This is a genomic window from Halalkaliarchaeum sp. AArc-GB, assembly GCF_031432225.1.
Lineage (GTDB): Archaea > Halobacteriota > Halobacteria > Halobacteriales > Haloferacaceae > Halalkaliarchaeum.
In genome coordinates this window covers 1-46,544 of the sequence record NZ_JAVKGM010000021.1, presented here as the reverse complement: position 1 = coordinate 46,544, position 46,544 = coordinate 1, and the positions used below count along the sequence as shown (strand labels likewise).

The window sequence follows — 46,544 nt, the reverse complement described above, 5'->3', positions numbered from 1 at the left end:
TATTCACAGTCGGAGAGTGGCAACGCTCGCAGTATCGGCCAGCACCGACCGTTTCTCCTGCCGATAGCTTCTCCTACCGATATACTTATACTAGCACGGAACTCGCTTGTATATAACTTGAAATGATCTCCGACCGGCCTGTCGTCCCCGCCCCGGGAACGATGACCCTCGTTTGCGACAGCCCCGGGGGAGCCGTCCCGCCGACAGCGGCGGTGGAGGACCGCGCGCTCGCGGTGCTGTTCGACCACGACGCGGAAGGCTGGCGGCGCCGTTGGCGGCGGGAGTCCAGCTGGGTGCCGGAGCGGGAGGCGTACGTCGACGTCCACGACATCGCGAGAGGGGGCGCCGGTGGGGTAGTCGAGGGGGGATCGGACGGGTCGGCAGCCACGCCCGGGGGGCTCCAGTCGGAGCCGCAGCCGGGGACGCCGTCGATCCCGGGCACGCGGATCTCTTCGGACGGAAACGTCGCGTTGACCGCGCTGTCTCGACCCGTCAGCGCAGCCGGCGTACTGGGGGCCGCACGGAGCTACGTCGATCGGTGGGGGGCTGCGGGGTACGCCCCGATCGTGTACGTCGATTCGCTGTCGGGTCTACTCGTCGACGACGACGTAGACGGTGTGGCTGACGCGCTCGAAGCGCTTTCGGCGTCAATTTCCGCGACCGAAGCGACGCTGTACGCGTATTGTGACTTCGAAGCGGTCGAGACCGCGTCGTTCGAGCGACTTCGCGCACCGTTCGATTCGGTGGTTGAGGGGCCCAAAGCACACCTCGCCGACGACCTGTCGACGACCATCGAGCGGTTCCGACGCGAGGAGCCGACGAAGTACGGCTACCTCCGGCAGCACTGGCGGGAGGCCAAACGCGGGATCGAGGCGTGCGGGCGGAACTACCCACAGGCCAGACAGATCCACGCGTCGCTGGAGGAGCCGACGACGACGCCCCGGACGCTCGGTGCCGCGCTGGGTGCGCTCGTCGAGTTCGACGTCATCGGACGGTGGGGCGAAACCGTAAGCGCCACGCGGTACGACCTCACCACTTACGACGCCGAACGGCTGGAGGCGATCGGCCGACTCCTCGAGGAGTGAACCGTCCCTTTTCAGGGTTCCGTCCCGTCGGGGGCCGGCGTCGACTCGATCGTCTCCGCCAGCAACGACAGGGCGCCGCGGGCGCTCGCGTCCTTGATCTCCGCCCGGTCGCCGTCGAAGACGTCCCGTTTCACCCGGGCGAACGACTCCCCGGTTCCCCACGGGGCGGCGTACGCGACCCCGAGATACACGAGTCCGACGGGCTTGTCCTCGGTGCCGCCCGACGGGCCCGCGATCCCTGTGGCGGCGACGCCCCAGGTCACGTCGGCGACGTCCCGGACGCCGCGGGCCATCGCGCGGGCGACGGGTTCGCTGACCGCCCCGTGTTCGTCGAGTGCTTCCCGCGGTACGGCGAGTTCCCCCCGTTTGGCGTCGTAGGCGTACGTGACGATCCCCCGGTCGAAGTAGTCGCTCGCGCCGGGAACGTCCGTGAGCAGATCCGAGACGTGGCCGCCGGTGAGGGATTCGGCGACGGCGACGGTCTCCCCGCGCTCGCGCAACAGGGTTCCGACACGGCGTTCGATTCGGTCCATACGTCCACTGGTGGAGCCCCGTCAAAAGAAGCCTCGGGGACGTGACCGCCGACTACAAGAACGTGACCGCCGACTACAAGAACGTGACCGCTGACTACAAGAGGGTTGCCCCCTCACAGCGCGTGTGAACGTGGACTGCCATCCCGACGGAACGACCGTCCACATCCTGCTTTACGACGGGTTCGACGAACTGGACGGGATCGGCCCCTACGAGGTGTTCGACTACGCCCGGGAGTTCGGCGCCGGGATCGACCCCAGCTACCGGACGCTCGAGCCTACAGAGCAGGTCACAGCCAGCCACGGGACGCGGATCGTCCCGGACGGGACGCTTCCCGAACCGGACGATCCCGACGCACCCGACCTGCTCGTGGTTCCCGGCGGCGGCTGGAACGCGCGCGACGAGGAGGCCTCGGCGTGGGTGCAGGCCCAGCGTGGCGACCTCCCGCGCGCGCTCTCGGCTCACCACCGGGCCGGCGCGCGCGTGGCTGGGGTGTGTACCGGCGGGATGCTGCTCGCGACCGCCGGGCTGACGGACGATCGACCCGCGGTGACACACAAAAGCGCTCTGACGGAACTCCGGAGGACCGGTGCGGACGTGCGGGAGGCCCGGGTCGTCGACGACGGCGATCTGCTCACTGCCGGGGGGGTCACCTCCGGACTCGATCTCGCCCTCCACCTGGTCGAACGGATCGCCGGTCGCGACGTCGCCGATCGGATCGCGACGGTGATCGAGTACGACCGCCGGTTCGACGTCGTCCGAACCGACCGGGCCGACGCCGCAGACGGTCGTGACGGGGCCGAAAGCGGGCGTGACGACGCCGAGTTTGACTGATCGCTGATGTAATCGACTGCAGTGATCTTTCCTGTTGGGGGAACCGTAACCCGTTGCGTCAAGGGCCGGATCGATGCAACCGGGATCGGTTACCTGACACTGTAGTGTGGTAACATTCCTATCCTCAATATTTAACAGGATTCCGTCCTAGTACACATTCGGTGAGATAGTATGACAGACTACGAACTCGATCCGTTGCCGTACGACTACGACGCCCTCGAACCGCACATCTCCGAGCAGGTGCTGGAGTGGCACCACGACACCCACCATCAAAGCTACGTGAACGGCTGGAACAGTGCCGAAGAGGAACTCGAGGCGAACCGCGAGGCGGGCGACTTCTCGTCGTCTGCAGGTGCGATCCGATCGGTCACGCACAACTCGTCGGGGCACATCCTCCACGACCTGTTCTGGCAGAACATGAGCCCCGACGGCGGCGACGAGCCGACCGGCGCGCTCCGCGAGCGAATCGAGGAGGACTTCGGCTCCTACGAGGCGTGGCGCGGCGAGTTCGAGGCGGCCGCGAAGGGTGCCTCCGGCTGGGCGCTTTTGGTGTACGACACGTTCTCGAACCAGCTTCGAAACGTCGTCGTCGACAAACACGACCAGGGCGCGATCTGGGGCGGTCACCCGATCCTGGCGCTGGACGTCTGGGAACACTCCTACTACCACGACTACGGACCGGCCCGCGGGGAGTTCATCGAGAACTTCTTCGAAGTCGTCGACTGGGAGGAGCCGTCCCGGCGCTGTGAAGAGGCCGTCGAGCTGTTCGAGTGAGTCGATAGTCGGCCGTCGATCGTCGGCGATCGACTCCGATCGTCGACACACTGCTGACACAGCGACCTCGCATTTTTATCGGTCCCGGGCCCATAGCCGGTCGCATGCCGAAGCCGAAGTCCGAAGCCGGTCGTCTGTATCCCTGCGATTTCTACACACCAGACGAGCTTTTCGACCCCGACGAACTGTACACTGTACCGGAGATCGCCAGGCTGCTGCAGGAACTGGAGCCCGACGCGGAGCTCGACGACGCCACCGAGGGGGTGTTGCTCGACTGGGCGATCCCGTGGGTGATGGTCCACGCCGACGACCTTGTGGTCGCCGAACCCGGCGACGAGGGGGAGCCGGGCTACTACGGGCTCAAGACCGACGCCGACCGCGAGCGGTTCGCCGAACGATCCGGGGACGACGACTGAACGGTCGACGCCCCGCAGATGTCTCCAATGAATTCACAGCCGACAGTGCTGGTCGTGGGCGACGCGAGAGTCGACGCCGGCAAGACGACGTTTTCGGTCGGGCTGCTCGACCGACTCGGGAAGGCGACGGCCAGGGGGGAACCGTCGCCGGTCGGATTCAAACCCCGAGCGGGCAACGACTACTGGTTCGACCACGACGACGTTCGCGCCGCAATCGAGGAGGGTCAACTCTACGGCAAGGACGCGCGACGGCTGGCGGAGACGTCCGGTGGATTCGATTCGTCGGGCGTCCCCTCGGCGATCGAACGCATCAACCCGGTCCACCGTCTCTGGCGTCCGACGCCCGGCCGGACCGGAATGTTGGGCGAGGCGGACCGCACGGCGCTCGTCGATCGCGTGACGCTGGGCGGGGAGACGACGTATCTCGTCAACGGAGCCGCCGAGGTCGAGGGGCTGATTCCGGCACCGATCTCCGAGCGGTTGTCCCTCGCGGACGCCCGACGGGTGGGATCGGTCGCCGAGTTCAACGAGGCCATGCGGGAACTGCATCTCCCGGCGTTCGATCGGCTGGCCGACCGGATCGCAACGGTAGACGGAACGCGGCCGGTCGTCATCGAGTCGTACGGTGACATCGCCGTCCCCCTCCAGAACATGCGGGAGGTCATCGAACTGGACGTCGTCGCGGCGGTGGCGCCCTCGCGGCTGCGGGTGTACCGTGGCGATCGGTGGCTTCGAGCCCGATCGGTCGCCAGCGGGAGTCCCCGGGAGGGACGCCTCGAGGAGCGCACCGCGCGCGTCGCGGAGATGGTAGAGCCGGTCGCGACGCGAGAACTCCCCGCGCTTCCGTCCCGCGTCCGCGCGGATGCGGGCGGGATCGCCGAGGCGTACGCCGACGCCTACGAGGCGGTTCTCGAACAGGTTAAACCCGACCGGGGATAAGAGACTGATATGACGATTCTTTCCTTCGACGAGGACGGCGTCGACGTCGTGTACGAGGGAACGGAGTTCAGGCTCGACAAGGAGATGATACAGGAGGCGACCGGGAAGAGCTGGCCCGACGTCACCGACCACGAGGTCATCAAGCTTGTCGAACCCGAGCCGGAACTGTCCGGGGAGCCCCGGCGTGTGCAGGACATCATCCGATGATTACGGTCGCACTCGCGGGCAAGCCCAACGCCGGCAAGTCCACGTTCTTTACGGCGGCGACGATGGCCGACGTCGACGTCGGAAACTACCCGTTTACGACGATCGACGCCAATCGCGGGATCGCACACGTCCGGACGGAGTGTCCGTGTCTCGATCTCGGGGACAGATGTGGCAACGAGCGGTGTCGGGACGGCAAGCGATACGTTCCGATCGAACTCGTCGACGTCGCCGGCCTCGTCCCCGGCGCCCACGAAGGGAGAGGGCTGGGCAACCAGTTCCTCGATCAGTTGACGAACGCCGACGTTATTCTCAACGTCGTCGACGCCTCCGGGGGAACCAACGCCGAGGGGGAGCCCGTCGACGTCGGAACGTACGATCCGATGGAGGAGGTCGACTTCATCGAAGAGGAAATGGACCGGTGGCTGGTCGGGATCGTCGACCGCAACTGGGAGTCGATCGAGCGGAAATCCAGGTCGCCGAACTTCGACATCGACGAGGCGCTCTCGGAGATGCTCACCGGCTTCGGCGCGACCGAAGCCGACGTCGGGGCCGTCCTCCGGGAGTTCGAGTATCCACCTGATCCCAAAAACTGGACGGACGAACACCGGGAGACGCTCGCGCGGGCGGTCCGCCGGCAGACGAAACCGCTGGTGCTGGTCGCGAACAAGGCCGACGTCGCACCCGAGGAGAACCTCCAGCGGTTGCTGGAGGCGGACCGACCGGTGGTGCCGGCGTCTGCGGAGGGGGAGCTCGCGTTGCGTCGGGCCTCGCAGGCGGGTGCCGTCGAGTACGATCCGGGCGATGAGGCGTTCGAAATCGTCGGCGACCTCACCGACGCCCAGCGCGGCGGCCTCGAGACAGTCCGGGAACTCGTCCAGCGGCAGGGTGGAACGGGAGTCCAGGAGTCGCTGAACGCGGCCGTCTACGACCTGCTCGACGTCGTCACTGTCTACCCCGTTCAGGATGCCGGGAAGTGGACCGACGGCCAGGGGAACGTGCTTCCCGACGCACACCTGTTGCCCCGCGGATCGACGCCCAGGGATCTCGCCTTCGAGATCCATTCCGACATCGGCGAGGGCTACCTCCACGCGGTCGACGCCAAATCCGAGCGACGTATCTCCGACGAGTACGAACTCTCTGAAGGCGACGTCGTCAAGATCGTCTCGACGGCGAACTGATCGGGTCGACGAACTGATCGGATCGGCGAAGTATTCGGGTTCGGGATCACTCACTGCCCACCGGTGAGGGCCGTACGGCCTCCAGCGCCGCCCGGAAGTGATCCGCGGAAAGCAACAGTTCTTCGGCGTGGTCGTTCGCCTCGGTGCCCTCGTAGCTGTCGGCGATCTCCTGGATCGCGAGCAGCGCCGCCTCCCGGCAGACGGCGGTGAGATCCGCCCCGGAGTATCCCTCGGTTTCGTCGGCGATCTCCTCCAGGTCGACCTCCTCGGCGAGCGGTTTCCCGCGGGTGTGCACCTCGAGGATCGCGAGCCTGGCGTCGCGGTCTGGGATCGGCACCTCGACGTGGGTTTCCAGCCGTCCCGGGCGGAGCAGCGCGTCGTCGAGCGCGTCCCGCCGGTTCGTCGCCGCGAGGACGACGAGGTTGGGGTTGTCGGCCGTACGGTCGAGTTCGGTGAGCAACTGCGAGACGACCCGCTCGCCGACGCCGGAGTCTGCGCCGAGCGCGTCCCGGTCGCCGGCGACGGCGTCGATCTCGTCGAAAAAGAGGATGCTCGGTGCGGCCTGTCTGGCCCGTTCGAACACCTCGCGGACGGCCTTCTCGGACTCTCCGACGTACCGATCGAGTAGTTCGGGGCCGTCGACGCGGATGAAGTTCACCTGGCTTTCGCCCGCGATCGCCCGCGCCAGCAAGGTCTTGCCGGTGCCGGGTGGGCCGTACAGCAGGATCCCGGTCGGGGGTGTGGTGTTGGCCGCCTCGAAAAGCGGCGCGTACGTCAGCGGCCAGGTGACCGCGCGTTCGAGCTTCCGTTTGGCGCCCTCGAGCCCGCCGACGTCGTCGAACACCGTCGAGGGGGTCTCGGCGACGTGTTCCCGCATCGCGCTGGGTTCGACGGCCGCCATCGCGGCTTCGAAGTCCCGTTTTCTCACCTCTACCCCGCTTAGCGATTCGCCCGCGTCTCTGGCCCGGCGCAGCGCCGTCATCGCCGCCTCCTTCACCAGGCTCTCGAGGTCGGCGCCGACGAACCCGTGGGTCCGGGCGGCGAGTTTGTCGACGTCGACGTCATCGGCAAGCGGCATCCGCCGGGTGTGAACCTCGAGGATCTCCCGGCGGCCCGCCTCCCCGGGGACGCCGATCTGGATCTCCCTGTCGAACCGTCCGCCGCGCCGGAGGGCGGTATCCAGCGTGTCCACTCGGTTGGTCGCGCCGATGACGATCACGTCGCCCCTGGCGTCGAGCCCGTCCATGAGCGAGAGGAGCTGACCGACCACCCGGTTCTCGACGTCGCCGCCGTTGTCGCGCTTTCCGGCGATCGAGTCGAGTTCGTCGAAGAAGACGATCGCGGGCGCCTCCTCCTCGGCTTCGCGGAACACCTCCCGGAGCCGCTCTTCGCTTTCCCCCTTGTACTTCGACATGATCTCCGGTCCGTCGATGGTGATGAACGTGGCGTCGACCTCGTTTGCGACCGCGCGGGCGATCAGCGTCTTTCCGGTCCCGGGCGGGCCGTACAAGAGAACGCCCTTCGGCGGTTCGACGCCGAGCCTGGCGAACACCTCCGGCTCCGACAGCGGGAGTTCGATCATCTCTCGAACAAGCTCCAGCTCCTCGTCGAGACCGCCGATGTCCTCGTAGGTCACTCCCGTCGTCGGCGCCGGCGTGGGCGTCACCTGGCCTTCGGTGTCGCCGTCGCTGCCACCCCGGTCGGCGACGGCACCGTCGGCGCTGCCGCCGGTCTGTGTCGACCTATCCGCGCCGGGCCGACCGTATTCGAGTCCGACGTCGGTGGCGTCGACGACGCGGACAGTTCCCGACGGATCCGTCTCGCTGACGAGAAACCGGATCCCGCCGAGCCGTTCGACGTGGACCTGTTCGCCGGTCCGGAGCGGTCGGTCGCGAAGCTCCCTGGCGAGTGCGCGCTCGACTGCCTCCCGGCTCACGTCGATCGAAGCCAGTTCTGCCGGTGCGTCGAGGACGACCCGGTTCGCGTTCGTCACCGACACGGTCGAGAGGCGAACCGTCTCCCCGATCTTCGCGCCTGCGTTCGCGCGGGTGTCGGCGTCGATCCGGACCTCGCCGTCGGAGACGTTCGCCCCGCCGGGCCATACCTTCGCGACCGCGGTTCGCTCCCCCTCGACGACCACCGTGTCACCGCTCAGCACGCCCAGCGTTCGGCGTGCCGACTCCGGAAGTCGGGCGATCCCCCGTCCGGCGTCGCGCTTCTGTGCGCCCCGAACGGTGAGTTCCAGGAACTCCTCGCTCATGGCGTTCGGTTGGTTCTCTCCCGGCTAAACGCTTGTCGTCGCGCTTTTGCTCGGCCAATCTCTCCGACTCACTCCGGCGGTCCCGATCCCTCCCGCGGGGCCGCACCGTCGACCAGCCGCGTGAACCGGTCGACCAGCCGCTCTGCGACGCTCGGATCGAGCGTCGACAGCAACGTTCGGGTCGCTTCGGGCTTGACGGCGACAACCGTGACTCGCCCCTTCGAGTCGTACCGTTTCTCGAGAACGCGATCTTCGGTTAGCCGATCGAGGTGCCACTCGACGGTGCTTCTGGCGACGTCCAACTCCACTGTAATCGCGTCCGGGGCGATCGCGCCCGACTCGAGGACGAGCGCGACGATCGCCCGATCGGTCTCCCTGCGAAGCAGCGTGATCGCGGCCCGCTCCCACTCGTCGAACCCGTCCTCGAAGTAGTGGGTCTTCCCGTGGCGCTCCTCGGCGGTGACCTCTCCCCGGCGCAGGAGCTTCCGGAGGTGGTACTGCGTCTGTCCGGTTGCGAGATCCAGCTCTCGGACGATGGCACTGAAATGGACGCCGGGATTCGACCGCACGTACTCGGCGATCCGTCGCCTCACCTGGCTCATTCGCGTTACACCCAGTCAGGGCTGCGCATATTTATGGCCACGGGTCGCCGATCCCCGAACGTGGGTCCCGGAAGGTGGGTCCAGGTGGACCGCTCCGTCGCTCCCAAAGACAACCGTTAAAAGCAGCGCGCGGGTTTACACCTGTATGAGCCAGAGTCAGCAACGGGAAGCGCGACACTGCGTTTCCTGTGGCATCCGCGTGTCCGGCAAGAACGCCGCCACGTTCGACTGTCCGGTCTGTGGAACCGAAGTTAGCCGTTGTGCGAAATGTCGAAAACAGAGCAACCTCTATGAGTGTCCCGACTGCGGCTTCAGGGGGCCCTGAACATGGGAAAGGTCGCAGCCAAACTCAAGGTGATGCCGCAGAGCCCGGAGATCGACCTCGACGCGCTCCAGGAGCGGCTCGAGGCCGCGCTGCCGGAGGGCGCGAAGATCCAGGGGTTCGAGCGCGACGACGTCGCGTTCGGCCTGGTCGCGCTTTTGCCGACGGTGATCGTCCCCGACGACGCGGGCGGCACCGAGGCCGTCGAGGAGGCGTTTTCGGGCGTCGACGACGTCGAATCCGTCTCCGTCGAGAACGTCGGGCGCATCTGAACCGGCCGTTCGGCGACAGCCCGTCGTCCGACCGACGGCCGTCCGGAGGCGTCGACGAAACTCCCTTTATGTAGCCCTCCCTATCACAGGAAGATACCGTGGACACTGCCGACGTAGTCGGAGCGGCAAGACTTCCGGGCGAGCGCGCGAGGCTTGCAATCGTCGTGTGGGGCGTGTTGGTTTCCCAGGTGCTCCTTTATCCGGGCGTCGAGGACGTCATCGCGGCGCTGGGCGGACCACCGGGGATCCGTGCCGGGATGTGGTTCCTCGTCGCGGAGTTCGCCGCGTTCGTCGCGTTCGCGACGGTGTGGGGCGCCGCCAGCGACGCGCTCGGGCGACGTGTTCCTCTCGTCGTCGCCGGCGCCTTGGGGGGTGCGACTGCGTACCTGTTGTTGGCGACGCTTCCGTCTCTCGGCGTTGGATTCGGTGGCGTCCTGTTTGTCCGCGTGCTCGGGGGCGCACTCACGATCGGCGCTTTTTCGCTTTCGATCACGATGCTGATGGACCTCTCGGGGGGACACGGTCGGAACATGGGCGCCGCCGGGATTGCCATCGGGGCGGGGGCGGGCCTGGGCGCCGTCGTCGGTGGGCGGCTCGCGACGATCGATCCCCTCGCGCCCGTGTACGGCGGTGCGGTCGCCCTGGGTGCCGTGGCGGTGCTTGCAGCGACCGTCCCGGACCGCGCCTCGGGCGGCGCGCTCCCCGTCGCCGAGGTGCTTTCGGGGCTGTCCAGCCGGCCGCAGCTTTCGGTCCCGTACGCCTTCGGCTTCGTCGACCGGCTCACCGCCGGCTTCTTCTCCCTCGTCGGGGTGTACTACTTCCGGGACGTCTTCGAACTCGACGCGTTCGGTGCCGGGCTCACGCTGGCGCTGTTTTTCGTCCCGTTCGCGCTGTTGCAGTACCCGTTCGGCGTTCTCTCCGACCGGATCGGCCGGTTCCTTCCGGTGGTGGTCGGGTCGATCGGCTACGGCGTCGCGATCGCGTTCGTCGGGCTGTCGCCGACCTACACGGTTGCGGCGCTGGGTATGGTCTTCGTCGGGATCTGTGGTGGCCTCGTTTCCCCGGCGACGCTCGCGCTCGTCACGGACGTCGCAGCCGTCGACGAGCGTGGGGCCGCAATGGGCGGGTTTAACGTGTTCGGATCGCTGGGGTTCCTCGCGGGCTTTCTCGTCGGTGGGATCACCGCCGACGTGATCGGCTATATCGAGGCGTTCCTACTCGTCGGCGGGCTCGAGGTGGCGATCGCACTGGTCGCCGCGCGGGCGGTCCGGCGGATCGCCCCGGAGTCCGAGGTGGGCGTCCCGACGGCCGGCGGATGACCGACGCGAGCCTCACGCCGCCGCGATGTCGACCGTCGTTTCCCCGTCGACGACGAGGTTGTACGCGCCTTCGTCGTCGTTCCACAACAGTAGGGTGTTTTGAAACTCGAGCACCGACCCGTACGGCGCCTCCCGGAGCGCCCGATTGAGTCCGGACTCGCGAGTGAGCACCGCATAGTGATCGAGCGTCTGGCTCCCGTCGCCGATCCTGAACAGCGGGTTCGCGTCCCCGTCGGCGAGGTTCTCGCTCAGTTTCACCGCGAGCAGATCGATTCGCCGGGTCACGTGTCGGTCGCTTTCGGCCATCCGGGCGTGTCGGTTCGGGTTCGCACGGATCGGGAACCGCCGCCGACCGTCCCGGCGGAGAACCGAGTACGAGTACTGCACGTCGACGTTTACGTATCGCCCCGGCTCGTCCTCGGGGCCGCGCGGAGCAGCCTCGTCGAGCAGTCGCTGGAACGACGGCACCGCGAGGTCGGATCCGACTGCAAACGACCACCCGCGATCGGACGGCTCCGCCCCGGGCCACAGCCGCAACTCCGGAGCGAAGACAGTGACGTCGTTCCTCTGACTCGCGACAGCACGTTCGACGTCTCTGAGGCCCGTCGAGGTTTCCAGGTCGGCCGGTGCGAGCGCCACGAGCGACCCGGAGTTCGCCAGGGCGTCGAGGCCCCGTTCGAGTTCCCGGCGTGGCGCTTCGAGTTCCGAGAGGACGTTGCCGAAGACGACGAGGTCCCATCCTCCAGAGTCGACTTCGGGGGCGAGCGCCGCCGGATCGACCTGTTCGATCCGCTCGCGGTGGATCTCGGTTCTGAAGTTGCGATCGGTCTCCTCCAGGAGGGCTTCGAGGATCTCGGCGTTGGCGCTCGGCTCGACGGCGTGATAATCGACGATCGGGCCCGTGGCGTCCGGACTGTCTGTCGTTTCCGCTTCCGAGTCGTCGTCCGGACGGCCGAACAGGTAGTCACAGAGTCCCAGCGCCGGGCCGCCGGTGCCCGCGCCGACGTCGAGCACCCGCAGGCTCCGGGGGAGCTGTCCGGGCTCTGCGAGCTCCTCCAGTACGTACCCCATCACCGCGTAGTAGTCCGGGAGGTGGTATATCGCGTAGCCGAACGCGGCGTCCTCGTCGTAGGTGACGTCGTTACCGTGGAAGTAGTCGGCTTTCAGGCGGTCGATGGTCGTCCGGAGGCGATCGCCGGATTCTCCGGTGTGCCAGTTCGGGCCGTACTGGTCGACGAGCAACTCCTCGAGGGCGAACGCGTACGGCTCCGGGAACGACTCGGGATGCCACCCTGCGGGCCGGACTGTCCCGCCGTCGACGGGAACGAACGTGCCGTCCGCGCGCTCGAACAGCCCCAGGTCGAACGCCTCCTCGCGGAGGATTCGCCTGACTACGCCTGGATGAGCGTTCCCCTCGAGGTAATCGACCAGCTCGTCCGGATCGATCGGACGGACGTGCCGGAGATACTTCGCGTTGTCCAAAACGGCGTCTCTGTCGATCATCACTCGTGTCTGTCTCTCCGGCGGTCGGTTCCAGCCTCGCGATACAGCTTCCGGAACGCCTCCCGATCTCCCCTCGCGTCGGCGATCCGTCGGGCGGCCTCGGCGACCGATTCGGCCCCGTCGAACGAACGCTGGATGTCGGCGTACACGTCCGGCGATCCCTCGGTGACCGTCTCTACGAGCCCCTCGAGCCGGCGGGACACCGGGGTGTGAAACTCCTCTCGGACGTCGGTATCGGCGGCGACGAGCCCGTACGCGAGGATGGCCGCGTGGGCGCTCGCCTGCACGGTCTCCATCGCTGCGTCGTGTTCGGCTGCGGTCGTCTCGAACACCTCGTTTCCGCCCGCACGGATCGCTTTGCGAACGGCCGAAAGCAACGGTCCGTCTTCGCCGGGGGCGAACGCGACGCTACCGGGAGTCCGAGGCGGTGCAAAAAGCGGATGAAAGCTGCCGTACTCGCGGACGGACTTTTCGGGGTCGGCCGCCGCCGACCGCATCGCGGCAAGCGGCTGTTCCATCGTTCCGGCGACGTCGAACAGGGCGCCGTCGACAGCCGGTGCCCACTCGACGATCGCCGGTTCGACAGCCGGGATCGGCACGGCGAGACAGACTGCGTCGAACTGTTCCTTCGACCCCGGTTCGGCGTCCGTCGAATACACCGCTGCCTCGCGGCTGGCGGCGGCGTCTTCGGCCACGTCCCGGTCGGCGTCCGCGAAAGTCACCGAAACGTCTCCGTCGAAGACGTCCGGGGACGCCGCGACAGCGTCGGCGATCCACCGACCCATCTCTCCCGCACCGACCACGAGCAGGCGCATCAGTTCACCCATGAGGCGGGGTTCGGTTAAGCGGTTCGGATACGCGTCTGCCCGACACCTGGACGGTGCCCCAGTAGCTCGGTTCGACGTGGCGAACCGCTCCGGAAAGTATTTGCATCGGCTCTCGGGAAATAAGGCCAATGAAACCCGAGCGGACAGAGCGGATGACCGAGTGGGAGACACGACCGTTCGAGGGCGGCTACGACGGCCTGCGCTCGCTCGTCGATCGCGGCTTTTCCGGTGCGGTTACCGACGGTTCGGCGTGGGCGATTCTCGTCAACGGACGGATCGTGGGCGTCCACGGTGGCGACCTCTCTACGTTCGAGGAGGCCGACGGAACCGCCTACGAGGCGCCGGACCCATCACTCGCGCTGCTTTTCGCGATGCAGGAGAGCAGCGGAGAGTCCAGGGCACAGTATTACACCGAGGAGACGCCGATATCCACCGTCGACGAGACGCTCTCGGAGGGGGGATTCACCGGGTACGTCGAACTCTCCGAGAACGTGCTCTCGGGGGATTACTACGTCGTCTACTCCGGTGGAAAGTCGACCGGAGTCGCCTTCGTCGGAAACAACGAAACCCTTTACACCGGCGAGGAGGCGTTCGAACGCGCCGACGACGAGGTGGGGATCTACGAGGTGTACGACGTCGATCTCGACATCGTCGAACTTCCGGAGCCGGCGGAGCAGGACGCGCCGACGGACGACGCGCCGCCGGGAGATTCTCGGACGGACGACGCGTCGGCGACCAGGGACGTAGCAACGGAAGGCGACCCGTCCGCCGGTGGAGACGAGCCGTCGGCCGGTACGGCGACCGACACGGAGCCGGTCGGTCGGGACGCAGATCCGGCGGTCGAACCCGACAAAACGGAATCCAGTGGAACCCAATCGGTCGAACAGACCGGCCCCGATCCGGAATCCACCCCAGCCGAGCGCGAAGAGGACGGCGAACAGGAGAGGGATGCAAACGGCGCCTCCGACGCCGGTTCCGACGAGTCGGTGGTTGATTCTTCCAACTCCGAATCGGGTGCGGCGAGAGCGGACGATGCCGATAGCGTCTTTTCGGAGGAAGCTGCCTGGCGTCAGGCACAGACGATTCCGGCGCTAGATCCCGAGGAAACCGCCCGGCTGCGGGATGAAACGAAGCCCGAACGGACCCCGACCAACCGTTCGAGTCGTCGCAACGCGATCGAACGCCGTTCGGGGCGCGACTCGTCCGAACGGGAGGCGGTCGAACCGTCCCGTGACACGGCGGGTCGGAGATCCGGCGGGGCTGCCGAGCCGGCGTCCAACACCACCGACGCCCCGGGAACCGACGACTCCACGGACGCACTAGCGAGCCGGATCGAGGAGCTCGAGGCCGCACTCCAGGAGGAACGAAACAGGAAAGAAGCGCTCGAACAGCGGCGCGAAGAGCTCGCGGGCGAACGAGACCGCTTCCGAGAGCGGGCCTCAAAACTCGAGAGCCGGGTCGAGGAGCTGGAAAGCGAGATCGAACGACTCCGTGAAGAGCTGTCGGCGACGCCCGGGAAGGTCCCCGAGGTCGACAGGACGATGCTGCCCGATGAGGCGATCTCCGGAACCAACCTGTTCGTCCGGTACGAGTCGAAGGGCAAGCCGACCCTCGATGCGGTCCACGCCGGGGAAGCGACCCGGGAGGAACTGTCCGGGAACCTCAAGCTGGAGCATCACACCACCTTCGAGGACGACGGGCTCGTCGTCGAGGGGACCCCCTACCGCGAGTTCCTCCGGGACACCGTCGAGTACACGTTCTGTCGATGGGTCGTCGAACAGCTTCCGTTCGAGATCCGCGAGACGGCTAACGTCGACCGGCTCCGCGACCTGTACGACGCGATCCCCGAGATCGATCGCGTGGAGTTCGACGGCACGGTTGCCGTCTCGAGCACCGACGCGGACGGACAGCGGGAAAACGAGGCGTTCGAGTTCGACGTCGTGTTCCGGGACCGAATGGGCGATCCGCTGTTCGTCGCGAACCTGAACGACTCCCGGGAGCCGACGACCCAGTCGATGGTCGACACGCTGGTGTCGGATGCCGTTACCGTCGCGGGAAAACACGACGGGCTCGCGTCTGCGCTGTCGGTTACTGCGAGTTTCTTCGAACCGGGGGCGCTCGACGCCGTGGCGGACGCGACCGGCGGCGGGCTGCTCAGTCGAAGCAAGCGGGCGAGTTTCGTGAAGCTCTCCCGGAAAAACGGCTTCCACCTCTGTCTGGTCGAAACCCGCGAGGGGGGGTTCCACCTCAACGTGCCGGAGCTTTGAACCGGGCCGGAAGACTCGAATCGGGCCGGAAGACTCCCCCGGACCGGTCTCAGTATCCGCGGGTGATGAGGTAGTCTGCCAGCTCCTCGAGGAGCCGGCGCGCGTCGTTGTCCGGAAGTACCGAGAGGTGATCTTTGCTCCGCTCGGTGAGATCCCGGGCCTTCTCTCGCGCCCAGTCGATGCTTCCAGCCCCCTCGAGAGCCTGGACGGCCTCGTCGATCTCCGATTCCGTCACCGCGTCCACGTCGTTCGTCTCGATCAGATCGTCGACGTCGATTCCCTGTTGGCGGGCGTGGAGCGTAATGAGTGTCTCCTTGTTCTCGACGAGGTCGGACCCCCGCTGTTTGCCGAGCTTCTCGCTGGGAACGGTGAGATCCAGGACGTCATCCTGGATCTGGAAGGCGCGCCCCGAGTCGATTCCGTACCGGTACAGCGCCTCGGAGACATCCGAGTCCGCGCCGAAAAGCACCGCCGGCGCCGACGCGGCGGCCCCGTACAGCACCGCCGTCTTGAGCTCCACCATCTCGAGATACTCGTCGGGAAGGATGTCGGTTCTCGTCTCGAAGGCGACGTCCAGCGCCTGCCCCTCACAGATTTTCGTGCAGGTGGTCGCGAGCAGGCGCATCGTCTCCAGCCCGTTGTTCGGCGTCGCCCCGGTGTCGGTCATCAGCTCGAACGCCTTCGAGTAGAGAGTATCGCCCGCGAGGATCGCCGTCGAGGTGTCGTACTGCTTGTGTACCGCCGGAACGCCCCGCCTGAGATCGTCGTCGTCCATGATGTCGTCGTGGATCAGCGTGAACGACTGGATGATCTCGATCGCGACGGCCGCACGGAGGACGTCGACCCGGTCGGCACCGTCCGCAGCCACTCCCTGGATTGCGCTCGGACCCGCACGGTCGGAACTGGGGACCGGGAACGACCGGTATTCCCGTGAGAACGGCTCCACGTCGGACAGTGACTCCGCTGCAAGCAGCGTCACTGTCGGACGGAGGCGTTTTCCTCCCGCCTCGAGGATGTATCGGGACGCCTCGTAGAGCCGTTCGGGCTTTCCGATCGGCAGCTCCTCGTCGATCGACCCGTTCACTAGCTCGCGTCGCTTTCGGATCGCTTCCAGAACGCGTTCCTCGGCGGTCTGTGTCATTCCACCAGTGTGATCATGTTCCCGTTTCTGGTCACGTGCAGGTCACGACCGACCGCGTACCCCTGTGACTCCGCCAGGTCCACGTAGGGTGCAAAACCCTGGAGGTCCTGGTGAGCGGGGATGACCTGCTGGGGCTGCAGGGCGTCGAGCATCTGGTAGTGGCCCTCCTCTCGAAGGTGCCCGGAGACGTGGATGTCGTCGTAGATCCGGGCGCCCTGCATCTTCAGCAGGCGTTCGGCCTGGTACCGCTGCCCTTCGTTCGTCGGTTCCGGGATCACCCGAGCCGAGAAGATGACCTTGTCGCCGTCGTCCAGTTCGTAGGGCGTCTCGCCCCGGGCCATCCGGGTGAGCATCGCACGCGGTTCGCCCTGGTGGCCGGTTACGACGGGCAGGAAGTCCTCCTTGCCCTCCTTCATGATCCGCTTGAACGTCCGGTCGACGCTCTTGCGGTGGCCGTACATCCCGAGGTCGCCCGGGAATTCGACGAAGTCGAGCCGTTCTGCGGTCCCGGAGTACTTTTCCATCGACCGACCGAGCAGAACCGGCTTGCGACCGATCTCCTCGGCGAACTCCACGAGCGACTTCACCCGGGCAATGTGGCTCGAGAACGTCGTCGCCACGATGCCGCCGTCGTAGTCCTTGATGGACTGGAGCGTGTCACGCAGGTGGGTCCGGGCGACCGACTCGCTCGCAGTCCGCCCCTTCTGTCCGGCGTTCGTGCAGTCTTCGATGTAGCAGAGCACGCCGTTGTCCTCCCGGCCGATCTCGCGGAACCGCTCCATGTCGATCGGGTCGCCGATCACTGGCGAATGGTCGATACGCTTGTCGAGCCCGTAGACGATCGAGCCCTCCGGCGTGTGGAGCACCGGGTTGATCGCGTCGATAACCGAGTGGGTGACGTTGACGAACTCGAGTTCGCACTCCGAGCCGATCGACATCGTCCCGCCGGCGTCCATCTTCACCAGGTCGTTGTCGACGCTGAACTTGCTTTCCCCTTTGACCTGTTGTTTCACCAGTTCGATCGTGAACGGGGTCGCGACCACCGGCGCGTTGTACCGGTGGGCCAGCTTCGAGATAGCGCCGATGTGATCGAGGTGGCCGTGCGTGGGAACGATCGCCTTCACGTCCCCCTCGAGATCGGACATCACCCGGTCGTCCGGGATTGCGCCCATGTCGATCAGATCGAGGCTGTGCATCTGCTCTGTCTCCACGTTGTCGTGGATCAGAACCTGCGAGAGGTTCAGGCCCATGTCGAAGACGACGACGTCCTCGCCTGCACGGACCGCCGTCATCTGGCGCCCGACCTCTTCGTATCCGCCGATTGTTGCGATTTCGATTTCCATAGTTTCCTCCAATGTCGTACCCGCTGTGGGGGCAACGGCCCCGGCGCGTTCCAACACGTCGGTCGCTGGTCCCCGCTCTGGTCCGACGACGTCGTCGACCTCGCCGGCCAGTGTCCCGCGGGAGTCGGTATGGGAACCATAACTCGCAGGTGATAAAAAGGCGTGGATTCGTGTTTCCGTCGACAGGTAGGTGAACACCTGTGGTATTCGCGGACTGGAGAGTTCGATCGGTGACTACTCCAACAGCGACGTTCCAGTCATCGCCGCAGGCCGGTCAAGGCCGGCAAGTTCGAGAATCGTCGGCGCCACGTCACACAGTGAGCCGCCCTCCCGGACGCGTCTGCCGCCTGCCCGATCTACAGAGAGCGAGCCGTTCCCCGTTGCGGTCGGCGACAGATACACGAACGGTACGGGATTGCTGGTGTGTGCGGTGTGGGGATCGGCCGGCGTTCCCATGTCGTCTGCGTTCCCGTGGTCGGCGGTGACGATCGCGTGCCCGCCCGCCGCGTCGATCGCCGGAAGGAGGCGTCCCAACCCGTCGTCGACGGCTTCGACGGCCCGGACGGCCGCCTCGAAGTCACCAGTGTGGCCGACCATGTCGGGATTCGCGTAGTTGAGCACAACCAGGTCCGGATCGTCCGTCTCGATCACCTCGATCGCCTCGTCGGTCACTTCGGCGGCCGACATCTCCGGCTGCGAGTCGTAGGTGGGGACGTCTGGGCTTTCAATTATCCGGCGGATCTCGCCGTCGAACTCGACCTCCCGCCCGCCGTTGAGAAAGTACGTCACGTGGGCGTACTTCTCGGACTCGGCGATCCGTAACTGGGTGCGGCCCGCGTTCGCGAACACCTCCCCGAGGGTCTCTGTCGGCTCCTCGGGCGGGAACGCCACCGGGAACTCGAAGGTGCGATCGTACTCCGTCATCGTCACGACCGTCGTCTCCGGCGGTTCCGTCTCGAATGGCCAGTCCGGTCGCGTGTCCGAGAGCATCCGGACGAGTTGTCGAGCCCTGTCTCCCCGGAAGTTGACGAAGACGACCGCGTCGCCGTCCGCGAGCTGCCAGTCTCCCGTTCGGTGATCCGGAGCCCCGGGACGGACGAGGGTCGGCTCGACGAACTCGTCTGTGTCTCCCCGGTCGTAGGAGGCCTCCACCGCCTCGACCGCCGAAGCTGCCTCGTGATCTGCTGTTCGGTTGACAATCGCGTCGTAGGCACGTTTCGTTCGGTCCCAGTTCTCGTCGCGGTCCATCGCGTAGTAGCGCCCCGAGACTGTGGCGACGTGGCCGGTCTCGGCGTCCTCGATCGTCGATTCGAGTTTCGACAGGTACTGTGCACCCCCCTTGGGGTCGGTGTCGCGTCCGTCGGTAAACGCGTGGGTGACGGCGGGAACGTCAGCGTCTGCACAGAGGTCGACGAGCGCTTCGAAGTGCCGGAGATCCGAGTGGACGCCGCCGTCCGAAACGAGCCCCATCAGGTGGACCGACCCGTCATTCTCGTCGGCTGCCGAGAGGGCAGCCCGGATCGCCTCGTTCTCGCGGAAGCTTCCGTCGTCGATCGCGTCGTTGATCCGGGTGTACGCCTGTTTCACCACCCGTCCGGCGCCGATGTTGAGGTGTCCCACCTCGCTGTTTCCCATCTGTCCGTCGGGGAGGCCGACCCGACGTCCCGACACCTCCAGTGTGCCGTACGCCCCGGTGTCGGCGCAGGCGTCGAAGGTCGGCGTGTCGGCCGCCTTCACGGCGTCGAGCCGGTCGTGATCGCCCAGCCCCCAGCCGTCGAGAATCACGAGCGCAACGTCCATGTCTCCCCCGTAGGGGGGATATTTTAAGTAGCGTTCGCTCTCGGCTGTGGTTCAGCCCCGGTGTGGCCGCCGGTCGCAACCCGTATCCCGCTCGGCCCCATACGGCCGCCGATGACCGACGGAGGCGACCCGGCCGCCGAAGGGAACGCCCCCGACAGCGACGCTGACGGGAACGCCCCCGACAGCGACGCCGACGGGAACGCCCCCGACAGCGACGCCGACGGGAACATCTCCGACAGCGACGCCGACGGGAACGCCCCCGACAGCGACGCCGACGGGAACATCTCCGACAGCGACGCCGACGGGAACGCCCCCGACACCGATACCGAGGCTGAGGACACACCACTCCAGCTCTCTCGGTTCCTCGACGTCGTCGAGCGCGAAGAGCGTCCCGTAGTGACCGCCCAGCGGGCCGCCCGCCGACTGGACTGCACCCAGGCACAGGCCCGGGACGCGCTGGACGACCTTGCAACGCGGGGAGAGATCGAACGGGTCGACGTCGAGACCGATCCGGTGGTTTACTACCCCACGGAGTGGCGCAAGCTGGCGCGCCGGGAGCGGGTTGTCGTCTTTCCGACACGGAGGGAGATCGTCGTCGATCAGCCCACCCAGTACACCCGGGCGCAACTGTCGCAGTTCGCCCATCTCGTGGACACGACCGGAACCGAGCCTGGAACCCGCGGCTATCTGTACCGCGTTCGACCCGAGGACGTCTGGGTCGCGCCGTTCGAGGAGTTCGAACAACTGCTGTCGACGGTCCGATCCGTGCTCCCGCGGCGCTATTCTCACCTCGAAGCGTGGATGAACGACCAGTGGCAACGGGCCCACCAGTTCCGGCTGTACACCCACGAGGACGGGTACGTCGTGCTCGAGGCCGCCTCCGAGAGTCTGATGGGCAACGTCGCCACGGAGAAACTCGACGAGGATACGATCCGGGCGCCGATTTCCGACACAGAAGCGTGGGTCAACGCCGACCGGATCGCCGGAATCAAGCGGACGCTGTACGACGCCGGCTACCCGGTGGTCGACGACCGCGAACTGGAGACCGGCGACGGGCTGGACGTCGAACTCACCACTGACCTGCGCGAGTACCAGCACTCGTGGGTCGAGTCGTTCCTCGAAAAACGGGCAGGGGTGTTCGTCGGCCCGCCCGGCAGCGGGAAAACCGTCGCCGCGATCGCGACGATCACGGCAGTCGAGGGGGAGACGTTAATCCTGGTCCCCTCCCGCGAACTCGCCGAACAGTGGCGGGAGGAGCTACTGGCACACACGGATCTCTCGCGCGAACAGATCGGCGCGTACCACGGCGGCGAAAAGCGGATCCGACCGATCACGATCGCGACCTACCAGACCGCCGGAATGGACAGACATCGCCAACTGTTCGACTCCCGCAAGTGGGGATTGATCGTCTACGACGAAGTGCACCACGTCCCCAGCGACGTCTACCGCCGCAGCGCGGACCTCCAGGCGGTCCACCGGCTCGGGCTCTCGGCGACCCCGGTCCGGGAGGACGATAGCGAGGCGGAGATTTTCACGCTGATCGGGCCGCCGATCGGCACCGACTGGGACGCGCTGTTCGAGGCAGGGTTCGTCCAGGAGCCCGAACTCGAGATCCGGTACGTCCCGTGGCGCGAGGACACCGCGCGAAACGAGTACACGAGCGCTGACGGCCGGGAGCGGTACCGGCTCGCCGCGCAAAACCCTGCCAAACTGGCCGAAGTCGAGTACTTGCTCGCCAGACACGACGACCGGAAGGCGCTCGTGTTCGTCGACTACCTCGAGCAGGGCGAGCGGATCGCCGAAGCGCTGTCGGTGCCGTTCGTCAGCGGCGACACGCCGCATTACCGGCGCGAGCAACTGTTCTCGCAGTTCCGCGAAGGGGAGCGACGGACGCTCGTCGTCTCCCGGATCGCCGACGAGGGGATCGACCTGCCGGACGCCGAGGTGGCGATCGTGGCGTCGGGGCTGGGCGGGTCCCGCAGACAGGGGGCCCAGCGGGCGGGCCGGACGATGCGCCCGGCCGGCTCGGCGCTCGTGTTCGTCCTCGCCACCCGGGGGACCCGCGAGGAGGAGTTCGCCAGGCGGCAGCTCCGCCACCTGGCGGGCAAGGGGATCCGCGTGCGAGAGACGAACGTGAGCGGCTGAGTACCACCTGTGCGGCTGAGCAACGTGACCCGACGGGCACGCGACGGGACAACCGATCTTATAAGGGGAAACCGCTCCTCGCCCCGGACATGCAACTGGAAGCCTACTGGGGCGTCGGGCCGAAGACGCGCGAGCGGCTCGAAGCGGAGCTGGGTGCCGAACGGGCCATCGAGGCGATCGAGTCGGCGGACATCGGTGCCCTCGTCGACGCGGGGCTCCCCCGGGGGCGCGTGGTGCGGATCCTGCGGCGCGCGAACGCCGACGGCGACGTCGATCGGTTCGGCACCTCCGACGCCCGGGACGTCTACGACGACCTGCTGTCGCTTGCAGCGTCGTACGCCCTGACCGAACGGGCGGGCGACCGGATCCGCGTAATGACGCCACTTGCGAGCGCCGACGCCCGGCGCGACCGACTCGAGACCGTCGCGGCGGCGCGTGACGCCTGGGTCGGGCTGGACGGGACGGCCCGCAACCGGGTCGAGGAGGCCTTTTCCGCCTACGACGACGCCGGCGCCACCGACCGGGCGGCCGTCCGTGCGGCGCTTTCGCTTCGGCACGCCGGCTTCCAGGGGCGGACGTTCGAGGCGCTCGCCGAACTCGACGAAGGAAAACTCGGCGACGCCGCCGACGCGCTCGGGGCCGTCAGGCTGTCCGACTCTGTCCCGTCAGGGACGTCGATCGCCGACGCCGATCCCGAATCGCTCGAGGTGCAGTCGGGAACCGACGACCGCCTCGATCGGCTGCGGGAGGAATTGGATGCGGTCGAGGAGCTGGAGAACGCCGCGTTCGACGTGATTGAGACAGTGCGCGAGCGAGGAGCGCGCGATCTGGAAGCGTTTCAAAGCGGGGTAGTCGAATACGTCGCCAGCGAAACGGGCCTTTCAACAGGAGAAATCAGGTCCGCCGCACCCGATGACGCTGTCGACGCCTCCGATTACGTGAGCCGGACGCTCCGGGAACTGGTCGATCACCAGCGCGAACGCGTCACGGAACGGGAACGCGAAATCGCCGCAACGCTGCAGGATGACGTAGCCGCGGCGGGTGAGGACGTCGACGCCGCGATCGCGGCGGTCGATGACATCGCCTTCGCGCTCTCGCTGGGGCGGTTCGCGGCCGCACACGACCTCCGAGAGCCGACGCTGGTCGACGAGGCGGTCCTTGCGGTCTCGAACGCACGGAACCTTTTTCTCTCGGGTGAGGTCCAACCCGTCACGTACGCAATCGGGACGCACGACCTCGGGGAGTCCGGGGGAACTGGCGCGGAGGCCCCGCCGTCCGGGGATCGGGTCGCCGTCCTCACCGGTGCCAACTCCGGCGGGAAGACGACGCTTCTGGAGACGCTGTGTCAGGTGACGCTGCTTGCCGACATGGGGCTCCCGGTACCGGCCGAGCAGGCGACGGTCGGGCGCTTCGACACCGTCGTCTTCCATCGCCGGCATGCATCCTTCAACGCGGGCGTGCTGGAGTCGACACTCAAAAGCATCGTCCCACCGCTGTCGGACAACGATCGCACGCTGATGCTCGTCGACGAGTTCGAGGCGATCACCGAACCCGGACGGGCCGCGGACCTTTTGAACGGCCTGGTCGAGCTCACTGTGTCCCGTGACGCGCTCGGAGTGTACGTTACTCACCTCGCAGACGACCTCAGCCCACTTCCCGAGGCCGCACGCGTCGACGGAATCTTCGCCCGGGGACTGACGCCGGACCTCGAACTCGAGGTGGACTACCAGCCCCAGTTCGGAACGATCGGCAAGTCGACCCCGGAGTTCATCGTCTCGCGGCTGGTTGCGAACGCCCGTGATCGGGCCGCACGACAGGGATTCGAGAAACTCGCCGAAGCCGTCGGCGAGGAGGCAGTCCAGCGCACGCTGTCGGATGCGCGGTGGGAGGGATAAAATCGACGTCGAAACCGGAGTCGACCGCGCTATTCGTCGCCGGTTGCGCCGTCGAGCACGATCGTCACCGTCTCGTCTTCGTCCTCTTCGAGGGTGACGGTTTCCTCGACAGGTTCGAACTCGTCTTCGAGGCTCTCAACTGTGATCCTGTACTCGCCTTCGTAGATGAGGCTCGCCCCGGAGAGTTCGCCGCCCTGAATGTCGTGCTGGAAGGTGGCGCTGAAGTTTTCCTCGAGGCTTTCGATCGTGACGACCACGCCCGTCGAGACCGGTTCCCCGTCCTCGTTTTCGAGCTGGACGGTGAGGTCGCCGGGATCATCGAGATCGAACTCGTCGTCCCCGGCGCCATCACCGTTTTCGTCGCCTGTACAGCCGGCGAGACCGGCAACACTGAGGGCAGCGATGCTTGCACCGAAGCGTCGGCGGGACACTGATTGGAGGTTCACGTCCGGAGCAAATCGGTCGTCACTGATGAACGTTCAGATCTGTCGGCTCATCGTTCGATGGTAACTGAACCCAACCGTTGCCTGTGACCGAGTGACACGATAGGCCGATGGTGGCGCCATCCGCTCCTCGAAGTGACTGGTTCCGGATCGATACGGAAGCACACCTCTTTATAGGATTACCTGCCGAGAACCCGGATATGGAGTGGAGCCGCGAGTGGCTGTCGGTGCGTGCGGCAGTACTGCTCACGTTCCTCGTGGGGGTGCTGTCGATCGTCGTTGGGCTCGTTCACATCGCTACCGGCGGCGTCGATGGGCCCCTCGTGGAGTACGTGCCCCCGATCGTCCGCCAGACGGTCGGCTTTACCGGCACCATTACCGGCTTCGTGATGCTGCTGGGAGCGTTTGCCCTCGCCCGCGGCTACCGGCTCGGCTGGTACGCGACGATCGTGTTGCTCCCGGTGACGGCCGCCCAGGGACTGTTACAGACGTCGCCGTTCGCCTATCCACTTGTTGTACTGTCAGCGCTTGCTGTCCCTGCACTCGTGTACAACCGCCGTCGGTTCAGACGGCCGTTTACTCCCTCGCCAACCCAGCTTGCGGCGGCGACGGCGCTCGTGACGGCGCTTCTGTACGGCACACTGGGCTCGTATGCGTTGCGCGACGAGTTCGAGGGAATCGTCACTATCACCGACGCGTTCTACTACACGGTCGTCACCGCGAGCACCGTCGGCTATGGCGACGTCCACGCGACGACGGAAATCAGCCGGCTGTTCAGCCTCTCTGTGTTGATCTTGAACGTTTCGGCGTTTGCAGTCGCCCTCGGTGTCCTGCTTACGCCCGCCATCGAAGCGCAACTCTCGAAAGCACTTGGAAGAATGACAGAAACACAGTTCGAACTCCTGGAAGATCACGTCCTCGTGCTCGGATACGGGGAACTGACGGAACCGATACTCGAAGAACTCGCCGACGCGGACGACATCGAGTTCGTCGTCGTTACGCCCGAAGAGAACCGCACCCGGCAACTCTCCGCACGGGATATCTCGGTGTTGACCGCGGATCCGAGCGACGAGGAGCCGCTACAGCAGGTACGGATCGGGACCGCCAGGGCTGTGTTGGTGGCGACGAACAACGACGCCGAGGACGCGCTCGCGATCCTCACCGCCCGGCAGCTCAACCCAGAGGTGCGGATCGTCGCTGCGGCGACACAGCGGGAGAACGTCGACAAACTCCGCCGGGCCGGCGCGGACGAGGTGTTGAGCCCCGCCGCAATCGGCGGTCATCTCCTCGTGGAGTCGGCGCTCGGCACCGACGACACGGAACGACTGGTCGCCGATATTCTCGGTGACTCTGTCGAACCGGACAGTTCTGAATAGTCACAACTCGGTCGCGGCCTCGAGCGTGAGCCGGATCGCACGTTCGACGTTGTCCTTGGCCTTTTCGGGGAGCTCCTCGCCGTCAGTCGCTCCCTTTTGAGTCCCCTCGACGAGGTTGCCGTCGACGGTGCAGATCGCGCCCGCAGCGAGTCCCTTCCTGCGGGCGAGAGAGAACACTGCCGCCGCTTCCATCTCGATCGCGAGCAGGCCGGCGTTCTCCCAATCGTCGACGAAGTCGTCGGACTCGTTGTAGAAGGCGTCGTCGGAGACGATCGGCCCGACGTGGACGTCTTCGTCGTTCGCCTCCGCCGCGTCGACCAGCGCCGTGAGCGCGTCGTAATCGGGTACTGCCGGATACACCGCCGACTCGTAGCGCTTGCTGGTGCCCTCCTCCTTGGCGGCGCCGGTGGCGACCACCATGTCGCCGATTTCGATGCCCTCCTGGAGGGCGCCCGTGGTGCCACACCGAAGGAACGTCTCGACGCCGACCCTGGAGAGTTCCTCGAGGGCGATGGCGGCGGAGGGACAGCCGATCCCGGTCGAACAGATCGTCACCGGACGGCCCTCGTAGGTGGCGTTGACGACCTTGTACTCCCGATTCTGTGAGATCTCTTCGACGTTTTCACACTGTCTTGCGATCCGATCGACGCGCCCCGGATCGCCGGGAATGATGGCGAGGTCGGTTACGTCGCCCTCCTCGACGAGCAGGTGCGGCTGTTTGGCCATACGTGGGACTCGCCCGTGTCGACCAAAAACCTGTGCGATACGCAGTCACCGTCCGGAGCGAACCGAGGCGGTTCACACGAGCACGCGCTCGAGATCGACGACTGTTCCCTGCTCCGCGTCGGGGTCGCCGACAGGACGGCCGAGACACACTGCGGTCCCTTCCGGCGTGAAACACGCCACGAGAGGTGCGTCGTCGGGACCGGCGTCCAGGGCCGCGTATATCTCCTCGTCCGCGGAGATCACCCCCGGTGCGTACACCGGTGCGCCGTTGGCGACCTCCCTGGCGGCGGATTCGGCGATCGTCACGGTCGGGAGATGCGAGATCGCTCGTTCGGCCGGCTGAACGACGGTTCGGAGCTGTTCTGTGTGACCCTCTTTTGCCCACTCCAGTGCGTCCACGAGGTCGTGGAGGGTGATCAGTGAGGCGTCGTCGAACGGGGTGGTTGCGGTCCGGCGGAGGTCGCCCATGTGCGCGCCGGTGCCCAGCGCGAGCCCGAGGTCGTGACACAGCTTCCGAATGTACGTCCCCGACTCACACCGGATCCGGAGGAGGGCACGGCGTTCTCGAGTTTCGAGTACTTCCAGTTCGTACACTTCTCGAACACGCAGGCGGCGGGCGACGGCGCTTTTCCGCGGGGGTTTCTGGTACAGCGGCGCCTCGAAGGAGGCGACGATTCCTTCGAGGTCCGCCGGCGCCGGCCGGTGGAGTTCCAGCACGGCGACGTACTCTTTTCCTCCCTCGAGGAACGCCTGCGCGAGGCGGGTTGCCTCGCCGGTCAACACCGGGAGACAGCCGGTCACTTTCGGATCGAGAGTGCCGGCGTGTGCGGCCTCCGAGATCCTGCCTGCTCTTCCGTCGCCGACATCGTCGGCAGCCGTCGTCAGGTCGCCGACCGCGTCGTCGGCGAGATCCCGAACCCAGGCGGCGACCTGGTGGGCCGACGGCCCGGGTGGTTTATCCAGGTTGACGACGCCGAACCGGAGCAGCTCCGGAAGGCTCCGTTGTTCCGGTGGCGACCGGAGGATCCCGTCTCCGGCTCTCGTTTCGTCGGCGGTGGCGTCCTCGTCGTGCATTGTTCTTCCCTCAAAAGTCGTAGACGACGTTCTCGACCGGGGCCTTCCCCTCGTCGCTGTCTGGATCGTACGAGTCGATGGCCGTCGTCAACATGCCCAGAACCCCCTCCGGGCTCCACCGCGCGGTGTTGTACGCGATGTCGTAGATGGTGAGGTCGTGGATGTCGATGTTGTAATACTCTGCGTAGCGTTTCGCCTCGCTTTTTTCCCTGCGGGCGGTCTCCTGCCGGGCGAGATCGACGGCTTTCTCCTCGCGGTCGGCGATCCGCTCGGCCCGAACCGACAGGGGTGCATCGAGCCACACCTTCAGGTCGGCGTGTTCGCCGGCGAGCCAGCCGGCGAGCCGCGACTCCAGCAGGACGTCGTCTCGTTCGATCGCGATCGATCTGAGTCGGCGGTCCAGCTCCCTGTCGATCGTATCGTCGTCCTCGGCGTGTTCGTTGAACTCCACGGGAGTCATCCCCCGTTCGGCGGCCATCTCCCGGAAGATGTCCCCTCCGGAGACGTGTTCGAGGTCGAACGCGTCCGCCAGGGCGGCGGCGGTCGTGCTCTTGCCGCTGCCCGGCGGACCGGAGACGGTCAGTAACATATCGGTCGTGCGCCCCTCGCGGTAAAAGGCGTTGTCGTTCGTCGGTGCCAGGGGTAGGTCGTTCGTCGGTGCCAGAGGAACGTCGTTCGTCCCTCCTGGCGACAGTGGGGGTAACTTCTTGGCGCCGTCGACAGACGCTAACGCATGGTCGAATTTCGTCGCGTTCCGGAAGCGCGGGCACGCGAGTACGAGGCGATCCTCAGCCACGCCTTCGAAATCGAATCCGGGCCCGCCAGTGGCGACGACGTCGAACGTTCCGACGGCACCTCCGATTCCGAGGACTGGCCACCCGACCTGTACGAGCCCTGGGGGTTGTTCGACGGCGACACGCTCGTCAGCGTCTGTAAACTGTACTACCTGGACGCCTACCTCCACGACGGGTTCGGGACGATCGGCGGGTTGGGCGGCGTCGCCACCCCTCCAGAACACCGCCGGCAAGGGTACGTGCGCCAGTTGTTGCGATCGGTGCTGCGGGAGTACCGCGAGGCGGACGTCGACGCCGTGACGCTGTGGCCCTTTTCAGTCCCGTTCTATCGGAACCACGGCTGGGGGATCGCGAACAAATACACGACTTACGAGCTACCGCCCGAACAGCTCGCGTTCGAAAGCGGGAGGGAGGGAACTGTCCGCCGGCTCGGCGCCGACGACTGGACGCGGCTCCGATCGGTCGAGGTCGCGTTCGGCACCGGCACCGCCCTGTCGCTGCGCCGGTCTGAGCGCTGGTGGCGCGACCGAACGCTGTCGGCCTGGAGCGGCCGCGGGGAGCCATACGTGTACGGATACGAACGGAACGGCGAGCTCCGGGGGTACGTGCTGTACACCGTCGAAAGAAACGACGAAGGTGACCGAACCCTCCGGGTGACCGACCTCGCGCACGCCGACGACGACGCCTATCGAGGACTGCTCGGATTCCTTGCGGATCACGACTCGCAAGTGACGACCGTACAGCTTCCACGCGCCGAGGAGACCGAACTGCTCGACCGCGTTAGGCAGCCGAGCGAGGTCGACTGCACCGTGTCGGTGGGGCCGATGATCAGACTCGCGGACGTCCAGTCTGCGCTGCGGGACTACCCCTGGCCGGCCGGACTCGACGTTCAGTTCACGCTCGGTATCTCGGATCCGCTCGTGGAGCGAAACGACGGGGCCTTCGCGATCGATCTTGCCGAGGACACTGCGTCCGTCCGCGCCATTGACGCCATCGACGACGGCCACGCCGACCCCTCTGCTGTGGCCGGACCGGCGGACGTCGAGATGGACGTTTCCACGCTGTCGCGGCTGTACGTCGGAAGCGTCTCCCTCGGGGATGCAGAGCGGTTCGGCAGCTGTGTGATCCATCGGTCCGAGGTCGAAGATCCGTTGGGGATCGCGTTCCCACCGAGATCCGTGTGTCTCCGCGAGTTCTTCTGAACTCGACGTCGCCCGCACGGTTGTTGCGATCTCTCGTCTGTACACTGTCGAACGACGAAACGTTCAAGAGCAGTCGTTCGATTTACTCGATAGTGATCGATCGACGTCTTCCAGGGGGAGTACCCGTGCTGTCGGAACGGCCGTGGAACGAGTACGTCTGGCTCGTCATCGGGACGCTGATAATCACGGTCGGCGCCGGAACGGCAGGGATCTTCGCGTTCGAGGGGCGGGTGGCGCTCGTCGCGTTCGGGTTCGCCCTGTTTTTCGTCGGCTACCGCGCGTCCCAGTTCGGCGTGTACCGCTGGCCAGAGCGGACGGTTGGCGATGCCGTCCAAGCTACGGTTGCCGGATTCGCGACCGCGAAGGGGGCCGTGCAGTTCGTCGCACTTCTTTTCGGCGCGGTCGGGATCGCCTACGGGGTGACGCTGTTTTCCCAGACGATCATCGAACCGGCGGTTCGAAGCGCGGTGATCGCCGGCCTTACGAGCATCGGCGGATACATGTGTGCACACTTCGGCATGAACGGGAGGCTGTTGTGATGTCGAACGGAAGCGTCGGGACGACGTGTCGGGGGGTATCGAGATGACACAGCAGTCCCAGCGGATCTCGACGGGGGCGGCGGATCCGTTCGTCCTCCCGGAACTGTCCGACCGGCAGTGGATCGGGTTTTTCGCGGGCCTCGCGGCGACCTCCATTGCGCTCTCGTCGGGGTTCATCTGGGCGTACCAGGGGCTTACCGGCAGAGTGTTCCTTGCCGCCTTCGTCGCCTGGGTGGGCTACCTGTGTGCCCACCGGGCGTCGACGGGCCGGTTCGTGGACCCGGCGACGTCCGACGGTACGCTTCCGGACGGCGGCGACGGTGACGGCGGCGACGGTGACGGCGACACCGAGATCAGGGACGCGAGCGAAAACGTCATTCCCGAAACGAGGTGGCGACAGATCGGCGTCGTCCTCGGCGTGGCGACCCTCGTTGCGGGAATGGTCGTCGGCGTCTTTTATATTCGTGCCGAGAACCACCTGTTGACGAACGTCGGCGGGATCCTGTTTCTGGGCGGCTACGTCATCGCCCACTACGCGGAGACGAACGCATTGCTGTGAATCGGAGGTCGGCCTCACAACCGAGACAGCACGGGCGTCGTATTCGGCGCCATACTTTTGAGGGCACGGTGTCTCGGCTCTCACGATGACGGCTCCGGGGGGAGATGGAACAGACAGTTCGGGGGACCGCGCGGACGATGAAGCGGGGGACGCCGCCGACGCCGACGCTGACCCCGACGGCTGGGGGCCGACACGCGCGTGGACCCGACCGGGAACGACCCACGTTCCCGGCGACGACGACGGGGAACTACCGTTCGACGACCTCCACTTTCATCGCTACTGTGCCCTCTACCCGTTCACTCCCGAGGACGACGTCAGGGTGTCCGACGATTCTGAGTCGGAACACGACCCCGAGATTCGGTATCTCTCCGGCGTCGCGAGAACGGGACTCCGACACACCCCGATGATCGTTCTCGCGGTGACGGTGCTTTTTTTCACCAGCGCGGAACTGACCGACGGCGTCCAGGGAGTGAGCGCGTTCCTGCCGACGCTCTCGACTGCAGAACTGCTGATCGCAGCCGCGGCAATCGGCCTCTGGGGTGTGTTGATCGGGTTGCTCGTCCGGGTCGAGCTTCTGACCGTCCGAGAACTGTACAAGGCCGGTGTCGTGTACGGAACGCTCGCGTTCCTCGCGGTTGGCACCGCGGTATCGATCTGGCTCGTACTCTTCGACCACGATGGGACCTACTCGAGGAACATCGTCTTCACCTCCGGGTATCTCCTGTTGCTTCTGCTCGGTGGGCTCCTCGTTTACGACGGTCTCCGTCGGACCGAACACCTGTTCGACCGGCTCGGAAACACGATGGTCGTCGGAAACAAGACAGCGTACGAAGAGCGAAAACACGAACTGGCAGATCGTCTCTCACATGCGGTTTCGATCCCGGGAACGAACCTTCAGATTCCCTCTGCGTACCTGTTTTCGGTGGTGTTCGTCTCCCAGATCGCGGTGCTGTGGTGGCTCGGTCTCGGGCCACAGAACCTCGATTACCCGGTCACGCTGGTCGGAAACGTTCTGTTGAACCTCTTTCTCGTGGCCGTGTTCTTCCAGTTCCTGGTACTCATCGGCTGGTTTTACGAACTCGTGAACGACGACCGGGACGGCGACCGGGAACCGGCGTTGACGTATCTCCCGTATCATCCGGATGGACACGGTGGCTACCGCGATCTCGGCAAGTTCGCCACGCGCGTGAACCTCCTTTTGATCCTGGCCGGCTTCTACCTCGTCTACCGGCTGTACGTCCAGGGATCCCGCGTGTCGGGGGCGGAGATGGCGCCTGGCTTCGATCCGGCGTTCGGGTCGTTTCTCTGGTTCAGCAGCTTCGTGTTGCCGGTGATCCTGTACGCGATCGCCGCCGGCGCGTGGCTGTACTACTCGTTCTGGCAGCTGCACCTCCGGATGGCCCGCGAGCGGGAGCGATACTACGCCGAACAGACGGGGGGATCCTTCGGGGGAGACCCTTCCGGCTGGCGGGTTCGTTCGCAAGCGCCGGTGTGGCCCATCGACAACGGACAGCTGTTCAGTCTGGTGTCGGGGACGTTCTTCCCGCTGGTGTTGTGGCTGTTCGACGTCTTCTTTTGAACCGTTTCGTCGGTGCAACCCGTCAGTGAAGCGTCCCCTCCCGGACCTCCGCGTCGTACGCGAACAGGGCGTAGCCGACGTCTGCTGCACTGTAGCCGGTTTCCGCTGCAATCTCCCTGATCGGTCCGATCATTTCGACGTAGTCGGCGGCGTCGAACGACTCCTTCCTGCCGTCGAGATACCCCAGCCGGTCGAGCGACGCCCACACCCTGGTGTCGACAACCGCGTGGCGGTCGGGAGAAAGAGCCGCGAGGACACACGAGGCCGTCGGCGCCTTGAAGCCGTGAAGGCCAGTCAGCAGCTGGATCGTCGAGAAGTCGCCCTCGACCCGCCGGACGTTTTCGGTCACCTCCCGGCAGCGTTCCGGCGGGTTCCGTTCGACGTGATGTGCACTCCGGGTCGACGACTCGTAGGCGATCTCGTACAGCTGTTCGCGCGTGAGATGTCCCTGATCGCGGTACTGTGCGCCGAACTCGGTGAGCCGATCGGGCAACACGCCCTGGGTTTCGCCGTACCGGTCGAGGTTTTCGGCGACGAACTCCTCCAGCCGGTCTGTGTCGATTGGATCGTCCATGCGGAACTGATGGATTTCGCCGCCGAAAAACCGACCGACTTCGGTGGTGAGCACGACCGAACGGGTGCACAGATCCGCCGATCGACTCTGGTTTCGGTACCGAGTTGAAGCGGGGTCAGTTCCTCCTGGCGATCCCCTTCGAGGGATCGAGAGAACTAGCCTTCGAGCAGCTCGTCGATCTCTTTGTGGCGGGAGATCTCGACGCCCTCCTCGGTGACGACGGCGACGTTGATGCCGTTACCGGTGGCGGTGTCGCGCTCGAGGGCGCTTTTGATCGCCTTCGCGGCCACTGTTTTCGCCTCCTCCAGTGAGAGGTCGTCGCTGTACTCCCCTTCGAGTACGCCGAGTGCGAACTGACTCCCGGAGCCGGTGACGGTGTACTCCTCTTCGATGACCGAACCGAGCGGGTCGATGCTGTAGACGTGGGGGCCGTCCTCGTCGACGCCGCCCAGGATCGGCTGAACGATGAGGAAGCCGCCGGTACGGAGGAGATTGCCGGTGAGCGTCGACAGCGCCTGCATCGACATGTCCTTGCCACGACGGGCCTCATAGAGGTTCGTCTCGGCGCGGAGGGTAGAGATCAGCGACTGTGCGGCGGAGACGCCGCCGGCGATCGTCAGCGCGGCAGTAGGGTGGATCTGTTCGACCTTCTGGACGTCCTTCGAGGAGACCATCCGCCCCAGGCTCGCGCGCATGTCCGTCGCGAGGACGACTCCCTCGTCGGTTCGGAGACCGACCGTAGTCGTCCCCGTCTTCAGCTCCTTGTCCTCGGCCATTTCGGCCGCCCGGCGCTCGGAGTCGGAGAACTCCCCGAGCTCCGGGCCGAAGACGGACGACTCGTCGACGCCGAGGTCCAACGCTCCTGTCTCGCGGGTCGGGTTACGCATGGACGGTCGTTGCGGCGGAACGCTGATAAAGGCAACCTTTCGAGCCGGTTTCGAACACACCGCTTCGCTGGATCAAACCTGCAGCGAGTACAGCCGCTTGCGTGCGTCGGAAAAGGAAAACCGGGACTCGACGACGTTCTCCTCTTCGAGCCGTGAGAGAGCGTATCGCACCGTGCGGGGTGGCAACAGCGTCTCATCAGCTAGCTGGCTCTGCGTGAGAGTGCCGTTGTAGTCGAGTACTTTCGCGACGAGTTTCGCGCTCGGTGGGAGATCGCGGACGTCCTGCCACCGATCTCTGTCGTCTTCTTCCGGCGAGACCGCTTCGGTAACGCTCATCTGTATCTGCCCGTATGAGATGCCGGATGATAATATTTACTATCCATATTTATGCTTTACAGTAATTAATTGATCCCCCGATTTCTTCGATTCTCGGAGTTCGAACTGCGTGATCGTTGTTGTTGCTTTTCGGCGCTTGCCCCGGCTTTCCACAACGTGAACGCTTTCTCGTGAGAGTCCAACACACCTGTACAGTTATTACCGTGGTTGGTGTAGTCTGAATTAGAGGTATTGAGTCGACGACTACCGGATGCGGAATCCAACTCAACGAAACATGACACAGCAGATCCTCGTTCCGATGGACGACTCGCCGGTGGCGGAGAACGCATTGAAGTATGCGATCGACACCCACCCAGACGCGGAGATCACGGTTCTGTACGTGATCCATCTTGAACCGCTCCCGGGCAAAGGATCGGTGATCACGTTCGACGAACCGATGCTGGAGGGGGCGTACGGCCACGCCGAACAGCTGTTCGAGCGGGCCGGTGAGATCGCGAGCGAGGCCGGTTACAGCGGCGATCTGGAGACCGACACCGCCGAAGGAAAGCCGTCACGGGAGATCATCGAGTACGCGGAGGAACACGGCTTCGACGCGATCGTCATGGGGAGCCACGGCCGCGACGGCACGGCCAGGATCCTTCTGGGCAGCGTCGCCGAGACGGTAGTCCGACGGGCCCCGGTCCCGGTGACGGTCGTTCGGTGACTGTCGTTCGGTGACGCGAACATCGATCGAAGACACGCCCACGTGGGACGGCGACCCCGTTTCGTCACCGGCGAGGTGGGTCGTGACCCGAAGCCTCTTATCCACAACGGCCCTAACCCGCCTCAATGAGCGATACGGTTGAGGACGTCGATCTGCCGTACGACGAAGACGTCTCCTCGAAACAGGAGAAGATCGAGGCGCTTCGCGAACGGCTCGAGGTCCTCGAGTCACAAAACGAGGAAATGCGGGATCAGCTCCTCGATGCGAACGCGGAGAACAACAAGTACCAGCAGAAGCTCGAGCGGCTGACCCACGAGAACAAGAAGCTCAAGCAGTCGCCGCTGTTCGTCGCGACCGTCCAGGAGATCACCGACGAGGGCGTCGTGATCAAACAGCACGGCAACAACCAGGAGGCGCTCACCGAGGTCACCGAGGAGATGCGCTCGGAGCTCGAGCCCGACGCGCGCGTCGCGGTCAACAACTCGCTTTCGATCGTCAAGCGGCTGGACAACGAGACCGACGTCCGGGCACGCGTGATGCAGGTCGAACACAGCCCCGACGTCACCTACGCCGACATCGGCGGGCTCGAAGAGCAGATGCAGGAGGTCCGCGAGACCGTCGAGATGCCGCTCGACCGCCCGGAGATGTTCGAACAGGTCGGGATCCAGCCGCCGTCGGGTGTCCTGCTGTACGGTCCTCCTGGAACGGGCAAGACGATGCTCGCGAAGGCCGTCGCGAACCAGACGGACGCGACGTTCATCAAGATGGCCGGCTCCGAACTGGTCCACAAGTTCATCGGCGAGGGCGCGAAGCTGGTTCGGGACCTGTTCGAAGTGGCCAGGGAAAACGAGCCCGCGGTGCTTTTCATCGACGAGATCGACGCGATCGCCTCCAAGCGGACCGACTCGAAGACCTCCGGCGACGCGGAGGTCCAGCGGACGATGATGCAGTTGCTCTCCGAGATGGACGGCTTCGAAGACCGCGGTGAGGTGCGGATCATCGCCGCCACGAACCGGTTCGACATGCTGGACGAGGCGATCCTCCGGCCCGGCCGGTTCGATCGGCTCATCGAGATCCCCAAACCCGACGAGGCGGGACGCGATATCATCTTCCAGATCCACACCCGGAAGATGAACGTCGACGACGACGTCGACTTCGCCGAACTCGCCGAACGCACCGAGAACGCCTCCGGCGCCGACATCAAGGCGATCTGCACGGAGGCGGGGATGTTCGCGATCCGGGACGACCGCACCGAGATCTACATGCAGGACTTCATCGACGCCCACGAGAAGATCTCTCAGACCGACGGCGACGACCCCGACGAGGCGCTCGCGTTCGCCTGAGTCTCACGATTCGTCACCGTCACTCGAAGGTGTTTCAAAGGCCATTTATCCGGCCGCTCCTCATCGATCCCTATATGGGTGCCCAGGTAGTGGTCGTCGGTTCCGGATACGCCGGAGCCGGAGCCGTAACGGCCTTCGAGGATGCCATTCGCGACGACGAAGCCGAACTGACCTGGATCTCCGACCACGAGTACCATCTCGTGTTACACGAGGTCCACCGCGTCATCCGCGATCCCGATGTCGCACCGAAGATCACGATACCGGTGTCGGAGATCAAGTCAGATGCGACCGACTTCCTGCAGGGGCGTGTCACTGGAATCGACACCGACGAGCGGACGGTCTCGCTCGGCGACGGCCGGCAGATCTCGTACGACTACCTGCTCGTCGGCGTCGGCTCCGGGACGGCGTTTTATGGGATCGAGGGCCTCGAGGAACACTCGTTAACGCTGAAGGGACTCGAGGACGCCAGACGGATCCACCGCGAGGTGACCGAGGCGGGAGAGCGTGCGACACGCGCTGAGCCCGCCCGCGTGATCGTCGGTGGCGCGGGCCTTTCGGGGATACAGACCGCCGGCGAAATCGCGACGTATTGCGACGAAACGCAGTTTCCGATCGAGGTCACGCTCGTGGAGGGGCTCGACGAGGTGTTCCCCGGAAAGGATCCGGAAGTGCAACGGGCGCTCCGTGAGCGTCTCGAAGCGCTCGATGTGGAGATCCGGACGGGGCGGTTCGTCTCGGCTGTCGACGACGACGCGATCAGACTCGACGGCCAAAGCGAGGAGGACGACGGTGAAACGCTTCCGTACGACGTACTCGTCTGGACCGGTGGGGTAACCGGTCAGGACCTGATGGCCGAGGTGAACGTCGAAAAGGACGAACGATCCCGCCGGGTGTACGCCGAGTCCGATTTCCAGACCAGCGACGACCGGGTGTTCGCGATCGGTGACGCGGCTCTGGTCGATCAGGGGGACGGAGAGTTCGCCCCGCCGACGGCACAGGCGGCCTGGCAGGCGGCCGAGGTCGCCGGCGAGAACCTCGCCCGTACCGTTCGCGGCGAGCCCCTGCAAACCTGGAAACATACGGACAAAGGGACCGTCGTTTCGGTCGGCGAGACGGCGGTCGCTCACGACGTTCAGGGCGTCCCGGTGTCGACGTTCGGTGGGGTTCCGGCGAAGGTATTGAAAAAGCTGATCGCCGCCAGGTGGATCTACACCGTCTCCTCGGCGAGGCGGAGCGTGGACGCCTGGCCGGACATGTGAGCATCGCAGCGGCCGATCACTCGAATAGTCGCAGCGTCAATTCGCGTTTCTCAGTGTCCCGCGTTTCTCAGTGTCCCGCGTTTCCGACAGGGGCCCGCATATCGTCGATCCGCAGTATGAGTACGTTCGCCGTGTCGTCCTTCCCGTCGACGGTGCCCTCGATGACGAGCCTCGACAGCGGGGTGGGTCCGACCTTCACCGAGTCGCCCTCGTGGAACTCTCGGATCGATCCCTGGAGCTGGACCTCCGCCCGACACAGCTCCGGATGGTGGACCGAAGAGAGGTTGATCTCTTCCACGTTGGCGTTTTCGACCACCGCTCCTTCGTGCTGCAGCGGCACCGAAGCTGGTTCGTCCATGCGCTGGATCTCCAGTGCCTCGTAGGCGGTTGCAGTCGGTTTATATCCGCCCTTCGGTCCCGGAACTCCCTCCACGAGCTGGAGCGCTTTGAGACTCTGCATCTGGTTGCGGATCGTCCCCGGGTTCCTGTCGACTTCCTCGGCGATCTCTTCACCCTTTACGGCGTCTTCCGACTCTCCATAGAGGTTCACGAGTGCCGAGAGAATAGTTTTCTGACTCGTCGTGAGCTCGATGTCTGCCATACCCTCGATTCGGGAGGGAATAGCTTAAAAGCGGTGGATCAATATATCGTTCCCTAAAGAGGGGGTGTGGGGGGTCAGTCGGTGTTCGTGGGGTCCCGTCGTTCGTCCGTCTGTTTTTCGTCGGCGACGTCGGCGGCCAGTGACTGGCTCGTGCGCTCGTCCGGGTCGCCGTGTCCGCCGCCGCCGGGCGTGCGGACGGTTACCGTCGTTCCAGCTTCGATCTCGACGGTTGTCTTTGCGGGGACTGGGTCGCCGTCGATGGAGTTCTCGCCGGTGGCGCCGTTCCCGCCGCCGGCGACGCCGCTGGGGGCGTACCGTCGCCGTTCCGAGAGCAGCGACACCGTAGCGTCCGACTCGACGGTCACGACCCGCTCGAGGCCGAGCCCGCCGCGGAACCGGCCTACTCCGCCAGAGTCGGGTCGCAGCGCGTATCGTTCGATCCACATCGGATACTCGGTTTCGATCGACTCGACGGGCGTGTTCAGCGTGTTCGTCATCCCCACCTGGACGCCGTCCATCCCGTCCCGATCGCTCCGTGCGCCGAACCCGCCGCCGATCGTCTCGTAGTAGGTGAACGAGCCGTCCCGGGCACCGATCGTCAGGTTGTTCATCGTCCCCTGTCCCTGTGCCGGCACTCGATCGGGGGCAGCCTGGGCGAGTGCGAGGAACGTTACATCGGTGATCCGTTGGCTGGTCTCGACGTTTCCGCCGACGACCGCCGCGGGAGGACGAGGGTTCAAAAGCGAGCCCTCCGGGGCACGAACGGTCACGGGCTCGTAACAGCCGTGATTCGGCGGAATTTCGGGATCCGTGACACATCGGACGACGAAGTAGACTGCGCTTTTGGCGACCGACAGCGGCGCGTTCACGTTTCCCGGAACCTGAGCTGCGGTCCCCCCGAAGTCCACATCGACGCGCGATCCGTCGATCGTGACCGTCGCGTGGATCGGCACGTCCTCGTCGCTTACTCCGTCACCTTCGAGGACGTCCCGCGCTTCGAACTCACCGTCCGGGAGGCCGTCGATCTCGGATTCGACCCGGCTCCGGGAGTAGTCGATGACGGCGTCGAACCCCTCGATAACCTGTCCGGTGCCGTGTTCTTCGAGGAGATCGCCGAGCCGAGTTTCGGCCCGCTGGTTCGCGGCGAGCTGCGCCTGCAGGTCTCCCCGGCGCTCCCCGGCGTTTCGAACGTTCGAGAGCAGAAGTTCCAGGACGTCCGCCACTGGGTCGCCGTCCTCGACGAGCTTCGTCGGCGGGATCCGGAGCCCCTCCTGGTAGATCTCCCGGGCGCCTGCGGGCATGCTCCCCGGCGCCATTCCACCGACGTCGGCGTGATGGGCCCGCGACACCGCATAGCCGATCACGTCCCCCTCGGGTGCGACCGGCGAAACGAGTGTGACGTCCGGGAGATGTGTCCCGCCCGTGAACGGATCGTTGAGCGCGTACACGTCGCCCGGTTCCGGCTCCAGCTTTCGGACCGCCGCCACCGCCTCCGGCATCGCCCCGAGGTGGACCGGAATGTGTTCGGCCTGTGCGACCATCCGACCGTCGGCGTCGAAAAGCGCCGTCGAACAGTCCCGCCGCTCCTTGATGTTTGGCGAGTACGCCCCCCGGATCAGCGTCTGACCCATCTCCTCGGCGACGCTTTCCAGCTGGTTGCGAAACACCTCCAGGGTCACGGGGTCGATCCCGGGTTCGGTGGTCCCGCCGTCGGGTTCGGTGATCCCGCCGTCGGGTTCGGTGGTCCCGCCGGATCGATCGCTCATGCGACCGCCTCCATCCGGAGCGCGCCGTCCTCCGTGACCGTCCCACGCCAGTCGGGCGGAACCACCGTCGTGCTCTCGGCCTGTTCGAGGATCGCCGGCCCGTCGACTACGGTCCCCGCAGCGACGGCGCCCCGGTCGAACACGGTCGCGTCGCGCTCGCCACTTTCCGGGAAGTAGGCGGGGCGCGTCCCGAGCACGGGATCCCCCTCGCCCCCGGCGTGTCGGACGGTCGGAGTCTCGCGGGTGACTGTTGCGGTCGTCCGGAGCGTGACGCCCTCGACGGTCTCCTCGAGCGCGTAGCCGTAGGCTGTCTCGTGGGCCTCGTGGAACCGGTCTGTGACCATCTCGGGATCGAACGTCTCTCCGACGGGAACGGTGAGCTCGAAACTCTGGCCGGAGTACCGACAGTCGATCGCGCGTTCTAACCGTGCACGATCCGGATTCGAAACGTCCGCAAGCGCCTCCTCACGGAGCTCCTCGTAGACGCTTTCGATCCGATCGGCGTCGGCGTCCACGATCTCGGTTTTGATGGTTCTCGCCGCGTCGTGGCTCTCGTCGGCCGCAAGCAGGCCGAACGCCGAGAGCACGCCGGCAGGCTTTGGGACAGTCACCCGTTCGATGTCGAGAGCGTCCGCCAGGGCGGCGGCGTGCATCGGACCCGCGCCGCCGAAGGCGACCAGCCCGAAGCGTCGGGGATCGTGCCCGCGCTCGACGGTCACTGCGCGAATCGCCCGGGTCATCGTCGCGTTCGCGACCCGATAGACGCCGCGTGCCGCCTCTCTGGCGTCGGGGAGTCCCGCCCGGTCGGCGAGTTCCGAAAGCGCTGCCTTCGCCGCATCGACGTCGAGGGTGAGCTCCCCGCCCAGCGCCGTTTCGGGGCCGACGTAGCCGAGCACGACGTTCGCGTCGGTCACCGTCGGTTCCGATCCCCCGCGGCCGTAGCAGGCGGGACCCGGATTCGCGCCGGCGGAACGTGGACCCACCCGGAGTGCCCCGCCCTCGTCGACCCAGGCGATCGATCCACCGCCTGCACCGACTGTGTTCACGTCGACCATCGGGGTTCGGATCGGGATCCCGTCGATCTCAGCGTCGGTCGTCCGTTCGGCGGAGCCGTCCCGGACGAGGCTCACGTCAGTAGAGGTACCGCCCATGTCGAAGGTGACCAGGCCGTCGCACTCTGCGGTGGCGGCCGCGCCGACCACTCCCGCCGCGGGGCCGGAAAGCACCGTCGTCACCGCGTGGTTCCTGACGGTCTCGGCGTCGGCGATCCCCCCGTTTGCCTGCATTATCTGTGGGGAGGGGAGTCCCGCCGCCGTCGCCCGTTCGGTGAGTCGTCCCACGTAGCCGTCGATCGCCGGCCGCACGTAGGCGTCGACGGCGGTCGTGGCGGTCCGCTCGAACTCTCGAAACTCTGCGAGCACCTCGTGGGAGACCGACACCGAAACCTCGAGTTCCGCACGGAGGATCCGCGCGATCTCCCGTTCGTTTTCTGGATGTGCGTACGCGTGCAGAAGGCAGACGGCGACGCTTTCTGCGCCCGCATCGTCGATCCGGGCGGCGACGTCGCGAACTTCGTCGGCGTCGACCGGACGCTCGATTCCCTCGGCGGTCGCCCGTTCGTCGATTTCGAACCGTCGCCTGCGGGGCACGATCGGGGTCGGCTTTTCGACGTCGAGATCGTACAGAGAGGGTCGGTCTTGCCGTCCGATCTCCAGGACGTCTCGGAACCCCGCGGTCGTCACGAGCGCCGTCCTCGCCCCGTCTCGCTCGAGCAGCGCGTTCACCGAGACCGTCATCGCGTGGACGAACTCTTCGACAGTACCGGGTTCGATCCCTGCCTCTTTGCACGCCTTCCGGATCCCGTCGAGGACGCCGGCGCTTTGATCGTCGGTCGTCGGAACCTTCGCCGTCACGAGCTGTCCCTCGACGAGCAACGCCACGTCCGTGAACGTGCCGCCGACGTCGACGCCGACTGCGGTCGTTGTTTCGGTCATATCACGCAATTAGCCGGACGTTACCCGATACAGTTCCACGAACGTCGTCATATTTCACTCGTCCCTCGAAGTTCCGCTTGCCGTTGTGAGGGGAATGTTCGACCGTCGTCACCGACCGGTTCCGAGTCACAATTTATCGTGCACCGATACAGTCGCACCCTACATATAGGTCCCACTTGATCCCCCACTCGCGACATAGGCTAAACAAGTGAAGTTGATGTAATACAAAACATTTTTAGTATCGATATCTGTCGGGTTACACAATGACGGAAATCCCACAGGGACGTGAAACCCGGGAACCGGATGGGACCGTATCGGATGACCGAGATGGTCAACGGATCCGGCGGCGAACTGCCCTCTGTTGTCTCGGAACCACGGCTGTCGTCGGACTTTCAGGCTGTGCGAGTCTGTTGCCGTCCGGCGATGCGGCAGGGGAGCGAACTATCACTGACGTCGTCGGCAGGACGGTCGATCTTCCCGAGTACGCAGACCGGATCGTGTGTGTCGGCGGTGGAACGCTCAGACAGATCGCGTACATGAAGGCCGCGGACCGCGTTGTCGGTGTCGAGAACATTCCCGAGCAGGCGCTCGACGAAATCCCCTACCTTCTGGCCAATCCCGGCCTCGGAGAGCTCCCGATCGTCGGCGAGAGCGGGATGGACAGGGACGGCAACGTCGAACAGATTCTCGAGGTCGATCCGGACGTGATCTTCTTCAACGGGGACAGCTCGCGTGCAGACGAGTTACGGCAGCGAACGAACACACCGGTCGTCGTCATCGGTGTCGACAGTATACTCGAGGAATCCGGTCGAGAATTACTGTACGACACGTGGGAGACTCTCGGTCAGACGCTCCGGAAAGAAGACCGCACAGCGGAGCTGCAGAGGTTCCTGGGGGAGGTAGTTTCGGATCTGAACGACCGCACCGACGACATCTCGGCTGCGGAGCGAAAAAGCGCCTACGCCGGTGCGTTTCGGTTCGGGGGTGCTCACGGACTGTCGACGACGCGCGGTGACACGACGATGTTCCGCTTTTCAAACGTCGACAACGCCATCGACGAGCTCGAGGTCGATCAACCCTCCGTAGCGTTGGGTCACGAGCGACTGCTGGAGGAAGATCCGGAGACCATATTCGTCGACGTGATGAGCAGCGAGAGAGTTCGAGGAGAGATCGACGAAAACCCGGAGCTCGGGTCCCTCACGGCGGTCGAACAGGGACGCGTATATACCGTCTTGCCGGTGTATCGTGACATGCGTAACTTCGGGTCGATCCTGTCGAACGCCTACTACGTCGGAATGACGCTTTATCCCGACCGATTCGTGGATGTCGATATCGAATCCCGAACGGACGACATCTTCGAGACGCTTCTGAATGCTCCCCTATACGAACGAATTAACCAGGAGTTCCCCGATGTCTTCCGACCACTTCTCTGAGCAGGTCGGTGAGCAGTCGGGCTTTCGGAACCACCGCGAATCTGTCCGTCGGAAAATCGGGTTCCTCGTCGGGACAACTGTGTTGTTGGGGATCCTCTGGGTCGTCGGGGTCGCAGTCGGCTCCGTCTCCTATCCCCTCGGCGACGTGGTGGCTGCACTCGTTCGCGATGGCCCCGAGTCACGACAGTTGGCTATCTGGCACGTTCGAATCCCTCGGGTGCTCGCGGCGACCCTCGCCGGCGGTGGGCTTGCAGTCGCCGGTGCGGCGATGCAGTCTGTGCTTCGGAACCCACTGGGCGCACCGTTCACGCTCGGTATCTCGCATGCAGCAGCCTTCGGTGCGGCTGTTACGATTGCGTTCGGCGGGTTCGGCGTCAGCGCGGAGTTCCTCACGCTGTCTGTGCAGACGATCGGAGCGTTCGTCGGTGCAATGACCGCAACCGTGGCGATTCTCTTGCTGGTGACCTACCGGGAGGCAACCCCCGAAACGTTGATTCTCACGGGGGTGGCGATCGGATCGCTGTTCAACGCCGGGCTCGCACTGATCCAGTATTTCGCCACTGACACGGAGGTTGCAGAGATAGTCTACTGGACGTTCGGCGACGTGAGCCGGGCTGCCTGGGACGAAATCGGATTCATGTTCGCAATATTCGTTCTGGGGCTGGGTTACTTCGTGTACAACGGTTGGAATTACGACGTGCTCGATGCCGGCACCGAGACCGCGCTGACGCTCGGCGTCAACGTCGAATCACTCCGAATCAGGGGGATGGCGATCGCGTCGCTCGTGACCGCAGTAATGATCTCGTTTGTCGGAATTATCGGGTTCGTCGGTCTCGTTGCACCACACATCGTCCGGATGGTCATCGGCGGAACTGAGAGATATCTACTTCCGGCGTCGGCGCTCGTCGGGGCAGCGTTGCTCGTCGCAGCGGACACGTTCGCTCGGACGATCGTTGCCCCGATCGTGCTGCCAGTAGGGATCGTCACGTCGTTTCTGGGCGCACCACTGTTCCTCTATTTGACAGTCGAAGGGAAGGACTACTGGAGATGACCCTCGAGATCTCCGATCTCACGTTTCGATACGACGATCTCACCGTCCTCGATGGTGTGGACCTCACAGTCGAATCCGGGGAAATTGTCGGACTGCTCGGACCGAACGGCTCCGGGAAGAGCACGCTTCTCAAGTCGATTCACCGGATTCACGATCCCGACAGCGGGACGATCGAAATAGACGGTCGGAGCGTTACGGAGTATCGACCCAAGGAACTCGCACGGGCGGCCAGCTACGTCCCACAGCACGGAGACAGCGCCTTTCCGGCGACGGTGTTCGAAACGGTTCTGCAGGGACGACGGCCACACGGAAGCTGGTCGCCCAGCCGGGATGACCGAAAGGCGGCGATCGATGTCCTCGAGCGTCTCGACATCGAACGCTTCGCCGCCCGCCGGATGAGCGACCTGAGCGGCGGACAGCAGCAGAAGGTTCGGTTTGCGCGTGCGTTGGTCGGCGATCCATCCGTGATGGTGCTCGACGAACCGACGAGTGCGCTCGATCTCAAACATCAGATCGCCGTGATCGATCTCGTTGCGGAGTACGTCCGCGAACAGGAGGTGGCCGCTATCGCCGCAATGCACGATCTTAATCTCGCATCCCGATACTGTAATCGCATCGCCTTGCTTCACGACGGGGACATCCACGCCGTCGGTTCGTCGGAGATCCTCACTCCCGAACTGATCAAAATTGTCTACGATGCTGACGTCTCTATCGTTCACCACAAGGGCCAGCGTATCGTGGTACCGGACGCAGCTACGGATACGGCCTAGGCTGGAATCGACAAGGGACGGAGCCGGGAAATTGACAGGCGTGCTTCGGAGACGCCTGACTGGCTACGGACAGCCGTTTTCCTTCAGTCAACGACGGAGTATGCGCCCCCGACGACCGTCAGGACGAGCAACAGTCGGGCGATCGTGGCGAGGAACGTCGTGGCGGCGAACACGAACGGTCGGTTGTCCAGGACGCTGAACGCGTATATCGTCGTAGTCTCCGGAAGGAACGGGATCGCGATAGCGATTCCGAGGCCGAGATAGCTGTATCGCTGGACGAGATCGACGAGCGTTTGCTGTTTGAACCGTTTGTAGTAGGGGATCCGTTCGAAGAACCGGACGACAGGTCCCGATCGACTGACGCCGTAGCCGATCCGGAGGGCGATCAAACTGCCGGTAGCTTTCCCCGCCGCGGACGTCACGATGACGAGGGGAAACGAAACGTACCAGGGATACGCAAGGGCGAACGGGACGACCAGGACGGCCTCGGAGGGAAACGGGAGGAACGCTGCGACCACGAGGGCGTACAGGAATACGACGGCCAGCAGTATCCCTGGCGTCGCGACCGCCGATCCGGTCAACTCAGTCAGCACGATGTAAACGTTCTTCCTCGAGAGAATAAACGTTGCTTGTGTGGTGTTCTTTTGTAGTCGTCTCGTTTTTGGCTGCCTGAATCCACGCTGCTGTCAAGTTCGGTTACGGACGATCGAGGCGAAAGCCTCCCCGTTCACAGTAGTTGCCGAACCAGTTCTCTGCTGCTACGGTTTTCAGATCACCACCGATTTTACTTGTATACTTAATAAAAGACTGTACAAAGACATCACTGGTCTCGAAGATCGGTGGCCTCGTGACACTCCGTTTTGAGAGGTTCGGCAACTACTGTTCAGCGCGGGGAGGAAGTCAAGGGACCACTGTCCGCGGAGGGGATCCAACTGATTCCATTCGGTCAAACTTTGTGTACCTGGGCTCTGTTAGCACAGTTATGGATTCATACGACACGGCAGTCGTGGTACACCGTCCCCTCCAGATGGAGGGTGACCAGCTCCCTGTAGAACTCACCGAGTTGGTCGATCCGCTCTTCCAAGTTGGCGGTTTCGTCGTCGGATTCGTGGCTGTCATCCTCGTTGGCTGGGTGGTCCTCGAACCCGGAATCTCGCGGCTCGTCAGGAGACGGAACCGGAACAACCCTACCCTCGAGGAGGCGATCAGCCGATACGTCCGTGTATTGGTCGTGATCTTTGCGTTATTCGTCGGCCTCACTACTGCGGGATTTACCGGTATCGTTGGCAGCTCGGCACTCGTTGTTGCCGCCGGGATGCTGGCTCTCGGCGTCGCCGGCCAGAGTGTCATCGGCTCGCTCGTCAGCGGCCTCGCGCTCGTCACGGATTCGCAATTCAATATTGGCGATTACATTCGATGGGAAGGCGGCGAGGGAGAAGTCACGTCGATAACGCTCCGGGTCACCCGCGTCCGTACGATCGACGGCGGACTCGTGACGATTCCGAACACGAAGTTGACTGACGATTCCATCGCGAGACCCTTCGAAGGTGGGACTGTTCGGACTGTCGATCGAATCTCCATCGGGTACGATTCCGATATCGAATCGACGCTTTCTCTGCTCACAACTGTCACCGAAGATATCGACGGTATCCTCGCTGACCCCGGCCCCAGCGTCGGTATCGAAGAACTCGGGGACGACGCTGTGGTTCTCCGTGTCCAATACTGGGTCGACAGCCCCAGACAGAATCTACACTCGGTTCGGTCCGCCTTCGTACAGAGGATCAAGACCCGTCTCGAACAGGCTGATGTCGAGATCAGTCCGGCATCGAAACGCGACCTCGAAGGCCGTATTCAGGTCGATAGTGTATCTTAATC

The 46,544-nt window shown here is 65.1% G+C and carries 44 protein-coding genes; 25 read left to right on the top strand and 19 right to left on the bottom strand.

Annotated elements, in window-relative coordinates:
- Positions 1–161 precede the first annotated feature (161 nt).
- On the top strand, positions 162–1,085 hold the full coding sequence (locus RH858_RS15510; protein WP_259535582.1) for a hypothetical protein: 924 nt from the start codon (positions 162–164) through the stop codon (positions 1,083–1,085).
- A gap of 11 nt (positions 1,086–1,096) precedes the next feature.
- Here the strand turns inward: RH858_RS15510 and RH858_RS15505 are convergent, their stop codons facing one another.
- A complete protein-coding gene (locus tag RH858_RS15505) occupies positions 1,097–1,618 on the bottom strand; it encodes a CinA family protein (protein ID WP_259535584.1) in 522 nt (173 codons plus the stop codon).
- A gap of 130 nt (positions 1,619–1,748) precedes the next feature.
- On the opposite strand from RH858_RS15505, the gene RH858_RS15500 reads away from it, so the two are divergent.
- The 6 genes from RH858_RS15500 (at position 1,749) to RH858_RS15475 (ending at position 5,964) form a co-directional block, all read left to right on the top strand.
- On the top strand, positions 1,749–2,450 hold the full coding sequence (locus RH858_RS15500; protein WP_310562361.1) for a DJ-1/PfpI family protein: 702 nt from the start codon (positions 1,749–1,751) through the stop codon (positions 2,448–2,450).
- Between the two features lie 171 nt (positions 2,451–2,621).
- Entirely contained in the window at positions 2,622–3,224 is a 603-nt protein-coding gene (sod, locus tag RH858_RS15495) for a superoxide dismutase (RefSeq protein WP_259535588.1), read from the top strand.
- A gap of 104 nt (positions 3,225–3,328) precedes the next feature.
- Complete coding sequence (locus RH858_RS15490) at positions 3,329–3,640, top strand: DUF5827 family protein (RefSeq protein ID WP_259535590.1); 312 nt, start codon at positions 3,329–3,331, stop codon at positions 3,638–3,640.
- A gap of 18 nt (positions 3,641–3,658) precedes the next feature.
- The gene (locus RH858_RS15485; RefSeq protein WP_259535592.1) at positions 3,659–4,579 is read left to right on the top strand and encodes an ATPase; all 921 of its coding nucleotides are present in this window, start codon (positions 3,659–3,661) and stop codon (positions 4,577–4,579) included.
- 9 nt (positions 4,580–4,588) lie between these two features.
- Positions 4,589–4,786, top strand: coding sequence for a DUF5800 family protein (locus tag RH858_RS15480; protein ID WP_259535594.1), 198 nt, complete (start codon positions 4,589–4,591; stop codon positions 4,784–4,786).
- On the top strand, positions 4,783–5,964 hold the full coding sequence (locus RH858_RS15475; protein ID WP_259535596.1) for a redox-regulated ATPase YchF: 1,182 nt from the start codon (positions 4,783–4,785) through the stop codon (positions 5,962–5,964). The genes RH858_RS15480 and RH858_RS15475 overlap by 4 nt, the downstream gene beginning before the upstream one ends.
- A 46-nt stretch (positions 5,965–6,010) precedes the next feature.
- Here RH858_RS15475 and RH858_RS15470 read toward each other — a convergent pair whose 3' ends face one another.
- Complete coding sequence (locus tag RH858_RS15470) at positions 6,011–8,224, bottom strand: AAA family ATPase (RefSeq protein ID WP_310562360.1); 2,214 nt, start codon at positions 8,222–8,224, stop codon at positions 6,011–6,013.
- Between the two features lie 68 nt (positions 8,225–8,292).
- On the bottom strand, positions 8,293–8,826 hold the full coding sequence (locus RH858_RS15465; RefSeq protein ID WP_259535600.1) for an ArsR family transcriptional regulator: 534 nt from the start codon (positions 8,824–8,826) through the stop codon (positions 8,293–8,295).
- Positions 8,827–8,971: 145 nt separating this feature from the next.
- Between RH858_RS15465 and RH858_RS15460 the strand changes: the two genes are divergently transcribed.
- The 3 genes from RH858_RS15460 to RH858_RS15450 all read left to right on the top strand — a co-directional run bounded on the left by RH858_RS15460 (position 8,972) and on the right by RH858_RS15450 (position 10,739).
- Complete coding sequence (locus RH858_RS15460) at positions 8,972–9,151, top strand: HVO_2753 family zinc finger protein (RefSeq protein ID WP_259535601.1); 180 nt, start codon at positions 8,972–8,974, stop codon at positions 9,149–9,151.
- Between the two features lie 2 nt (positions 9,152–9,153).
- Complete coding sequence (locus tag RH858_RS15455; protein WP_259535603.1) at positions 9,154–9,420, top strand: elongation factor 1-beta; 267 nt, start codon at positions 9,154–9,156, stop codon at positions 9,418–9,420.
- A 98-nt stretch (positions 9,421–9,518) separates the two neighbouring features.
- Positions 9,519–10,739 (top strand): MFS transporter, encoded by a 1,221-nt coding sequence (locus tag RH858_RS15450; RefSeq protein WP_310562359.1) that lies wholly within the window; start codon positions 9,519–9,521, stop codon positions 10,737–10,739.
- A 12-nt stretch (positions 10,740–10,751) separates the two neighbouring features.
- Here RH858_RS15450 and RH858_RS15445 read toward each other — a convergent pair whose 3' ends face one another.
- Together RH858_RS15445 and RH858_RS15440 are read right to left on the bottom strand one after the other, a co-directional pair.
- Positions 10,752–12,242 (bottom strand): class I SAM-dependent methyltransferase, encoded by a 1,491-nt coding sequence (locus RH858_RS15445; protein ID WP_310562358.1) that lies wholly within the window; start codon positions 12,240–12,242, stop codon positions 10,752–10,754.
- Positions 12,242–13,057 carry a prephenate dehydrogenase/arogenate dehydrogenase family protein gene (locus RH858_RS15440; protein ID WP_259535609.1) on the bottom strand — a complete coding sequence of 272 codons (816 nt, stop codon included), beginning with the start codon at positions 13,055–13,057 and terminating at the stop codon, positions 12,242–12,244. Before RH858_RS15440 ends, RH858_RS15445 begins: the two co-directional genes overlap by 1 nt.
- A gap of 140 nt (positions 13,058–13,197) precedes the next feature.
- Here RH858_RS15440 and RH858_RS15435 point away from each other — a divergent pair, with 140 nt between their 5' ends.
- Positions 13,198–15,336 (top strand): hypothetical protein, encoded by a 2,139-nt coding sequence (locus RH858_RS15435; RefSeq protein ID WP_310562357.1) that lies wholly within the window; start codon positions 13,198–13,200, stop codon positions 15,334–15,336.
- 49 nt (positions 15,337–15,385) lie between these two features.
- Here RH858_RS15435 and RH858_RS15430 read toward each other — a convergent pair whose 3' ends face one another.
- The 3 genes from RH858_RS15430 to gpmI form a co-directional block, all read right to left on the bottom strand.
- On the bottom strand, positions 15,386–16,477 hold the full coding sequence (locus RH858_RS15430) for a polyprenyl synthetase family protein (RefSeq protein ID WP_259535613.1): 1,092 nt from the start codon (positions 16,475–16,477) through the stop codon (positions 15,386–15,388).
- On the bottom strand, positions 16,474–17,820 hold the full coding sequence (locus RH858_RS15425) for a ribonuclease J (RefSeq protein ID WP_259535615.1): 1,347 nt from the start codon (positions 17,818–17,820) through the stop codon (positions 16,474–16,476). The genes RH858_RS15430 and RH858_RS15425 overlap by 4 nt, the downstream gene beginning before the upstream one ends.
- A 234-nt stretch (positions 17,821–18,054) precedes the next feature.
- Positions 18,055–19,620, bottom strand: a complete 1,566-nt coding sequence (gene gpmI, locus RH858_RS15420; protein ID WP_259535617.1) for a 2,3-bisphosphoglycerate-independent phosphoglycerate mutase — start codon at positions 19,618–19,620, stop codon at positions 18,055–18,057.
- Between the two features lie 111 nt (positions 19,621–19,731).
- Here gpmI and RH858_RS15415 point away from each other — a divergent pair, with 111 nt between their 5' ends.
- Both RH858_RS15415 and RH858_RS15410 read left to right on the top strand, forming a co-directional pair.
- Positions 19,732–21,765: a DEAD/DEAH box helicase family protein gene (locus RH858_RS15415; RefSeq protein WP_310562356.1), complete on the top strand. Its 2,034-nt coding sequence runs from the start codon at positions 19,732–19,734 to the stop codon at positions 21,763–21,765.
- A gap of 89 nt (positions 21,766–21,854) precedes the next feature.
- Positions 21,855–23,660: a DNA mismatch repair protein gene (locus tag RH858_RS15410; protein WP_259535621.1), complete on the top strand. Its 1,806-nt coding sequence runs from the start codon at positions 21,855–21,857 to the stop codon at positions 23,658–23,660.
- Positions 23,661–23,689: 29 nt separating this feature from the next.
- Here RH858_RS15410 and RH858_RS15405 read toward each other — a convergent pair whose 3' ends face one another.
- Complete coding sequence (locus tag RH858_RS15405; RefSeq protein WP_310562355.1) at positions 23,690–24,106, bottom strand: hypothetical protein; 417 nt, start codon at positions 24,104–24,106, stop codon at positions 23,690–23,692.
- Positions 24,107–24,303: 197 nt separating this feature from the next.
- On the opposite strand from RH858_RS15405, the gene RH858_RS15400 reads away from it, so the two are divergent.
- Complete coding sequence (locus RH858_RS15400; protein WP_310562354.1) at positions 24,304–25,479, top strand: NAD-binding protein; 1,176 nt, start codon at positions 24,304–24,306, stop codon at positions 25,477–25,479.
- Here RH858_RS15400 and RH858_RS15395 read toward each other — a convergent pair whose 3' ends face one another.
- The 3 genes from RH858_RS15395 to cmk form a co-directional block, all read right to left on the bottom strand.
- Positions 25,480–26,205: a nucleoside phosphorylase gene (locus RH858_RS15395; protein ID WP_259535626.1), complete on the bottom strand. Its 726-nt coding sequence runs from the start codon at positions 26,203–26,205 to the stop codon at positions 25,480–25,482.
- A gap of 72 nt (positions 26,206–26,277) precedes the next feature.
- Positions 26,278–27,231, bottom strand: a complete 954-nt coding sequence (locus RH858_RS15390; protein ID WP_259536390.1) for an RNA-guided pseudouridylation complex pseudouridine synthase subunit Cbf5 — start codon at positions 27,229–27,231, stop codon at positions 26,278–26,280.
- Between the two features lie 58 nt (positions 27,232–27,289).
- Complete coding sequence (cmk, locus tag RH858_RS15385; RefSeq protein WP_259535628.1) at positions 27,290–27,868, bottom strand: (d)CMP kinase; 579 nt, start codon at positions 27,866–27,868, stop codon at positions 27,290–27,292.
- A 144-nt stretch (positions 27,869–28,012) separates the two neighbouring features.
- Between cmk and RH858_RS15380 the strand changes: the two genes are divergently transcribed.
- The 4 genes from RH858_RS15380 (at position 28,013) to RH858_RS15365 (ending at position 31,952) form a co-directional block, all read left to right on the top strand.
- The gene (locus RH858_RS15380) at positions 28,013–29,275 is read left to right on the top strand and encodes a GNAT family N-acetyltransferase (RefSeq protein WP_259535630.1); all 1,263 of its coding nucleotides are present in this window, start codon (positions 28,013–28,015) and stop codon (positions 29,273–29,275) included.
- 92 nt (positions 29,276–29,367) lie between these two features.
- Positions 29,368–29,814: a hypothetical protein gene (locus RH858_RS15375; protein ID WP_310562353.1), complete on the top strand. Its 447-nt coding sequence runs from the start codon at positions 29,368–29,370 to the stop codon at positions 29,812–29,814.
- Positions 29,815–29,857: 43 nt separating this feature from the next.
- Positions 29,858–30,373 carry a hypothetical protein gene (locus RH858_RS15370; protein ID WP_310562352.1) on the top strand — a complete coding sequence of 172 codons (516 nt, stop codon included), beginning with the start codon at positions 29,858–29,860 and terminating at the stop codon, positions 30,371–30,373.
- Positions 30,374–30,458: 85 nt separating this feature from the next.
- On the top strand, positions 30,459–31,952 hold the full coding sequence (locus tag RH858_RS15365; protein ID WP_310562351.1) for a hypothetical protein: 1,494 nt from the start codon (positions 30,459–30,461) through the stop codon (positions 31,950–31,952).
- Positions 31,953–31,974: 22 nt separating this feature from the next.
- On the opposite strand, the gene RH858_RS15360 is transcribed toward RH858_RS15365, so the two are convergent.
- From RH858_RS15360 to RH858_RS15350, 3 genes are all read right to left on the bottom strand, one after another.
- Positions 31,975–32,526 (bottom strand): hypothetical protein, encoded by a 552-nt coding sequence (locus RH858_RS15360; RefSeq protein WP_310562350.1) that lies wholly within the window; start codon positions 32,524–32,526, stop codon positions 31,975–31,977.
- A gap of 155 nt (positions 32,527–32,681) precedes the next feature.
- Positions 32,682–33,413, bottom strand: a complete 732-nt coding sequence (psmB, locus tag RH858_RS15355) for an archaeal proteasome endopeptidase complex subunit beta (protein ID WP_259535640.1) — start codon at positions 33,411–33,413, stop codon at positions 32,682–32,684.
- A 72-nt stretch (positions 33,414–33,485) separates the two neighbouring features.
- On the bottom strand, positions 33,486–33,749 hold the full coding sequence (locus tag RH858_RS15350) for a helix-turn-helix domain-containing protein (RefSeq protein WP_259535642.1): 264 nt from the start codon (positions 33,747–33,749) through the stop codon (positions 33,486–33,488).
- Positions 33,750–34,023: 274 nt separating this feature from the next.
- Between RH858_RS15350 and RH858_RS15345 the strand changes: the two genes are divergently transcribed.
- The 3 genes from RH858_RS15345 to RH858_RS15335 all read left to right on the top strand — a co-directional run bounded on the left by RH858_RS15345 (position 34,024) and on the right by RH858_RS15335 (position 37,054).
- Positions 34,024–34,452, top strand: coding sequence for a universal stress protein (locus tag RH858_RS15345; protein WP_259535644.1), 429 nt, complete (start codon positions 34,024–34,026; stop codon positions 34,450–34,452).
- A gap of 125 nt (positions 34,453–34,577) precedes the next feature.
- The gene (locus RH858_RS15340; RefSeq protein ID WP_259535646.1) at positions 34,578–35,795 is read left to right on the top strand and encodes a proteasome-activating nucleotidase; all 1,218 of its coding nucleotides are present in this window, start codon (positions 34,578–34,580) and stop codon (positions 35,793–35,795) included.
- Between the two features lie 74 nt (positions 35,796–35,869).
- Positions 35,870–37,054, top strand: coding sequence for an NAD(P)/FAD-dependent oxidoreductase (locus tag RH858_RS15335; RefSeq protein ID WP_310562349.1), 1,185 nt, complete (start codon positions 35,870–35,872; stop codon positions 37,052–37,054).
- 67 nt (positions 37,055–37,121) lie between these two features.
- On the opposite strand, the gene RH858_RS15330 is transcribed toward RH858_RS15335, so the two are convergent.
- The 3 genes from RH858_RS15330 to RH858_RS15320 all read right to left on the bottom strand — a co-directional run bounded on the left by RH858_RS15330 (position 37,122) and on the right by RH858_RS15320 (position 41,415).
- Positions 37,122–37,655: an Rrf2 family transcriptional regulator gene (locus RH858_RS15330; protein WP_259535649.1), complete on the bottom strand. Its 534-nt coding sequence runs from the start codon at positions 37,653–37,655 to the stop codon at positions 37,122–37,124.
- A gap of 74 nt (positions 37,656–37,729) precedes the next feature.
- The gene (locus RH858_RS15325) at positions 37,730–39,379 is read right to left on the bottom strand and encodes a hydantoinase B/oxoprolinase family protein (protein WP_310562362.1); all 1,650 of its coding nucleotides are present in this window, start codon (positions 39,377–39,379) and stop codon (positions 37,730–37,732) included.
- Positions 39,380–39,417: 38 nt separating this feature from the next.
- A complete protein-coding gene (locus tag RH858_RS15320; RefSeq protein ID WP_310562348.1) occupies positions 39,418–41,415 on the bottom strand; it encodes a hydantoinase/oxoprolinase family protein in 1,998 nt (665 codons plus the stop codon).
- Between the two features lie 263 nt (positions 41,416–41,678).
- On the opposite strand from RH858_RS15320, the gene RH858_RS15315 reads away from it, so the two are divergent.
- From RH858_RS15315 to RH858_RS15305, 3 genes are read left to right on the top strand one after another with little or no spacing between them, the layout of a single operon-like run.
- Positions 41,679–42,848, top strand: a complete 1,170-nt coding sequence (locus RH858_RS15315) for an ABC transporter substrate-binding protein (protein WP_259535655.1) — start codon at positions 41,679–41,681, stop codon at positions 42,846–42,848.
- The gene (locus RH858_RS15310) at positions 42,826–43,899 is read left to right on the top strand and encodes an iron ABC transporter permease (RefSeq protein WP_259535657.1); all 1,074 of its coding nucleotides are present in this window, start codon (positions 42,826–42,828) and stop codon (positions 43,897–43,899) included. The genes RH858_RS15315 and RH858_RS15310 overlap by 23 nt, the downstream gene beginning before the upstream one ends.
- Positions 43,896–44,669 carry an ABC transporter ATP-binding protein gene (locus RH858_RS15305; protein ID WP_259535659.1) on the top strand — a complete coding sequence of 258 codons (774 nt, stop codon included), beginning with the start codon at positions 43,896–43,898 and terminating at the stop codon, positions 44,667–44,669. Before RH858_RS15310 ends, RH858_RS15305 begins: the two co-directional genes overlap by 4 nt.
- Before the next feature lie 83 nt (positions 44,670–44,752).
- Here RH858_RS15305 and RH858_RS15300 read toward each other — a convergent pair whose 3' ends face one another.
- Complete coding sequence (locus RH858_RS15300; protein WP_310562347.1) at positions 44,753–45,262, bottom strand: VTT domain-containing protein; 510 nt, start codon at positions 45,260–45,262, stop codon at positions 44,753–44,755.
- Between the two features lie 143 nt (positions 45,263–45,405).
- Between RH858_RS15300 and RH858_RS15295 the strand changes: the two genes are divergently transcribed.
- Positions 45,406–46,542, top strand: coding sequence for a mechanosensitive ion channel family protein (locus RH858_RS15295; RefSeq protein WP_310562346.1), 1,137 nt, complete (start codon positions 45,406–45,408; stop codon positions 46,540–46,542).
- Positions 46,543–46,544: the final 2 nt, after the last annotated feature.

What these genes read in the sequence shown, in the direction of transcription:
- RH858_RS15510 (WP_259535582.1), top strand. Translation starts at nt 162, where the DNA reads ATGACCCTCGTTTGCGACAGCCCCGGGGGAGCCGTCCCGCCGACAGCG.
- RH858_RS15505 (WP_259535584.1), bottom strand. Translation starts at nt 1,618, where the DNA reads ATGGACCGAATCGAACGCCGTGTCGGAACCCTGTTGCGCGAGCGCGGG.
- sod (WP_259535588.1), top strand. Translation starts at nt 2,622, where the DNA reads ATGACAGACTACGAACTCGATCCGTTGCCGTACGACTACGACGCCCTC.
- RH858_RS15490 (WP_259535590.1), top strand. Translation starts at nt 3,329, where the DNA reads ATGCCGAAGCCGAAGTCCGAAGCCGGTCGTCTGTATCCCTGCGATTTC.
- RH858_RS15485 (WP_259535592.1), top strand. Translation starts at nt 3,659, where the DNA reads ATGTCTCCAATGAATTCACAGCCGACAGTGCTGGTCGTGGGCGACGCG.
- RH858_RS15480 (WP_259535594.1), top strand. Translation starts at nt 4,589, where the DNA reads ATGACGATTCTTTCCTTCGACGAGGACGGCGTCGACGTCGTGTACGAG.
- RH858_RS15475 (WP_259535596.1), top strand. Translation starts at nt 4,783, where the DNA reads ATGATTACGGTCGCACTCGCGGGCAAGCCCAACGCCGGCAAGTCCACG.
- RH858_RS15470 (WP_310562360.1), bottom strand. Translation starts at nt 8,224, where the DNA reads ATGAGCGAGGAGTTCCTGGAACTCACCGTTCGGGGCGCACAGAAGCGC.
- RH858_RS15465 (WP_259535600.1), bottom strand. Translation starts at nt 8,826, where the DNA reads ATGAGCCAGGTGAGGCGACGGATCGCCGAGTACGTGCGGTCGAATCCC.
- RH858_RS15460 (WP_259535601.1), top strand. Translation starts at nt 8,972, where the DNA reads ATGAGCCAGAGTCAGCAACGGGAAGCGCGACACTGCGTTTCCTGTGGC.
- RH858_RS15455 (WP_259535603.1), top strand. Translation starts at nt 9,154, where the DNA reads ATGGGAAAGGTCGCAGCCAAACTCAAGGTGATGCCGCAGAGCCCGGAG.
- RH858_RS15445 (WP_310562358.1), bottom strand. Translation starts at nt 12,242, where the DNA reads ATGATCGACAGAGACGCCGTTTTGGACAACGCGAAGTATCTCCGGCAC.
- RH858_RS15440 (WP_259535609.1), bottom strand. Translation starts at nt 13,057, where the DNA reads ATGCGCCTGCTCGTGGTCGGTGCGGGAGAGATGGGTCGGTGGATCGCC.
- RH858_RS15435 (WP_310562357.1), top strand. Translation starts at nt 13,198, where the DNA reads ATGAAACCCGAGCGGACAGAGCGGATGACCGAGTGGGAGACACGACCG.
- RH858_RS15430 (WP_259535613.1), bottom strand. Translation starts at nt 16,477, where the DNA reads ATGACACAGACCGCCGAGGAACGCGTTCTGGAAGCGATCCGAAAGCGA.
- RH858_RS15425 (WP_259535615.1), bottom strand. Translation starts at nt 17,820, where the DNA reads ATGGAAATCGAAATCGCAACAATCGGCGGATACGAAGAGGTCGGGCGC.
- gpmI (WP_259535617.1), bottom strand. Translation starts at nt 19,620, where the DNA reads ATGGACGTTGCGCTCGTGATTCTCGACGGCTGGGGGCTGGGCGATCAC.
- RH858_RS15415 (WP_310562356.1), top strand. Translation starts at nt 19,732, where the DNA reads ATGACCGACGGAGGCGACCCGGCCGCCGAAGGGAACGCCCCCGACAGC.
- RH858_RS15410 (WP_259535621.1), top strand. Translation starts at nt 21,855, where the DNA reads ATGCAACTGGAAGCCTACTGGGGCGTCGGGCCGAAGACGCGCGAGCGG.
- RH858_RS15400 (WP_310562354.1), top strand. Translation starts at nt 24,304, where the DNA reads ATGGAGTGGAGCCGCGAGTGGCTGTCGGTGCGTGCGGCAGTACTGCTC.
- RH858_RS15395 (WP_259535626.1), bottom strand. Translation starts at nt 26,205, where the DNA reads ATGGCCAAACAGCCGCACCTGCTCGTCGAGGAGGGCGACGTAACCGAC.
- cmk (WP_259535628.1), bottom strand. Translation starts at nt 27,868, where the DNA reads ATGTTACTGACCGTCTCCGGTCCGCCGGGCAGCGGCAAGAGCACGACC.
- RH858_RS15380 (WP_259535630.1), top strand. Translation starts at nt 28,013, where the DNA reads ATGGTCGAATTTCGTCGCGTTCCGGAAGCGCGGGCACGCGAGTACGAG.
- RH858_RS15370 (WP_310562352.1), top strand. Translation starts at nt 29,858, where the DNA reads ATGACACAGCAGTCCCAGCGGATCTCGACGGGGGCGGCGGATCCGTTC.
- RH858_RS15365 (WP_310562351.1), top strand. Translation starts at nt 30,459, where the DNA reads ATGACGGCTCCGGGGGGAGATGGAACAGACAGTTCGGGGGACCGCGCG.
- RH858_RS15360 (WP_310562350.1), bottom strand. Translation starts at nt 32,526, where the DNA reads ATGGACGATCCAATCGACACAGACCGGCTGGAGGAGTTCGTCGCCGAA.
- psmB (WP_259535640.1), bottom strand. Translation starts at nt 33,413, where the DNA reads ATGCGTAACCCGACCCGCGAGACAGGAGCGTTGGACCTCGGCGTCGAC.
- RH858_RS15350 (WP_259535642.1), bottom strand. Translation starts at nt 33,749, where the DNA reads ATGAGCGTTACCGAAGCGGTCTCGCCGGAAGAAGACGACAGAGATCGG.
- RH858_RS15345 (WP_259535644.1), top strand. Translation starts at nt 34,024, where the DNA reads ATGACACAGCAGATCCTCGTTCCGATGGACGACTCGCCGGTGGCGGAG.
- RH858_RS15340 (WP_259535646.1), top strand. Translation starts at nt 34,578, where the DNA reads ATGAGCGATACGGTTGAGGACGTCGATCTGCCGTACGACGAAGACGTC.
- RH858_RS15335 (WP_310562349.1), top strand. Translation starts at nt 35,870, where the DNA reads ATGGGTGCCCAGGTAGTGGTCGTCGGTTCCGGATACGCCGGAGCCGGA.
- RH858_RS15330 (WP_259535649.1), bottom strand. Translation starts at nt 37,655, where the DNA reads ATGGCAGACATCGAGCTCACGACGAGTCAGAAAACTATTCTCTCGGCA.
- RH858_RS15320 (WP_310562348.1), bottom strand. Translation starts at nt 41,415, where the DNA reads ATGACCGAAACAACGACCGCAGTCGGCGTCGACGTCGGCGGCACGTTC.
- RH858_RS15315 (WP_259535655.1), top strand. Translation starts at nt 41,679, where the DNA reads ATGACGGAAATCCCACAGGGACGTGAAACCCGGGAACCGGATGGGACC.
- RH858_RS15310 (WP_259535657.1), top strand. Translation starts at nt 42,826, where the DNA reads ATGTCTTCCGACCACTTCTCTGAGCAGGTCGGTGAGCAGTCGGGCTTT.
- RH858_RS15305 (WP_259535659.1), top strand. Translation starts at nt 43,896, where the DNA reads ATGACCCTCGAGATCTCCGATCTCACGTTTCGATACGACGATCTCACC.